Consider the following 57671-nt stretch of genomic DNA (forward strand, 5'->3'; position numbering starts at 1 on the left):
TCGGCGGCCTCCCAGCGGGGGTTGAACCCGGCGATCTGCTCCCGGGTGGCGTGCCGGAACTCCACGAACATCCGCGGGTCGGCGCCCTCGATCCGGCCGAACTGCCAGGCCGGGTCGACGTACACGGCGCGGGCCGGCTTCAGCCGCTCCACCGCGCCCAGCAGGCTGATGCCGCCGAGCGAGTGGCCGACGGCCAGCTCCGCGCCGGCCGGCAGCGTCTCGACGAGGTCCTCGGCGTAGGCCTCCAGGGCGTACCGCTCCTGCGGGCTCCCGCCGGTACCGCGCGGGCTCCGGCCGTGGCCGCGCTGGTCGACGGCGATGACGCGGTACCCGCGCCCGGCCAGGGCCGGGCCGACCCGCCGCCAGGTGCGGTGGTCGGACATGATGCCGTGCACCAGCAGGGCGATGCGGTCGCCGGAACCCCACTCCTGGGTGTGCAACTTCACGAGATGGAAACCTCTCTGGGAACGCTCGGGTGGGCGGACGTACTCGGTCGGGTGAACGTCGTGGGTGTGCCGGAGGTGCCGGCGTACTCAGCGAACACCGCGGACCGGCTTCAGCGCGAGGGCGCCGAGCCCGGCGAGGGCCGCGCCGAGCAGGAACAGCGGGGTGCGGCCGCCGAGGCCGGGCACGACGGAGGCGACGAAGGGCACCAGGGTCCGCGGACAGGGGTTGGCGATGTCGAGCCCGCCCATGTCCCGGGCGGCGTCCTCCGCCTTGGGCAGCACCATGGTGACCGGCGCGGTGTCGACGGCCGTGAACCAGCCGAAGGCCAGTCCGTTGACCACGGAGAAGACGATCATGCCGGGCCGACCACCGGCCATCCGGCCCGGCCGGGCGGGGAGGAACTCGCCGCCCTGGTCGCCCGGTCGGTGAACGAGCCCGGCCAGGTGCCCGCCACCCGGAACGTGCTGGGCTTGCGCACGGTCGTCCGCGAGTCGGCCTCACTCCGCCCCCGCTCCGGGCCTCCCCGACGGGAGAATCCGGTTGTGACCGGGACGGCTCGTGGGCGAGGCTCTCGGCATGACCACTCCGCCCGAGTCGATCACGCTGGACGACCTCACGCTGCGCCGCTTCGACGGCGAGGCGGACCTTCCCGAGCTCTTCCGGGTGATCGAGGAGTCCCTGGAGCACCTCCGCCCGTGGATGCCCTGGGTCGCCACGCACAGCCCCGACGCCACCCGTGCCTTCCTGGCCGGCCGCGCCGAGCAGTGGGAGAGCGGCGCCGCGTTCACCTACGCGATGGTGACGGAGCGGGGCATCGTCGGCGCCTGCCAGCTGTTCCGCCGCGAGGGCCTGCCGGGCGACGGCCTGGAGATCGGCTACTGGCTGCACCCCGCCGCCACCGGCCGCGGCCTGGCCACCAGAGCCGTCCGGGCACTGGTCGACGAGGCGTTCCTGCTGCCCGGCGTCGACCACGTCGAGATCGTCCACGACCCGGCGAACCGGGCGAGCGGCGCCGTACCGGCGCGCCTCGGCTTCGCCGAGCACCTCTGCCGGCCCGCCGAGCGCCTGGCGCCCGCGCAGACCGGGGTGGACAAGGTCTGGCGGCTGACCCGGGCGCGGACAGGGCTGTGACCGGCCGCACCGGACGGGCGACCGGGGCGGCAGAGACAGCGCGGCCGGAGCACGGGGGGAGTGCCCGGCGCCGCTAGGGCAGACGGACGGGCCGGCCGCCGGAACTCCACGGCGGCACGGGTGCCGGGCCGGTGCGGCGGGACAGCACCGCGCCCCCGGGGCCGCACGGCCCCGGGGCGCCCCGGGTGGAGGTCGAACCGTGGATCAGAGCTTGAACATGGCGGTGTACGGCTGGGTGATCCGTTCCTGCCGTGAACCGAAGTCGACCAGTACCGCGATGTCACCGCCACCCTCGACGGCGATGGCCCGGCCGAGGCCGTACGTGTCGTGGGTGACCCTGTCGCCGACGGCGAACCGTTTGAGAGGAGCTTCGACCCGGGCCTTGAAGGGGCTGGTGGGCAGAGTACGCCGGACTGCTGCTGATTTCGTCATCTCCCCCAGTATGCGCCGGAACTCGCCCCAGTGGGCCCTCCGGAAGGTCTCGAATTCGCACATAACCGGAATCCGTATGGTGCGGTTCACCACCGCGCCGACGGAATTTCGCGGCCGCGGACGGTCTGCCACCGGCGCGAACCGCGTCGGCGGGGGCGGGCAGCACACCTGTGCCCGCCGCTCTTTCGAGCGATTCGCAGGCCCGGCCGGCCCCGCGCACCGGGACGCCAACTCCGCCGGGCGGCCGACCGGTTGGCGCTGCTTCCGCCGCCGCGACAGCCGGCCCCGGGCGGGGCCGCGGAGCCGCCGGGGGTGAATCCCTGCACCACGGAGACCCCCGGCCTGCTAGAGTCGAATGAGTTGCAGTAGTGGTTCCCATGAACTTTGTGTGGGCCTGCTGAGGTCTCGCAGGCGCATTTCTGTTTCCCGGCTCTTCCCCGGGTGGGTCATCATCGCGGCATCTCGGAGCACGCACCGTGCGAGCTCCGGACAGCCCCTTGAAGGAGATTTCTTTATGGCTAATGGCACTGTGAAGTGGTTCAACGCGGAAAAGGGCTTCGGCTTCATCGAGCAGGAGGGTGGCGGCCCCGACGTCTTCGCCCACTACTCGAACATCAACGCCAACGGCTTCCGTGAGCTGCTCGAGGGCCAGAAGGTCGAGTTCGACGTCACGCAGGGCCAGAAGGGCCCGCAGGCCGAGAACATTCGTCCGCTGTAGTTTCTGCCACGGCACCCGCCCGGCAGCGAGGGGCCCGCACCGCGTTCATGCCTGGTGCGGGCCCCTCGGCTTTTCGCAGGACCCACCGCTGCCCGGGCTTCATTCCCGGCTCCGCCACCGGCGGCCTTCCCCACGCGAGCTGCTCCGCGCCGCGTCCGGGTCGGCGCCCCGCCGTGATGACTCACGGTTCGAGGTTCTTCGCTCCCGCCCGCGCGGTGAGCGCCGACCGTAGGTGACGTGCCGCACGGTTTCACCGTCCACGCTCCGCCAGTTCCGGCCCGTTCCTTGCAGCCTCCGCCCGGATTACCCGTGGGCGCGGAGCCTTCCTCGTGACGTGCCACCTTGAGGAAGGTCTCCAGATGAATCGCTCCAGTCGCTCCTCGTACCAGAATTCCGAGTCCCGCTCCGGCGGCGGCTCCTACGGCTCCCGTTCCGGCGGGGGCGGTTCCTCGTACGGCTCCCGCTCGGGTGGCGGCGGCTCCTACGGCTCGCGTTCCGGCGGTGGTGGCTCCTCGTACGGCTCCCGTTCGGGCGGCGGTCCGAGGCGGCGCCAGAGCTCCTCCGTACAGGGCGAGTTCGCGATGCCGGTCAGCACCACCCCGGCCCTGCCGGCCGTCGAGACCTTCGACCAGCTCGACATGCCGAAGGCCCTGCTCTCGACGCTCACCCGCCAGGGCGTCACCTCGCCGTTCCCGATCCAGGCCGCGACGCTGCCGAACTCGCTGGCGGGCCGGGACGTCCTCGGCCGCGGCCGGACCGGCTCCGGCAAGACCATCGCCTTCGGCCTCGCGCTGCTGGCCCGCATCGCCGGCCGGCAGGCCGAGCCGGGCCGGCCGCTGGCTCTCGTCCTGGTGCCCACCCGTGAGCTCGCGCAGCAGGTCACCGAGGCGCTCACCCCCTACGCCCACTCGGTGCGGCTGCGGCTCGCCACCGTGGTCGGCGGGGTCTCGATCGGCCGCCAGGCCCAGATCCTGGGCCGGGGGGCGGAGGTCGTCGTGGCCACTCCCGGCCGCCTCAAGGACCTGATCCAGCGCGGCGCCTGCCGGCTCGACAGCGTCGGGATCACCGTCCTCGACGAGGCCGACCAGATGGCCGACATGGGCTTCCTGCCGCAGGTCATCGAGCTGCTCGACCAGGTCGAGGCCGACAGCCAGACGATGCTGTTCTCCGCCACCCTGGACCGCAACGTCGACCGCCTGGTGCGCCGGTTCCTCAAGGACCCGGTCACCCACTCGGTGGACCCGTCCGCCGGGGCGGTCAGCACCATGGAGCACCACGTCCTGCACGTGCAGAACGGCGACAAGAACGCCACGATCGCCCACATCGCCTCGCGCGAGGGCGGCGTGATCATGTTCACCGACACCAAGCACGGCGCCGACCGGCTGGTGGACGAGCTGCTCGCCAGCGGGGTGAAGGCGGCCGCGCTGCACGGCGGGAAGTCCCAGCCCCAGCGCACCCGCACCCTCCAGCAGTTCCGCAACGGCCAGGTCACCGCGCTGATCGCGACCAACGTCGCGGCCCGCGGCATCCACGTCGACGGCCTCGACCTGGTCGTCAACCTGGACCCGCCGACCGACCACAAGGACTACCTGCACCGCGGCGGCCGCACCGCCCGGGCGGGCGAGTCCGGCACCGTCGTGACGCTCGTCCTGCCCAACCAGCGCCGCGAGACGGCCCGGATGATGGCCACCGCCGGCATCACCCCCGAGTCCACCCGGGTCCACTCCACCGACGATGAGCTGGCCCGCATCACCGGCGCCCGCGTGCCCACCGGCGTGCCCGTGGTGATCGCCGACCCCGTGGTCGAGCGGCCCCGGCGCAGCGCCTCGGGCGGTCGCAACCGCCGCAGCCGCCCCACCTCGGCCGGCCGCGGCCAGCAGGGCGGCGGCACCGGCGGCCGCGGCCAGGGCGGCGGCACCGGCGGCCGTGGCCAGGGCGGCGGCACCGGCGGCCGCGGCCAGGGCGGCGGCACCGGCGGCGCCCGCCGTGGCGGGCCGCGGCGCGTCGACCTGGCCGCGTAGGCCCCGCGTCCGGTCGGTCCCGCCGCGCGTCGGCGGGACCGGCCGGATCCGGCCGGACACCCGCGGGCCGGGCCCAACCGCGGCAGCACCGTCGAGCACCTCCCTGATCGCCGCCGTCACCGGTGGACCGACCCGAAGGAGCCCCATGACCATGGCCCTCGAACACCCCGCCGACTTCGCCGCCGACGCCCTGACCACGGTCGGGGACGTGATGACCCGACCCGAGCTGCAGATCAGTGACGACGTCATGGTCGACACCGCGCTGGACATCCTGCTCAGCTCCGGCGCCCCGCACGCCCTGGTCCGCGACGAGGAGGGCCGCTGCGCCGGGCTGCTGACCCGTCTGCACCTCGCGCCGTTCCGGGCCCGCTCCTGGTACACCGAGCGCACCCCGGTGCGGGCGGTGAAGCACGACCGCGCGCCGTTCGCCACCGCCGGGATGCCGGCCGCCACCGCAACGGCCACCATGCGCGCCCGCGGTCTGGACACCTGGCCGGTCGTGGACGACGACGGGCACGTCATCGGTCTGCTCAGCATCTGAGTCCCACCCGGGACCCCGCCTCCCCCGGCCCACCGGGGGAGGCGGGGTCCCGGTGGTTTCCGGGGCCGCCGCCCCGGGCGCGGTCAGCCGGTGGCGGCGGCCACCTCGGTGAGGGCCTCCAGCACCGGGCGGATCAACGGGTGGCCGTCGGCGCCGGCCCGGACGGCGGCGAAGACCCGGCGGGTGGCGAGCGCGCTGTCCACCGGCCGCACCGCGACCCGTCCGAGATCCACCCCGAGCAGGGCGGACCGGGGCACCAGCGCCACCCCCGCACCGGCCGAGGCCAGCGCCACGACGGCGCGGAAGTCGTCCGAGGAGTGCACCAGACGCGGCTGGAACCCGGCGTGCTCGCAGGCCAGCAGCACCACGTCGTGGCAGGGATTGCCCGGGTAGGGCCCGATCCACGGCTCGGCGGCCAGGTCCGCGACGGCGATCGGCCCCTCCCCGGCGGCCAGCGGATGGCCGAGCGGCAGCACCGCCTCGAACGGTTCGGCGTACAGCGGCACCCGGGTGAGCCGGGCGTCGTCGGCCCGCGGCGCCCCCCGGTACTCGACGGCCACGGCCAGGTCGGCCCGCCCCTCCAGGACCATCGGCAGGCTGGCGTCGCCCTCCGCGTCCAGCACCTTGAGGCGGACGCCGGGCGCCCGGGCGGCGAGGGTCCCGATGGCGGGCGCCAGCACCAGGGAGATCCCGGTGGCGAAGGAGGCCACGGTGACCTCACCGGCCACACCGGCGCTGTAGGCGGCGAGATCGGCCTCGGCCCGTTCCAGCTGGGCGAGGACGGCGTCGGCGTGGCCGAGCAGGATCTCCCCGGCGGCGGTGAGCCGCACCCCCCGGCCCTCGCGGGCGAGCAGGTGGTGGCCGGTCTCCTGCTCCAGCGCGGCCAGCTGCTGGGACACCGCCGAGGGGGTGAGGTAGAGGGCGGCCGCCGCGGCGGTCACCGTGCGGTGGTCCGCCACGGCCCGCAGGGTCCGCAGCCGTCGTGCGTCGATCACACGCCAATTCTGCCAGCGTGCCGCGGGGTGCCGGAGCCACCCGGGGGGGACGTCCGGCGGCGCCGTGGACGGGCGGGTCCGCCGAAACCGCGAACGGGAGTGGGGCGTCGGCCGGGCCGACGTCCCACTCCCGGGCGGGAGGGTGGGGCAGTTGGTCTCTGGTGGTGCGCCGCGGCGCACCGTGCGGCGGCGGGGTGCCGAGCGGACGTGGTGCGCCGCACGGCGGCCCGGGGGTGCCCGTGGCGCGTCCGGTTCCGGGCGGACGGGCCACGGGCGGTCCCGGGAGGTGCCCCGGCCGGGGGCTACTCCCCCAGGGCGGCGCGGGCGTCGACGAAGGCCGCCACCACGCGCTCGACGTCCTCGGTGGAGTGCGCGGCGGACAGCTGCACCCGGATCCGGGCCGCGCCGTGCGGCACGACCGGGAAGGAGAAGCCGATCACGTACACGCCGCGCTCCAGCAGCAGCTCGGCGAGCCGGCCGGCCTCGGCCGCGTCGCCGATCATGACCGGGGCGATCGGGTGGTCGCCGGGCAGGATCTCGAAGCCGGCCTCGGTCATCCGCGAGCGGAACAGCGCCGTGTTGGCGGCCAGCTTCTCGCGCAGCTCGGTCGAGCGCTCGACCAGGTCGAGCACCTTCAGCGAGGCGGCGGCGATCACCGGGGCGAGCGAGTTGGAGAACAGGTACGGCCGCGAGCGCTGGCGCAGCAGGGCGACGATCTCGCGGCGCGCCGCGACGTAGCCGCCGGAGGCGCCGCCGAGGGCCTTGCCGAGGGTGCCGGTGATGATGTCGACGCGGTCCGTCACGCCGTGCAGCTCGGGGGTGCCGCGCCCGTTCGGGCCGACGAAGCCGACCGCGTGCGAGTCGTCGACCATGACCATGGCGTCGTAGCGCTCGGCCAGGTCGCAGATCTCGCGCAGCGGGGCGACGTAGCCGTCCATCGAGAAGACGCCGTCGGTGACGACCAGCCGGCGGCGGGCGCCCTGGGCCTCCTTGAGCTGCTGCTCCAGGTCGGCCAGGTCGCGGTTGGCGTAGCGCAGCCGGCGGGCCTTGCAGAGGCGGATGCCGTCGATGATGCTCGCGTGGTTCAGCGCGTCGGAGATGACGGCGTCGCGCTCGTCGAGCAGGGTCTCGAAGACGCCGCCGTTGGCGTCGAAGCAGGAGGAGTAGAGGATCGTGTCCTCCTGGCCGAGGAACCCGGAGAGGCGGTCCTCCAGCTCCTTGTGGACGTCCTGGGTGCCGCAGATGAACCGGACCGAGGCCATCCCGTAGCCCCAGCGGTCCAGGGCGTCCTTGGCGGCGGTGAGCACCTCGGGGTGGTCGGCGAGGCCGAGGTAGTTGTTGGCGCAGAAGTTCAGTACCTCGCCGGGCTGCCCGCCGGCGGTGACGGTGACGGCGGCGCTCTGCGGGGTGCCGATCACCCGCTCCGGCTTGAACAGGCCGGCCTCGCGGATCTCGTCGAGGGTGGCGGCCAGGTCGTCGCGCACGTTGTCGAACACGGTGTCTCCCTAGAGGGGGTCAGACGGTCTCAGACGGTCCAGTCGAGGATGATCTTGCCGCAGCGGCCGCTCGCGGCCTCGTCGAACGCGGCCTCGAAGTCGGCGGCGGCGTAGCGGCCGGTGATCACGGGGCTGAGGTCGAGCCCGCCCTCCAGCAGGACGGACATCGCGTACCAGGTCTCGAACATCTCGCGGCCGTAGATGCCCTTGATGGTGATCATCGAGGTGACGACGGAGGCCCAGTCGACCGGGAACTGCTCGGCGGGCAGGCCGAGCATGGCGATCTTCCCGCCGTGGGTCATGTTGGCGATCATCGACTGCATCGCCTCGGGGCGGCCGGACATCTCCAGGCCGACGTCGAAGCCCTCGCGCAGGCCGAGCTTCTGCTGGCCCTCCTCGATGGTGTGCTCGGCCACGTTCAGGGCCAGCGTGACACCGACCTCGCGGGCCAGGTCGAGGCGGTACGGCGAGACGTCGGTGATCATCACGTTGCGCGCGCCGGCGTGCTTGGCGACGGCGGCGGCCATGATGCCGATCGGACCGGCACCGGTGATCAGCACGTCCTCGCCGACCAGCGGGAAGGAGAGCGCGGTGTGCACGGCGTTGCCGAAGGGGTCGAAGATCGCCGCGACGTCGAGGTCCACCGGGACCCGGTGCACCCAGACGTTGGAGGCGGGCAGCGCGACGAACTCGGCGAAGGCACCGTCCCGGCCGACCCCGAGGCCGACGGTGTTGCGGCAGAGGTGGCGTCGGCCGGCCAGGCAGTTGCGGCACTTGCCGCAGACCAGGTGGCCCTCGCCGCTGACCAGGTCGCCGACCGAGATGTCCGCGACGGCCGCGCCGATCTCGGCCACCTCGCCGACGAACTCGTGGCCGAGGACGAGCGGCGTCCGGATGGTCTGCTGGGCCCAGCCGTCCCACTTGCGGATGTGCAGGTCGGTGCCGCAGATCCCGGTGCGCAGCACCTTGATCAGCACCTCACCGGGGCCGATGGCAGGCTTCGGGACGTCCATCAGCCAGAGTCCGGGCTCTGCCTTCTGCTTGACGAGTGCCTTCACTGCGGCGGCTCCTGACGCATGGTGGGGCGGCCTGGTGTGGGCAGGCCGACGGGGCCCGGCGGGGTGGCTGCTCCTGCCTCCTCGCACCGAACATGGAGCAATCTGCCTGGTGGGAGGGGGTGCGGTCCATCGAGGAATTCTTAAGGGGCGCCACAGCTGGGCTAAACGATCGTGCCCGAGCCGGGCCCGGCCACCGGCGCGGCGTGCCGGTGGCCACCCGTTCGGCGGAGCGCCGGGGGCGCTCGGCACGGGCGCGGCGGCCCGGCCGGGCGTGAACCGGGCCGGGGTGACTGGGGGTTTCGGCTGGTTCGGCGCGCCGGCGGTTCCGGGGTGACCGGGCGTGGGGCCGTTCGGGCCAGTGCGGCGGCGGCCCGCGCGCGGGCCGGTCGTGGCGCGCATACGGTGGCGATCGCTCCCCCCATGGCCCCGTGGAGCGCCGCTCCGGGGCCGTTCGGCCCAGAGAGGCGCTCCGATCATGACGAAGACACGACGGCCGCTCGCCCCGCTCCCCCGCCGCTCCGTGCGGGCGGCCACCGCGGTACTGGCCCTGACCGGTCTGCTGGCCGCCGCGGGTTGCTCCGGCCGGACGGCGTCCGACCCCCCGCCCGCCGGCGCGGTCACGGCCGTCCCCGCCGCGCTCAGCCCCTCGGCGAGCCCGTCCGGCCCGTCGTCGGGTCCGTCCTCCAGCCCGTCCTCCGCCTCCTCCTCCGCCTCGGGCTCCGCTTCGGGCTCGCCGAGCGCGTCCGGCTCCTCGCCGACGTCCGGCGGCACCGTGGCCGCGCTCACCCCGGACGTCACCGCCCGGCTGGACTCGGCGGTGCAGAAGGTGCTGAGCGAGGCCTCCGTCCCCGGGGTGATGGTCGCTCTGACCACGCCCGACGGCAGCTACCTCAAGGCCTTCGGCGTCTCCGACAAGGTCGCCGGTACGCCGATGGTCACCGGGCTGAACATGCGGATCGGCAGCGAGACCAAGACCTTCACCGTCACCGGGCTGCTCCGGCTGGTCGACCAGGGCAAGGCCGGTCTGGACGACCCGGTCGGCAAGTACATCGCGGGCGTGCCCGGCGGGGACACGATCACCCTGCGCCAGCTCGCCGACATGCGCAGCGGCCTCTTCAACTACAGCGCGGACCCGGACTTCCAGCAGGCCGTGGTCAACGACCCGAACCGCGTCTTCACCCCGCAGCAGCTGCTCTCCTACGCCTTCGACCACCCCGCGGACTTCGCCCCGGGCAGCGCCTTCGAGTACAGCAACACCAACACCGTGCTGATCGGCCTGGTGGTGGAGAAGCTGAGCGGGCAGCCGCTCGACGTCTTCCTGAAGCAGCAGGTGTTCGACCCGGCCGGGCTGGGCCGGACGGTCTTCCCGACCGACGCGGCGTTCCCCCAGCCGCACGCCCGCGGGTACACCGACCAGACGCCGGACGGCTCGATCGCGGACGCCACCGACTGGAACCCGTCCTGGGCCTGGGCGGCGGGCGCGGTCATCTCCGACCTGGCCGACATGCAGAAGTGGGCGAAGGTGCTGGCCACCGGCACGCTGCTCAAGCCGGCCACCCAGGCGGAGCGGCTGGTGACGCCGCCCACCCCGTTGCCGGACGTCGGCTACGGGCTCGGGCTGTTCGTCAACCACGGCTGGGTCGGGCACAACGGCTCGCTGCCCGGCTACCAGAGCGCCGTCGTCTACCTGCCGTCGGCGCAGGCCACCCTGGCGGTGCTGCTGAACACGGACATCTCGTCCCAGGGCGAGGAGCCGTCGACGCTCTTCGCCAAGGCGATCACCGAGATCGTCTCGCCGGGGAACGTCTACTCGTTCCCGCCCGCGACGGCGAGCTCGTCGCCGTCCGCCTCGGTGACCTGAGCGGTCCCCCCGGTGGCCCGGGGAGCCGACCGGCCGGCGGGGCCGTCGGCCGGTCAGCTCCCCAGGACCCGGGCCAGGTCGTAGGAGACCGGCTCCTCCAGCTGCGCGTAGGTGCAGCTCTCCGGGGTGCGGTCCGGGCGCCAGCGGCGGAACTGGGCGGTGTGCCGGAACCGGGTGCCCTCCATGTGGTCGTAGGCCACCTCGACCACCCGCTCGGGGCGCAGCGCCACCCAGGAGAGGTCCTTGCCGCCGGTCCAGCGGCTGACCGCGCCGGGCAGCCGGGCATCGGCGTGGGCGGCCTCGTCCGCCCAGCCGCCCCACGGGTGGGCGGAGACGTCCGTCATCCGCAACGGCGCCAGTTCCTCCACGAGTTCACGTCGGCGCGCCATCGAGAAGGCGGCGCAGACGCCGACGTGCTGCAGGCGGCCCTCGGCGTCGTTGATGCCGAGCAGCAGCGAGCCGACCACCGGTCCGCTCTTGTGCTCGCGGTAGCCGGCCACCACGCAGTCGGCGGTGCGCTCGTGCTTGATCTTGAACATGGTCCGCTCCCCCGGCCGGTAGGGCTGGTCCAGCGGCTTGGCCACCACGCCGTCCAGTCCGGCCCCCTCGAACTCGGCGAACCAGCTCTGCGCCAGCTCGCGGTCGGTGGAGGCGGGAGCGGTGAAGACCGGGTCGGCGGCCCGGCCGAGCGCCGCCTCCAGGGCCGGGCGGCGCACCGAGAGCGGCTCGTCGAGCAGCGAGACGTCGCCGAGCGCGAGCAGGTCGAAGGCGACGAAGGAGGCGGGGGTGCGCTCGGCCAGCAGCCGCACCCGGCTGGCCGCCGGATGGATCCGCTCCAGCAGCTCCTCGAACCGCAGTCGGCCGTCCCGGGCGATCACCACCTCGCCGTCCAGCACGCAGCGCGGCGGCAGCTCCCGCTTCAGGGCCTCCACCAGTTCGGGGAAGTACCTGGTGAGCGTCTTTCCGGTGCGGCTGCCGAGCTCGACCTCGTCGCCGTCGCGGAAGACGACGGTGCGGAAGCCGTCCCACTTGGCCTCGTACTGCATTCCCGGCGGGATCCTGGCGACCGACTTGGCGAGCATCGGCGCCACCGGCGGCATCACGGGCAGGTCCATGGCTCCGATCCTCGCGCCAACCGTTCCGGGGCGCGCGCCGGGCGGAGCGCGTCTAGCGTGAGAGGCATGGGCGCAGCCGTGGAACTGGATGTCGCCGGGCGCAGCGTACGGCTGTCGAATCCGGACAAGGTGTACTACCCCGAGCGCGGCTTCACCAAGCTGGACGTCGCGCAGTACTATCTGGCCGTCGCGGACGGGGTGCTGCGCGGGCTGCGGGACCGGCCGACCACGCTGCAGCGGTTCCCGGACGGCGTCACGGGCGAGTTCTTCTACCAGAAGCGGGCGCCGAAGGGCCTGCCGGAGTGGCTGCCGACGGCCCGGATCAGCTTCCCGAGCGGGCGGTCCGCCGACGAGATCTGCCCCACCGAGCCGGCCGCCGTGCTCTGGGCCGCCAACCTGGGCTGTCTGACCTTCCACCCGTGGCCGGTGCGGCGGACCGACACCGACCACATCGACGAGCTGCGGATCGACCTCGACCCGCAGCCGGGCACCGACTTCCACGACGCCGCCCTGGCCGCCCACGAACTCCGCGCCGTGCTGGAGGAGCACGGACTGCGCGGCTGGCCCAAGACCTCCGGCGGACGCGGGGTGCACGTGTACGTGCCGCTGGAGCCGCGGTGGACGTTCACCGACGGCCGGCACGCGGTGATCGCGCTCGGCCGGGTGCTGGAGCAACGGATGCCGGGCCGGGTGACCACCGCGTGGTGGAAGGAGGAGCGCGGCGAGCGGATCTTCGTGGACTACAACCAGATGGCCCGGGACCGGACCATCGCCTCCGCCTACTCGCTGCGCGCCCGCCCCCGGGCGACCGCCTCGACGCCGCTGCGCTGGGAGGAGCTGGACGACGCCGCACCGGAGGACTTCGACCTGCGGACGGTGCCACCGCGGTTCGCCGAACTCGGCGACCTCCAGGCGGAGATGGACGACAAGGCGTACCGGCTGGACGGGCTGCTGGAGCTGTACGAGCGCCAGCTGCGGGACGAGGGGCTGGGCGAACTGCCGTACCCGCCCGACCATCCGAAGGCCCCCGGCGAGCCGAGCCGGGTGCAGCCGAGCCGGGCCCGGAAGACCTGACGGGGCGGCGGGCACCGCGCGGTGGTCGCATAGGCTGACGCTCTTCGAACGGGTGGAACGGGGGGCGTCGGGGTGGGCGGGCGCGGACTGCGGGAGATCATGGCCGACGCGGCGGGCGGACTGTTCCCGCCGCCGGACGGCTCGGTGACGGTGGTGCCGCAGCCGTCGGCGCGCGAGGCCGGGGTGCTGGCGTTCTCCGCGCACGCCGTGGTGTTCACCGACGAGGACCCGGCCTGGGTGCGGACCGCGCTGGCCGCCGTGCCGAGCGACCCGCTGGCCGCACCGCTCTGCCCGCCCTTCCTGACCGCGCTCGCCGAGCGGACCGGCCGGGTGGCCGGCACCATCGACCTGCTGACCGTGGCCGGCCGGCTGCCCGGTGCTCCCCCGCTGGCGCTGGCCGAGGTCCGGGACCGGGCGCACCCCCGGGTGGTGCGCGCGCTGCGCTACCGCGAGGACGTCCGGGTCTTCACGGTCGACGGCGGGGTCCTGGTGCTCGGGCGCGGGGTGGCCGGACGGTGGGAGTGCGCGATCGAGGTGGACCCACAGGCGCGCGGCCGGGGCCTGGGGCGCGCGCTGGCGGCGAGCGCCCGGCATCTGCTCCCGGAGGGCGAGTGGATCTGGTCGCAGCAGGCGCCGGGCAACGCCACCAGCGTGCGGGCGTTCCAGGCGGCCGGCTACCGCCCGGTGGGCGCGGAGGCGCTGCTGGTGGTGGGGCGGCCGTGAACGGGGGCGGGGCGGTTCCGAGCGGGGCGGTTCCGGGTGAGGCGGTTCCGGGCGAGGTGGTTCCGGGCGAGGTGGTTCCGGGCGGGGCGGTTCCGGGCGAGGCGGTTCCGAGCGAGGTGGTTCCGGGCGGGGTGGTTCCGGGTGACCTGGTGACGGTGCCGGCCGAGGTCCGGGACCGGCTGACGGTCCGCTTCGGCCCGGCGGCCGAGGCGTGGTGCGCGGCCCTCCCGGCGGTGGTCGAGGAGCTGGCCCGGCGCTGGGGCCTGGAGCTGCGCGCGGCCGGCGGCGGCGGGACGTCCCGGGTGTTCCGCTGCGAGCGCGGTGACGGCGCCGCGGTCTGGCTGAAGCTGACGCCCGATCCCGAGGTGGCCGCGCAGGAGGCGGTGGCCCTGCGGGCCTGGTCGGGGCTGCCGTCCGTGGTGCGGCTCCTGGCGACGGACACGGCGGCGAACGCCCTGCTGCTGGCGGACGTGGAGCCCGGGGCGCCGCTGCGGCAGCGGGCCTGGCGGCCGGCGGAGGTGGCGCCGCTGCTCGGCGCCCTGCGCTCGGTGCCGGTGGACGGGCTGGCCCTGCGGCCGCTGGGCGACCGGGTGGAGTTCCTCTTCGACCTCACCGAACGGCGCGCGCCCGGCGCGGTGCCGCCCGGGGCGCGTGCCTTCGCCCGGGAGCTGGCAGCCGGCGGGCCGCTCGCGCTCGTCCACGGGGACCTGCACCCGGCCAACGTCCTGGACGGCCCGGCCGGACCGGTCGCGATCGACCCGCGCCCGTCCCTCGGGGACCCGGACTTCGACCTGGTGGACTGGGTGCTCGACGGCGTCACCGACCGGCCCGCCCTCGACCGGGCGATCGCCGACCTGAGCGCCCGCGTCCCCGGGGCCGATCCGGCCCGCGTCCTGGCCTGGTGCCGCGCCCTCGCGGTGACCGTCGCCGCCCCCCGCGCGGCAGCGGGCCGGCACGACGCGGAGACGGCGTTCCTGCTGGAGCTGGCGGGGTTCTGAGGCCGCGGCGCAGCATCGGACGGCGGCGGGGTCCTGAGGCCGCCGTGTCCGCACAGGAGGTCGGCGGGTCCGACTTCCTGTGCGAGCGCCGAGGGCGGGGCTTCAGCCTGCGGCGAGGCCGCCCAGGAGGAAGGCGAAGGCGCCGGTGAGGAGGGCGCCGGTGGTGATCGCCAGGGCGGTGACCAGCCACTTCCAGGGGATCAGCGACTTCAGCAGCCGGGCGGCCAGGCAGGCGCCGAGGGTGATCGCCGCGAGGGCGAACAGGAAGAGGCTCAGCCACTTGAACAGCCCGGCCGTGCCCGCCAGGCGGCACTCGCCGTCCTCGCAGGAGACCCGGACCCGGTTGTGGGTGTCGACCTTCCAGTCGATCCGGGCGTACTCGTTCGGCAGGCCGCCGCCGTCGGGGTAGAAGGTGCCCCGGCAGTCGCCGGTCTCGGTCGGGACGGCCTCGGCGGAGTCGGTCCGCAGGCACCGGTCCGCCACCAGCACCCCGGGGGTGCCGGAGAGGCCGGTCGCGTACCCGAGCCCCTCCCCCGCCGTCACCGCGCCCCAGCCGCCCACCCCGAGCAGCGCCAGCACGGCGGCGGCGATCGTCAGCGCCTTCACCAGTGCCCGCCGAATGTCCGGATCCATCGCCACCCCTGTTCCGTCGCCCCCGGTTTCAGGGACGCACCGACCGGCCGCCCGGTTCGGCTCCGTAGGCCGGCGGTCGGGAAGGGCGGCGGTCAGGAGTGCTCCGCGGCCTCGCCGGAGACGAGGAGGCAGCGGAAGGCGAGCACGAGCACGCCGCCGGTGACCCGGGGCAGCCCGACGAACAGCCGCTCCCAGGAGTTCGGGCCGCTGAAGCCGACGACGAGCAGGAAGGCCGCCAACGGCACGGCGGCCAGTCCGAACAGGCTCATCGCCGGCCAGTGCGCCACCGGCTTCACCCCGCTCGCGCGGCAGACGCCGTCCTCGCACCGGACGGGCCTGACGGCCAGGTGGCCGACGTCCTCCTGGAACGTGTAGGAGGAGACGGGTGCGCCGTGCGCGGGGTTGAACGTCCCGGGCAGTCCTCGGGCGGGCCCTCGTGCCACGGTGCGCAGAGTCCGCGAACGTACCGGCCAGGCTCGCCGGACCACCCGGCGGCCGGGCGACATGCGGTGCGGTGCGGCTCGGCACCGGCGGGCCCACGCCGCACAGCGCGGCGGCCGCCGTCAGGACGAACACCCTGCCGAGGAACCGTCCGTATCCACCGCCCCCGCCGTCGCTCCCCCGCAATTCGCTCCGCCCCCCGGCGGAGCGCACTGCCCCCGGGAGGGGACGCGGACCGACCGGTGCGTGGTTGCGGGAGGGCGGCGCGGTCAGGCGGAGTGCGCGCCGGCCGGGGCGAGGGAGGCGATGATCCGGACCGCGTCGGCGATCTGGCCGTCCGTGAGGTCCCCCCGGGCGGTGAGGCGCAGCCGGGAGACGCCGTCCGGGACGGACGGCGGACGGAAGCAGCCGACCGCGAGACCGGCCCGGCGGCAGTCGGCGGCCCAGGCCACTGCGGCCTCCGGGCCGGGGGCGCGGACCGAGACGACCGCCGCGTCCGGGGTGGAGGCCCGCAGGCCGGCGGCGGTGAGCCGGGCGGCGAGGGTGCGGGCGACCTCGCGGGCCCGCTCGGCGCGGTGCGGCTCGGCCCGCAGCAGGCGCAGCGCGCCGAGGGCGGCGCCGGCGGCGGCCGGGGCCAGGCCGGTGTCGAAGATGAAGGTGCGCGCCGTCTCGGTGAGGTGGCGGATCACCCGGCGCGGGCCGAGCACCGCGCCGCCCTGCGAGCCGAGCGACTTGGACAGCGTGACGGTGGCGACGGTGTCGGGCTCGCCGGCCAGGCCCGCGGCGGCCAGCGCACCGGCGCCGCCGGGGCCGAGCACGCCCAGGCCGTGCGCGTCGTCCACCAGCAGGGCGGCGCCGTGGGCGCGGGCGGCGGCGGAGAGTCCGGGCAGCGGGGCGGCGTTGCCGTCGACGGAGAAGACCGAGTCGGTGACCACCAGCGCCCGCCGGTGGGTGCGTTCGGCGAGCGCGGCACGGACGGCGTCCGGGTCGCTGTGCGGGGCGCGGTGGACGTCGCCGCGGGCGAGCCGGCAGCCGTCGATCAGCGAGGCGTGGTTGTAGGCGTCGGAGACGATCAGGGTGTCCGGGTCGGTGAGCGCGGTCAGCGCGGCCAGGTTCGCGGTGTAGCCGGAGGAGAACACCAGGGCCGCCTCCACCCCGCAGAACTCGGCCAGCTCGCCCTCCAGTTCGGTGTGCAGGGCGGTGGTTCCGGTGACCAGCCGGGAGCCGGTGGCGCCGCCGCCCCAGCGCAGCGCCGCGTCGGCGGCGGCCCGGGTGACGGCGGGGTGCCGGGTCAGCCCGAGGTAGTCGTTGCCCGCGAGGTCGAGCACCGGGTCCTCGGCCGGGCGGCTGCGCAGCGTCCGGGTGAGGCCCGCCCGGGCCCGCAGCTCGGCCGTCTCGTCGAGCCAGTCGAAGACGGCGGCGGGGGCGGGAACGGCGTCCGCCGGAGTGCGGACGGGCGGTTCGGACGCGGTGCGGTGGGCCATGCCCGGCACTCTGGCACGGCGGGCGCGACCCGGGCAATGTGCGAAGCGGCACACGCCCGGGCGGCCGTTCCGACGCCGTCCACCGGCGGATCGAGGTCGGTGGGGGCCTCGGGCTGCCGGCGCTCTCGGACCGGAAGCGGACCCGGGCGTTCGTCGACCTCGCGCACCGGGCCGCCGGGGAGGCCGTCCGGCAGGAGGGGTGCGCCGGGGCGCGCCTCGCCGAGCGGGCGCCCGCGACTCCGGGGAGGAGCCGAGCCCCGGGCTTTGCCCGGGGTGTGCGCGAGCAGGCAAGATAGCCGGGTGACCCTCCTTGATCTGATGCCGAAGCCCGCTACCCCCGACGCGCTGTACGAGACGTTCGCCGCCTGGGCGGAGGAGCGCGGGATCACGCTGTACCCGGCGCAGGAGGAGGCCCTGATCGAGCTGGTGTCGGGGAACAACGTCATCCTCGCGACGCCGACCGGGTCGGGGAAGAGCCTGGTGGCGGCCGGTGCGCACTTCGCCGCGCTGGCGGAGGGCAAGCGGACCTTCTACACCGCGCCGATCAAGGCACTGGTCTCGGAGAAGTTCTTCGACCTCTGCAAGATGTTCGGCACCGAGCAGGTCGGCATGATGACCGGCGACGCGAGCGTCAACCCGACCGCGCCGATCATCTGCTGCACCGCCGAGGTGCTGGCGCAGATCGCGCTGCGGGACGGCGCCCGGGCCGACGTCGGCCAGGTCGTCATGGACGAGTTCCACTTCTACGCGGAGCCGGACCGCGGCTGGGCCTGGCAGATCCCGATCCTGGAACTCCCGCAGGTGCAGTTCCTGCTGATGTCCGCGACGCTCGGCGACGTCCGTCGCTTCGAGGAGGACCTGACCCGCCGCACCGGCCGGCCGACCACCGTGGTCCGCTCGGCGACCCGGCCCGTCCCGCTGTTCTACGAGTACCGCCGCACCACCATGCACGACACCCTGGAGGAGCTGCTGAAGACCGGTCAGGCCCCGGTCTACGTCGTGCACTTCACCCAGAAGGAAGCCGTCGAGCGGGCGCAGTCGCTGATGAGCATCAACATGTGCTCGAAGGCGGAGAAGGACGCCATCGCTGCCCTCATCGGCAACTTCCGCTTCACCACCAAGTTCGGCCGCAACCTGTCCCGCTTCGTGCGGCACGGGATCGGCGTGCACCACGCGGGCATGCTGCCCAAGTACCGCCGGCTGGTCGAACGGCTCGCCCAGGCGGGGCTGTTGAAGGTGATCTGCGGTACCGACACGCTCGGCGTGGGTGTCAACGTGCCGATCCGCACGGTGCTGTTCACCGCGCTGTCCAAGTACGACGGCGTGCGCGTGCGGGTGCTGCGGGCCCGGGAGTTCCACCAGATCGCCGGACGGGCCGGGCGGGCCGGGTTCGACACCGTCGGGCAGGTCGTCGCGCAGGCGCCCGAGCACGTGATCGAGAACGACAAGGCCGTCGCCAAGGCGGGCGACGACCCGAAGAAGAAGCGCAAGATCGTCCGCAAGAAGGCGCCGGAGGGCTTCGTCGGGTGGTCCGAGGAGACCTTCGAGCGGCTGATCGGGGCCGACCCGGAGCAGCTGGTCTCCCGGTTCAAGGTGAGCCACGCGATGCTGCTGTCGGTGATCGGCCGGCCCGGCAACGCCTTCGAGGCGATGCGCAAGCTCCTCACCGACAACCACGAGGAGCGCGGCGCGCAGCGCCGGCACATCCGCACCACGATCGCCATCTACCGCTCGCTGCTGGAGGGCGGCGTGGTCGAGCGGCTCCCGGAGCCGGACGCGGAGGGCCGGATCGTCCGGCTGACCCTCGACCTCCAGGAGAACTTCGCCCTCAACCAGCCGCTCTCCACCTTCGCGCTGGCCGCCTTCGAGCTGCTCGACCCGGCCTCGCCCTCGTACGCGATGGACGTCGTCTCGGTGGTCGAGGCCACCCTCGACGACCCGCGCCAGATCCTCGCCTCGCAGCAGAACAAGGCCCGCGGCGAGGCCATCGGCGAGATGAAGCGCGACGGCATCGAGTACGAGGAGCGGATGGAGCGGCTCCAGGAGATCACCTACCCGAAGCCGCTGGAGGAGCTGCTCACCCACGCCTACGAGGTGTACCGGCGGGCGCACCCGTGGATCGGCGACCACGAGCTGCGGCCGAAGTCCGTGGTCCGCGACCTGTACGAGCGGGCGATGACCTTCTCGGACTACGTCGGCCACTACGACCTGGCGCGCACCGAGGGCATCGTGCTGCGCTACCTGGCCGGCGCCTTCAAGGCGCTGGAGCAGACCGTGCCCGACGACCTCAAGACCGACGACCTCAAGGACGTCATCGCCTGGCTCGGCGAGCTGGTCCGCCAGGTCGACTCCAGCCTGCTGGACGAGTGGGAGCAGCTGGCCAACCCGACCGATCCGCAGGCCCCCGAGGTCGCGCTGGACGACAAGCCGGCGCCGGTGACGGCCAACGCGCGGGCGTTCCGGGTGCTGGTGCGCAACGAGCTGTTCCGCCGGGTCGAGCTGGCCGCGCTGGAGAACTACCACGCCCTCGGCGAGCTGGACGGCGAGTACGGCTGGAACGCGGACCGCTGGGCGGAGGCGATGGACGGGTACTGGGACGAGCACGACGACCTCGGGACCGGGCCGAACGCGCGTGGCCCGAAGATGCTGCTGATCGAGGAGGAGGACTCCTCCTGGAAGGTCCGGCAGATCTTCGACGACCCGGCCGGTGACCACGACTGGGGCATCAGCGCCGAGGTCGACCTGTACGGCTCCGACGAGGAGGGCCGGGCGGTCCTGCGGGTGACCTCGGTGGACCGGCTCGACGGCTGACCACCCGACGGCGGCGGGGTCCACCACGGGTGGGCCCCGCCGCCGCGTCACATCCAGACGAAGGGCGCGCCCGCCGAGTAGGAGACCGCCCGGGTGGCCTCGTCGAGCGCCTGCTCGCCGCCGGCCGGGGCGGTGGACGGGGCGCCGACCGGGGTGGGCGGGCCGGAGGGGGCGGGCGCGGTGCCGTGCGGCTCGACGGGCCGCGAGCTGGTGACCGTCACGTACTGGCCGACCGCCGCGACGCGCTGCTCCGAGCCGGGCTTGGCGCTGCCGGCGGGCTGGGCCGGGGCGGTGGACGCGTCCGGGAGGATGAAGGTGAGCGCGCCCGGCTTGGCCCGCAGGGTCTCGGCGGCCCTGGCGGCGGCGGCGTGGTCGGCGAAGCGCAGCAGGGTGACGCTGCTGAGCACCGGCTGGGCCTGGCCGGCGAAGCTGACGGCGAGGTAGGCCTGGCAGCCGCTGTCGCGCAGCAGGTCCTCGGCGCGGTCCTGGAGGGTCTCGGCGCAGCTCTCGCCCTGCCGGACACCGGAGCGCTTGCCCCGGTAGGCGCCGACCTCGATCACCCGCTGGGCGGGGAAGAGGGTGTCGACGTTGAGGCCCTCGGGGTCGGTCGCGGCGCGCGGTGGCGGACTGCCGACCACCCGCGGGGTGCTGGAGGCGTCCTTGCTGGCCGGGCCCAGGCCGGGTATCCAGTCGCCGGGCGCCGGGCGGGTGATGATCCAGCCGCCGGCCGCCACCACGCCGACCACCACGACCCAGCCCACGACCCGGCGGGCGCCGAATCTCCCGGGCGGCTGTCGATGGGCCTCGGCCGGCCGGGCGGCTCCGTGCTGTTCCTGGTCACCCGATGGCGGGGTCCGCTCCCCCTGCGTGGTCATGGCGCAGATTCTAAGCAGTGCGCGGGTGGTGGAGATCACGGGGGCGGGCCGTTGACGATCACCCGTACTACCGGTCGGTAACCCCCACCCCCGGGGGACGTGACCTGCACCACTACCGTGAGCTGTGACACTGTGACAACTCGCACATCCTCCCGGAGATCTTCTGGTGGGTTCCCTCTGGCGTCGCCCGACGGCCAGCAGGCAGGATCAGCCTCATGGATCTGCTCGATACCCTCACCGCCAAGGGCCTGCGCGGGGAAATCCCCACCCGCGAGGAGGCCCTGGCCGTCCTCGCCACCACCGACGACGAGCTGCTGGACGTGGTCGCGGCCGCCGGGCGGGTGCGCCGGCAGTGGTTCGGCCGCCGGGTCAAGCTCAACTACCTGGTGAACCTCAAGAGCGGGCTCTGCCCGGAGGACTGCTCGTACTGTTCGCAGCGGCTGGGCTCCAAGGCCGAGATCCTCAAGTACACCTGGCTGAAGCCGGACCAGGCCGCCGAGGCGGCGAAGGCGGGCGTCGCCGGCGGCGCCAAGCGGGTCTGCCTGGTGGCCAGCGGCCGCGGCCCGACGGACCGTGACATCGACCGGGTGGCCGACACCATCTCGGCCATCAAGGACGCCGACCCGGCCGTCGAGATCTGCGCCTGCCTCGGCCTGCTCTCCGACAACCAGGCCGAGCGGCTGCGGGCGGCCGGCGCCGACGCGTACAACCACAACCTCAACACCTCCGAGGGCACCTACGGGGACATCACCACCACCCACACCTACGCGGACCGGGTGGACACCGTGCAGAAGGCGCACGGCGCGGGCCTGTCCGCCTGCTCCGGCCTGATCGCGGGCATGGGCGAGAGCGACGGCGACCTGGTCGACGTGGTCTTCGCGCTGCGCGAGCTGGGCTCGGACTCGGTACCGGTCAACTTCCTCATCCCGTTCGAGGGCACCCCGCTGGCCAAGGAGTGGAACCTCACCCCGCAGCGCTGCCTGCGGATCCTGGCGATGGTCCGCTTCGTCTGCCCCGACGTCGAGGTGCGGATCGCGGGCGGACGCGAGGTCCACCTGCGCTCGCTGCAGCCGCTGGGCCTGCACATCGCCAACTCGATCTTCCTGGGCGACTACCTGACCAGTGAGGGCCAGGCCGGCCAGGCCGACCTCGACATGATCAAGGACGCGGGCTTCGAGGTGGAGGGCGCCGGCGAGGCCACCCTGCCCCGGCACCGGGCCGACATCGCGGCCGCCGCCGAGGGCGGCGCGTGCGGGACGGGCGGCGGCTGCGGGCCGTGCGGCGGGCACGCCGCGCCGGCCGAACAGCCGACCGCGGAGCAGGCCGGGGGCTGCGGGCCCTGCGGCGGGCACACCGCGCCGGCCGTCGAGGCGGACACCGCCGAGGCCACCGAGACCGCCGGGGCCGGGACGGCCGTCGCCGGGGCGAACACCGGCGACGGGCTGCGCAGCGACCTCGTCCGGGTCCGCCGGCGCGGTGCCGGTACCGAGCTGGCCCCCAACGCCTGACCGTCCGCAGGGAAAGACTCACCATGGCTCAGCTGACCACCGACACCCTCCTCGCCCTCGACCGGGCGCACGTCTGGCACCCGTACGGTCCGATGCCCGGCACCGCCACCCCTTACGTCGTCGAATCGGCGTCCGGGGTGCGGCTGCGGCTCGCCGAGCCCGTCGCGGGCCGCCGCGAGCTGGTCGACGGCATGTCGTCCTGGTGGGCGGCGATCCACGGCTACGGGCACCCGGTGCTGGACGAGGCGGTGCGCGACCAGCTGGGCCGGATGAGCCACGTGATGTTCGGCGGGCTCACCCACGAGCCCGCCGTACGGCTCGCCGCCCGGCTGGTCGAGATCACCCCGGAACCACTGCGGCACGTCTTCCTGGGCGACTCCGGCTCGGTGGCGGTCGAGGTGGCGATGAAGATGTGCCTGCAGTACTGGCAGTCCGTCGGGCGGCCGGAGAAGCGGCGGCTGCTCACCTGGCGCGGCGGCTACCACGGGGACACCTTCCACCCGATGTCGGTCTGCGACCCGCAGGGCGGCATGCACCACCTCTGGGGCGGGGTGCTGCCCGACCAGCTCTTCGCACCCCAGCCGCCGGCCGGCTTCGACGCCCCGCCGGACGCCGGGTACGCGGCGGAGTTCGAGTCACTGATGGAGCGGCACGCGGGCGAACTGGCCGCCGTGATCGTCGAGCCGGTGGTGCAGGGCGCGGGCGGGATGCGGTTCCACTCCCCGGCCTACCTGCGGATGCTGCGCGAACTCTGCGACCGGCACGGGGTGCTGCTCGTCTTCGACGAGATCGCCACCGGGTTCGGCCGCAGCGGCGCGCTGTTCGCGGCCGACCACGCCGGCGTCTCGCCGGACGTGATGTGCCTGGGCAAGGCGATGACCGGCGGCTACCTGACCATGGCGGCCACGCTCTGCACCGCCGAGGTCGCGGACGGGATCAGCCGGGGCGAGATGCCGGTGCTGGCGCACGGGCCGACGTTCATGGGCAACCCGCTGGCCGCGGCGGTCGCCAACGCCTCGATCGACCTGCTGCTGGGCCAGGACTGGCAGGTCGAGGTGAAGCGGATCGAGGACGGTCTGCGGGACGGCCTGGCGGACGCCGCCGAGCTGCCCGGGGTCCGGGACGTACGGGTGCAGGGAGCCATCGGGGTGGTGCAGCTCGACCACCCGGTGGACGTGGCGGCGGCGACCGAGGCAGCCGCCCGGGAGGGCGTCTGGCTGCGGCCGTTCCGCGACCTCCTCTACACGATGCCGCCGTACGTGACGCAGGACGAGGACGTGGCGCGGATCGCCGCGGCCGTGACGGCGGCGGCGGTGGCCGGATGAGCGCGCGGATCCTGTTCGTCACGGGGACCAACACCGAGGTCGGAAAGACCGTCGCCACCGCCGCGGTCGCCTCGGCGGCGCTGCGGGGCGGCGCGCGGGTCGCGGTGCTGAAGCCCGGCCAGACCGGTCTGGCCGCCGGCGAGCCGGGCGATGTGGACGACGTCCGCCGCCTCGCCGCCGACCCGGCCTCGGGTGCGCCGGCCGGCCGGCTGACCACGCGCGAGCTGGCCCGGTACCCGGAGCCGCTGGCCCCGAACACGGCGGCGCGGCGCGCCGGACTGCCCCCGGTGTCGCCCGACGAGGTGGCGGCGGAGGTCGCGGCGCTGGCCGCGTCGCACGAGCTGGTACTGGTCGAGGGCGCCGGCGGACTGCTGGTGCACTACGACGACGAGGGCCGGACGCTGGCCGACCAGGCGCGCGCGGTGCGGCGGGCCGGTCTCGCGGCCGAGGTGCTGCTGGTGGCCTCGGCGGGGCTGGGCACGCTCAACATCGTCGCGCTCACGGCGGAGGCCCTGCGGGCGCGCGAGCTGCCGCTGGCCGGCGTCGTCGTCGGCTCCTGGCCGCAGCGCCCCGGGCTCGCCGAGCGCTGCAACCTCGCCGACCTGCCCCGGTCGGCGGACGCTCCGCTGCTCGGCGCCCTCCCGGCGCACGCGGGCGGCGCGCCGGACTTCGCCGCGCTGGCCGCCGCCTCCCTGGCGCCCGAGCTGGGCGGCGACTGGGACGCCGCGGCCTTCGCCCGGACGCACCGGCCGTACGCGCTGTAGGACGCGCGGGAGGCGCGGGTGCCCGCCCGGGCCCGTAGGGGCGGGCGGGCACCCGCGCTCAGGCGGGCACCCGCGCTCAGGCGGGCACCGGGCTCAGGCGGGCACCGGGCTCAGGCGGGCGCCGGGCCGTGCAGCAGTACCGGTTTGACGGCCGCTCCGGCGACCGAGTCCGCGACCGCGCGGTTGATGTCGGCCAGCGGGTACGACCGGACGAGCCGGTCCAGCGGGAAGCGGCCCGCCAGGAAGAAGTCCAGCAGCTGCGGGATCAGCAGCTGCGGGACGCTGTCGCCCTGGAGGATGCCCTTCACCGTGCGGCCGAGCAGCTGGACCAGTCCGACCGAGAGGTCCTGCCCGGTGCCCGCCGACCCGACGATGCCGGCCGTTCCGCCGACCGCCAGCGACTCCACGGCGGCCCGGGCGGTCCGCGGCAGGCCCACCGCGTCGAGCGCGAAGTCGACACCGCCCCGGCTGAGCCGGACCACAGCGGCCGCCACGCCGTCCTGGGCGCCGTCGAGCACGTCGGTGGCACCGAGTTCGAGCGCGAGGTCCAGCCGGGCGCGGTTCAGGTCGACGGCGATGATCCGGGAGCAGCCGGCGATCCTGGCCGCCATCACCGCCGCCAGCCCCACCGGCCCGGCGCCGAACACCACGAGACTGCTCCCGGGCGGTGCCGCGAACACCCCGAGCACCGCGCCCGCGCCGGTCTGCAGCCCGCAGCCCAGCGGGCCGAGCAGTTCGAGCGGGGCGTCCTCACGGACCTTCACGACACTGCGCCGGTGGGCGACGACGTGGTCCCCGAAGGAGGACTGGCCGAAGAAGTGCCCGTTGATCTCGGTGCCGTCCGCGTCCCGGTAGGCGGTCGAGCCGTCCGCCCGCCGGCCGCGGAGGTTGAGCGGCAGGAACGACGCGCAGTGCATCGGGTGGCCGGTGAGGCAGGGACGGCAGGAGCCGCAGCTCATCGGGGCCAGCACCACCGGGTCGCCGGGGGCGACCGAGGTCACCCCCGCGCCGACGGCCGCGACCACACCGCTGCCCTCGTGCCCGAGGACGGCGGGCAGGCCCGGCGGGAGGATCTGGTCCAGCGCCAGCAGGTCGGTGTGGCACAGGCCGGTGGCGACGAGCCGGACCAGCACCTCGTCGGCCCGGGGCGGCTCCAGCAGGACGTCCTCGACCGTGAACGGCCCGCCCTTGCCTCGGGCGACGGCGGCCTTGATGGACAGCATTCGGGTCCTCTCTCATGACGGTGGGCAGGGGCCGGCCCCGGGTCACCGACCCGGGGCCGGCGGGGCGGCGGGGGCCGCCGCCGGGTCGCCGGGGCGGGCGCCGGGCGCGTCGCCCGGAGCGTCGTGGCCGTCGTCGTCGTGCGGACCGGCGGTGGTGCTGGTCACCCGGCCGTCGGCGAAGCGCAGCCGGCCCTCCCCGGCGACGACCAGGTCGGCGAACTCGAAGCGGGTGATGCCGGTGTCCGCCGCGACGACCCACGCCTGTCCGGTGCGCCCGTCCCGCACGGCGACGGCCATCGCGTCCACCACGAGGTCCGGGGCGGCCACCGCCACCCCGGCGGCCCGCCAGGCGGCGAGGCGCCCGGCGATCAGCGGCGTCTCGACCGCGCCCGGGCAGAGCACGTTGAGGGTGACGCCGTCGCCCGCGAGCGCCGGCGCCAGCGACCGGACCAGCCCCACCACGGCGTGCTTGGAGGCGGCGTAGAACACGTCGGGCGAGGGACGCAGCCCGGTGGTACTGGCGGTGACCGTGATCGAGCCCCCGCCACGGGCCCGCAGCGCCGGGAGCGCGGCCTGCACCCCGTAGACCACCGAGTCGACGTTGACCGCGAGCAGCCGCCGGTAGGCCTCGGGGTCGAACCCGTCGCCGATCGCGCTCCCGGCCAGGACACCGGAGTTGAGCCAGACGGCGTCCAGGCCGCCGAACCGGTCGACCGCGGCCCGCACCAGCCGCTCGTTGTCGGCCAGTTCGGCGGTGTCGGCCCGGACGAACAGGGCGCCGGTCTCCCGGGCGACCGCCTCGCCGCGGGCCCGGTCGATGTCGGCCAGCACGACGTGACCGCCCTGGGCGGTGAACCGCCGGGCGGCGGCGGAACCGATTCCGCCGCCCCCGCCGGTGATCAGTACGACCTTGCCCGCGAAGCCCGCGAGGTCCGCGGACCTCGCGGGGCCCGCGGGGCCGGCCGTGTCCGGAGTCGTGTCCATGCGTCCGGGCTAGGAGAGCAGGGTCGAGAAGAAGACCAGCTTGGCCTCGGCGACCTTGCCGGGGTCGACCGGGCGCCACTGGCGGACCCCGGTGCGCCCGGCGTAGCTGCCGCTCACGCCGACCACCGGGCAGTAGAGCCACTCGCCGGAGACCAGGTTGCTGAACCGCGCCCAGGCCTCGACGTGCACGTCGCCGTCGGCGAGCGCGATCTTCTCGGTGATGCAGGTCATCAGCTCGTCGTCGCTCTCGCGGCGCGTGACGATCTTGTAGAAGCCGTCGACCGTACCGATCGCGGCACCCGACGGGTCGCGCAGCTCCGCCACGTAGGTGCCGCTCTGTCCGACCTTCGGGTCCTCGAAGTCGATGTCGTTGGCGAAGGTGACCAGGTGCTCACTGAGGTTCTCGAACATTGTCCATCGTTCCTTCGGTAGGGGTGCCGGGTGCTCCCGGCGGTCATGACGGGTGGGGTCGGGTGCCCTGGGACGGTCGGGTACCGGGGATGTCAGGCCTTGCGGAACACGTCCTTGACGAGGATCAGGCCGTCCTTGAGCGTGAAGAGGTCCACGCCCCGGTCCAGCACCCGGCCGGTGGCGTCGCGCAGGGTGAACTCGATGATCTGCCGGTCCCCCACCACCACGGCCGGCTCGAAGACCAGGGCGATCCCCTGGTCGCCGAACTCCTCGCGCTTCTTGACCAGGTCCACCAGGTAGGCCCGGATCTCGTCGCGCCGGTAGGTGGTGCCGGGCTCGGGCCCCTCGGACACGCTCCAGACGCCGTCCTCGGCGAAGCAGGCGACCGCCTCGTCGAAGGCGTCCCGGGCGCACGCGTCGAAGAAGGCCGCGACCTTGCCCTCGCCCACCGCCGTGCCGGCTACCGCGTTGTCGGTCATCGTGATCTCGTCTCTCTCGGGTCGGAATCTGTCGGTCGGAATCTGTTGGTCGGGATGTGTCGGGCACGCTCGGCCGTACGGAACGGGCCGGGCGGGCCGGGCGGGTGCCGGTCAGGACAGCAGGACGGGCAGGCTCTCCAGCCCGCGGAACTGGAGGCTGTGCCGCCAGACCAGCCGGTCGGCCGGCACCGCGAGCTCCCAGCGGGGGAAGCGGCTCAGCAGGCGGCCGAACAGCACCTCGCCCTCCAGCCGGGCCAGCGGGGCGCCGATGCAGTGGTGGATGCCGTGGCCGAAGGACAGGTGCTGGTTCCTGGTGCGGCCCACGTCCAGCCGGTGGGGGTCCGTGAAGACCGCCGGGTCCCGGTTGGCGGCGCAGAGCGAGACGAAGACGATCTCGTCCGCCGGGATGGTCACCTCGCCCACCTGGACCGGCTTGGTGGTCCAGCGGATGGTGGCGAGGTTCAACGGGCTCTCGTAGCGCAGGAATTCCTCGACCGCACCGGCCAGCAGGGTGGGGTCGGCCCGGAGCCGGCCCAGCTGGTCGGGGTGCTGGATCAGCGCCAGCACGCCACTGCTGATCATGTTCGCGGTCGTCTCGTAGCCGGCGTTCATCAGCAGGAACAGGCTGGAGATCAGTTCGCCGCCGTCCAGCCGGTTGCCGTCGTCCTCGGCCTCGATGAGCGCGCTCACCAGGTCGTCGGCGGGCTCCTTGCGCTTGGCCTCGACCACCGCCGCCAGGTGGCCGTACGCCAGCCCGACCGCCTCCCGCTTCTCGGCGGCGGTGGACCGGACGCTGGTGAGCACGCCGTTCCAGCGGCGCAGATCGGCGAAGTCGGACACCGGCACGCCCAGCAGGGCGCCGATCACGTAGATCGGGAAGGCCAGGGCGATCTGCTCGACCAGGTCGAACTCCGCGCCCGGCACGATGTCCTCGACCAGGTCGTCGGCCAACTCCTCGATCCACGGCCGCATCTGCTCGACCCGGCGCATGGTGAAGGCCTTGGAGACGATCCGCCGCAGCCGGGTGTGGTCCGGGGGGTCGCTGAAGAGCATGCTGCGCGGGTTGCTGCCCGCCGAACCGTCGGGGTGCAGGGCGTGCCGCTCGATGATCCGGGGCAGGCCGAGCGCGTCCTTGGACAGCGACTGGTCGGCCAGCAGCGCCCGGACGTCCTCGTGCCGGGTCACCACCCAGGCGTTGACCTCCGAGGCGAGCGTCTTCACCACGTGCCGGCCGACCGGCGCCTCGGTGCGCAGGACGTCGTAGGAGGGATAGGGGTTCTGCATGAACGTCGGACCGAACACGGTGTCGGCCTCCGGGGCCGGTGCGGGCGGGGTGGATTCGGTGGTCATCGCGGTGCTTCTTCCTCCGGTACCGATCCGGACAGCCACGACTCGACGGCACGGCCGGTCGAGGGTCCGGAGTCTCCGATGATGGTCAGGTGATCTGCCGGCACGTCGACCGTCGTGTGCCGGGTGGGCCAGGACGCCGCGGGGACCGGTCGGTCGGCCGCGGTGCCGGGGAGGGACTCGGTCGCCCGGACGAGCAGGATCGGGCTCGCCACCGGCGCCGGCCGCCAGTCGCGGAACAGGTCGAAGTGACGGCCCATCGCGCTCAGTCCGGCGTCCGTGGTCGCCTCCACCAGCTCGACGCGGTCCGCCAGGGCGGTGAACAGCGTCGACTCCAGGGCGGTGAGACCCGGGCTGCCCGGCAGGTGACTGTCGAGCAGGACCACGGCGGCCGGGGCCGCTCCCTCCTGCGCCAGCGCTCCGGCCACGGCGTGCGCGACCCAGCCGCCCGACGAGTAGCCCACCAGGACGACGGGCCGGTCGCCGTGCTCCGCGCGGACGGCGGCCGCCTGGCGGCCGACGAACTCCGCCAGGGTGCGGGGCAGTGCCTCACCGGCCGCGTACCCGGACGGCGCGAGCACGGTCAGGCCCCGGCGGCCCCGGAACGCGGTCGCGAACCGGGCGTACTGGTAGGCGTGCGCGGGTGCCACCAGCGAGGGGAAGCAGACCAGGGGCGGTCCGGCCGGTCCCTCGGCGAAGCGGGCGCTCCGTGGTGCGGGCGGCGCCGACGCCGGGGCGTCCGGTCCGTCCGGGCGGTCTGGGCCGTCCGGTTCGTCGCGCAGGTGGGCGGCGGCGGCGAGCAGGCGCAGCCCCTGGCCGGCCCGGCCGGCCAGGCTGGCCTGCCGGAACAGCGCCACCAGCGGGGTCTCGGGCCCGTTCGGGGCCGGAGCCGGAGTCGGAGCCTGAGTCGGAGCCTGAGTGGGAGTCGGAGTCGGAGTCGGATCCACCGGGGGCGCGGCGACGATCCGCTCGGTCAGCAGGGCGGCCAGCGCCGCGCCCGTCGGGCACTCGACGATCGCCGACGGGGCCAGCCGGACCCCGGTCGCCTCGTGCAGCCGGGTGCGCAGCTCCGCCGCGCCCAGGGAGTTGAGCCCGAGCTCGGTGAAGGTGTCGGCCGGACCGGCGGGCGCGTCCGGATCGCCGAGCACGGCGGCGACCTGATCCAGCACCACCTCGGTCAGCAGCGCGGTCCGGGACGCGGGCGGCGCTTCGCGGAGCCGTCGGCGCAGCGTCTCGCTCCCGGTCTCGGCCTCGTCCGGCTTCGACCCCGGCTGCACATACCTGTGCGGACTCGTGTGCGGGCTGCCGGCCGGCTCCTGTCCGGCGAAGGCCTCCCGGCCGGTGCCGTTCCCGGCCCCGGGCCGGCCGGTCATGGCGGTGGAGCGGGTCGCGGACAGCCAGTGGCCGCGGCCCTGGAACGGGTAGACCGGCAGGTCCACCCGGCGGCCGCCGCCCGGGGCGGTCAGGTCCACCGGCAGTCCCCGTACGTGGAGGCGGGCGAACGCGGCCGTCAGCGCGGCGCGGTCCGGGCGGTCGGCCCGCAGCAGCGGGACGGCCGCGGCGGCCCCGGGATCGGTGAGGCAGTCCTGGACCATCGCGGTGAGCACGGCGTCCGGCCCGAGTTCGACGAAGGTGCGCACCCCGCGCCCTTCCAGCGTCCGGACGCCGTCGGCGAACCGGACCGGCTCCCGCACGTGCCGCACCCAGTAGTCGGCACCGGCCACCTCGGCCGGACCGACCACCGCACCGGTCAGGTTGGAGACCAGCGGGATCACCGGCGGGTGGTAGGCGATCCGCTCGGCCTCGGCGCGGAACGCGGCCAGCATGCCCGCCATGTGCGGGGAGTGGAAGGCGTGGCTGACCCGCAGCCGCTTGGTCCGCCGGCCCCCGGCGGCCAGCACGGCGGCGACCTCCCGGACGGCGTCCTCGTCGCCGGAGAGCACGGTGGCGGAGGGGCCGTTGACCGCGGCCACCGAGAGCCGGTCGGCACGCTCGGCGACGAGCTCCGCCACCTCGTCCGGCCCGGCCTCGACGGCCGTCATCGCGCCGCCGGGCGGCAGCTCCTCCATCAGCCGCGCCCGGGCCGCGACCAGTGCGGTGGCGTCCGCGAGGTCGAACACACCGGCCACATGGGCGGCGGCGAGCTCCCCGATCGAGTGCCCGGCCACCACGTCCGGCACCAGGCCCCGGCTCTCCACGAGCCGGAAGAGGGCGACCTCCAGCGCGAACAGCGCCGCCTGGGCGTGCCCGGTCCGGTCCAGCAGGGCGGCCTCGGTGGAGCCGGGGCCGGCCTGCAGCACGCCCCGGACGGAGTGGCCGAGCCGCTCTTCGAGCCCGTCGCAGGCCTCGTCGAACGCCGCCCGGAAGACCGGGAACGCCTCGTACAACTCCCTTCCCATTCCCGGGCGCTGGCTGCCCTGCCCGGTGAAGAGGAAGGCCACCGCGCCGTCCGCGGCCACCCGGCCGGTGACCACCCCGGGCACCTGGCGGTCCGCCGCGAGTGCGGCGAGGCCGGCGTCGAAGCCGGCCCGGTCCTCGGCGAGGACGACCGCCCGGTGGGTCAGCGCGGCCCGGCCGGTGGCGAGGGACCAGCCGAGGTCGGCGAGCGTCTGGTCGGGGTGGGTGCCGAGGTGGGCGCGGAGCGAGCGGGCCTGGGCGCGCAGCGCGTCCGCGCCCCGGGCGGACACCGGCAGCGCGAGGACGCCGGCGGCCGCGGGGGAGGTCCCGGTGGTGGCGACGGAGCCGGTCGCGAGGTCCGCCGCGGGGGCGGGGGCCGGCCCGGGCTCCGGCTCGGGGGCCTCTTCGATGATCGCGTGCGCGTTGGTGCCGCTGACACCGAAGGAGGACACCCCGGCGCGGCGCGGCCGGCCGGTCCGCGGCCACGCCACCGGCTCGGTCACCAGTGACACCGCGCCGGACGACCAGTCCACGTGCGGGGACGGCGCGTCCACGTGCAGCGTCCGGGGCAGCACCCCGTGCCGCATCGCCAGCACCATCTTGATCAGCCCGGCGAGGCCGGCGGCGGCCTGGGTGTGCCCGATGTTCGACTTCACCGAGCCCAGGTACAGCGGCCGGTCGGCCGGGCGGTCCGGCCCGTAGGCGGCCAGCAGGGCCTGCGCCTCGATCGGGTCGCCCAGCCGGGTGCCGGTGCCGTGCGCCTCCACCGCGTCCACCTCGGCCGGCGTCAGACCGGCGTCGGCCAGCGCCTCGCCGATCACCCGCTGCTGGGCGGGCCCGTTCGGCGCGGTCAGCCCGTTGCTGGCGCCGTCCTGGTTCACCGCGCTGCCGCGCAGCACCGCGAGCACCGGGTGCCCGTTGCGGCGCGCGTCGGAGAGCCGCTCCAGCACCAGGACGCCCGCGCCCTCACCCCACCCGGTGCCGTCGGCCCCCGCGGCGAACGCCTTGCAACGGCCGTCCTCGGCGAGTCCGCGCTGGCGGCTGAAGTCGACGAACACTCCGGGGCCGGACATCACCGTCGCCCCGCCGACGAGCGCCAGCGAGCACTCGCCCTGGCGCAGCGACCGGGCGGCGAGGTGCAGCGCCACCAGCGAGGACGAGCACGCGGTGTCCACGGTGAGCGCCGGACCGCGCAGGCCCAGGGTGTAGGCGAGCCGGCCGGAGAGCACGCTGGCCGCGTTGCCGGTGCCCAGGTAGCCGTCCAGGCCGTCCGGGATCTCCCGGACGAACGACAGGTAGTCCTGCCCGTTGGTGCCGATGAACACCCCGGTGCGGCTCTCCCGCAGACCGAGCGGGTCCAGGCCGGCGCGTTCCACCGCCCGCCAGGCGATCTCCAGCAGCAGCCGCTGCTGCGGGTCCATCGCCGCCGCCTCGCGCTCGCCGATCCCGAAGAACGCCGCGTCGAAGCGGTCGGGCCGGTCCAGGAAGGCGCCGTGGCGGGTGTAGCTGGTGCCGGACCGCTCCGGGTCCGGGTCGTACAGGGTGGCGAGGTCCCACCCGCGGTCGGTCGGGAACTCGGACACCGCGTCGCGCCCGGTGCGCAGCAGCTCCCAGAAGTCCTCCGGACCGGCGACGCCGCCGGGGAACCGGCAGTCCATCGAGACGATCGCGACGAGGTCCTCCGTGGGATCGGCGCCGGTCGCGGACCGGTCGGCCCGCTGCTCGGTGTCGTCCCGCAGCCGGGTGCGCAGATGGGCGGCGAGCGCCTGCGGGTTCGGGTGGTCGAACGCGAGGGTCGGGGGCAGGGTGACGCCGAGGGCGGTGCCCAGCGCGTTGCGCAGTTCGACCGCGGTGAGCGAGTCCAGGCCGAGTTCCCGGAACGGCTTGTCGGCGACGACCGCCGTGGCGTCCCGGTGGCCCAGCACCCGGGCCGTGGTGGCCGCCACCAAGTCGCGCAGGGCCCGGTCGAGTTGGGCGGGCGGCAGGGCGGCGAGCCCGGTCGTGGCGCTGCCCGCGCCGGCCGTCGCGCCGCTCGGGGCGGGCTCCGGCCGGGCTTCGGGCAGGTCGGCGAGCATCGGCGGCAGCGGCGCTCCCCCGGCGGCCAGCCGCGCCCAGCGGACGTCGGCGACCACGGTGGTGGCGGCGCCGGCGTCCACCGCCGTGCGCAGCGCCGCGAGGGCGGGCCCGGCCGCCATCGGCTCGACCGCGAGCCGGGCCAGCTTCTGCCGGGCGCCGTCGCCCGCCGCCATCCCCGCGCCGGCCCACGGCCCCCACGCGATCGAGGTGGCCGGCAGGCCGTCCCGCACCCGGCGCTCGGCCAGCGCGTCGAGGAACGCGTTGGCCGCCGCGTAGTTGCCCTGGCCGGCGCTGCCCAGCGTGCCGGCCACGGAGGAGAAGAGGACGAACGCCGACAGCTCGGTACCGAGGGTCAGTTCGTGCAGGTTCAGCGCGGCGGCGGCCTTCGCCCGGGCCACTTCGGCGAGCCGCCCGGGCGTCAGCGCGGTCAGCACGCCGTCGTCGAGCACCCCGGCGGCGTGCACCACGGCCGTGACCGGGGCCGGGAGCCCGGCCAGCAGGGCGGCGAGCGCGGCGCGGTCCGCCACGTCGCACGCCTCGATGCTCACCTCGGCGCCCAGCGCGGCCAGTTCGGCGGCCAGCTTCTCGGCGCCCGGTGCGTCGGCGCCCCGGCGGCCGGTGAGCACCAGGTGCCCGGCGCCCTCCCGGGCGAGCCAGCGGGCCACTTCGGCGCCCAGCGCGCCCGTGCCGCCGGTCACCAGGACGGTGCCGGACGGCCGCCAGCGCGGCGGCGTCGGGCCGGGCCGGGCGCGCACCAGCCGGCGGGCGAACACCGCGTCGCCGCGGATCGCGGCCTGGTCCTCGCCCGTCACCCCGGTGAGGAGGCCGGCGAGCCGGGCGCCGGTCCGCCCGTCCGGCGCGGCCGGGAGGTCCACCAGGCCGCCCCAGGTCAGCGGCTGTTCCAGCCGGGCGACCTGGCCGAGCCCCCAGAGCGGGGCCTGGGCGTAGCCGCCGAGGCCGTCCTGCGGGGTCGCCGGGACGGCGTCCCTGGTCGCCGTCCAGAGCGGGACGTCGAGGCCGAGGTCGGTGACGGCCTGCTGGACCGCGAGGGCGCCGGCGAGGCCGCGGGTGATCTCGGGGTGGTCCGGCTCGGGCCGCTCGTCGACGCCCGCCAGGCAGAGCACGCCGCGCAGGGCGGGGGCGTCGGCGGGGGCGGCGTCGGCGGCGCGGGCCGGGGTGTCGGCGAGGGCGGCGCGGATCCGGTCGGCGAGCTCCGCGCGACCGGCCACCGGCACGATCACCGGTTCGACGCGCCCGCGCAGGCTAGCGACCACCTCCGCCGCCCACGGCCGGTCGCCCTCCCCCTCCGGGACGACGACCAGCCAGCGGCCGGGCGCGCCGGCGGGGGCGGTCGGGTCGGTCAGGGCAGCCAGGTCGGCCAGGTCGGCCTCGGGCAGCCGCTGCCAGCGTGTCCGGTACTGCCAGTCGGCCGCCTGCTCGCCGGCCTGCCGCGAGCGGTGCCAGGCCGACAGTGCGGGCAGCGCCCGGCTCAGTGGCACGTCGCCCGTCAACTCCAGGGCAGCGGTGAGCCCTTCGAGGTCGCCCTGGTCCACCAGCCGCCAGAACTCCGGGTCGGTCCGCCCGGCCGGGGCGGCCGGGTCGGCGCCCTCCGCGTGGGACAGCCAGTACCGGTCGGACCGGAACGTGTACGTCGGCAGGTCCACCCGCCGGGGGCTGCCGTCGGCCCCGGCCGAGACCACCCCGGCCCAGTCGACCGGGACGCCGGCCGTGAACAGGGCCGCGGCGGCGGTCAGCGCGGCGCCGCGCTCCGGGCGGTCCCGGCGCAGCATCGGGACGGCCAGCGGCGCGCCCGGCCGGTCGGCCGGTACCTCGCCCGCCGAGGCGGACTCCGCGACCAGCGCCGACAGCACCCCGTCCGGGCCGGCCTCCAGGCAGGTGTCGAACCCGTCCGCGAGCAGGGTGGCCGTCACGTCCGCGAAGCGCACCGGCGCGCAGATCTGGTCCACCCAGTAGGCGGCCGAGCCCCAGGACGCCCCGTCACTCCACCGGCCGGTCACCGCGGCGACCCCGGGCAGCTCGGGCGACCGGGTGGTCACCCCCGCCAGCACCTCGCCGAACGCGTCGAGCATCGGCCGCATCAGCGGCGAGTGGAAGGCATGGCTCACCGTGAGCGCCTTGACCCGGCAGCCCGCCGCGCGGGCCACCCGGCCGACCCTCTCGACCGCGTCCGCCCGGCCGGAGACCACCACCGACGTCGGGCCGTTGACCGCGGCGACCGCCAGCTGCCCCGGGGTCCGGGCCTCCTGCTCGGCCACCCAGCCGAGCACCCGGTCCGGCTCGGCCTGCACCGCGAGCATCGCGCCACCCGTGGGCAGCGCCTGCATCAGCCGGCCGCGGGCCGCCACCACCGCACAGGCGTCCGGGAGCGACCAGACGCCCGCGACGTACGCGGCCGTCAGCTCGCCGATCGAGTGGCCGGCCACGGCCGCCGGCCGGATGCCCCACGACCGCGCGAGCCGGACCAGCGCGACCTGGAGGGCGAACAGCGCGGGCTGGGCCAGATCGGTCCGGTCCAGCGACCGGCCGTCGGCGGCGACCCCGGTGGCCATCGCCTCCCGCAGCGGGACGCCCAGCAGCGGGTCGAACGCGGCGCACACCTCGTCGAGCGCCGCCGCGAACACCGGGAACGCCTCGGCCGCCCCGGTGCCCATCCCGGCCCGCTGGGTGCCCTGGCCGGTGAACAGGAACGCCACGCCGCGGCCCGTCCCGGCCGCGCCCTCGGCCCGCACGACGGCGGGGTGGGCCGTGCCGGCCGCGACGGCCCGCAGGCCGTCGAGCAACTCCTGCGGGCTGTCACCCAGCACCACGGCCCGGTCCTCCAGCGCCGGGCGGGTGGTGGCCAGCGACCACGCGACGTCGACCGGTCCGGGCGCGGATCCGGCGGCGGACCCGGCGGTCAGGAAGTCGGCGAGCCGGGCCGCCTGGGTGCGCAGCGCCTCGGGACCGCGCCCGGACACCACCCACGGCAGCGTGCCGCGCGCCACCGCCCCGTCGGCCGGTTCTCCGGTCGGCTCCCCGGCCGGGTCCTCGACCGCCGGGGCCTGCTCCAGCACCAGGTGCGCGTTGGTGCCGCTGATCCCGAACGCCGACACCGCCGCCCGGCGCGGCCGTCCGGTCTCCGGCCACGCCGTCGGCTCGGCCAGCAGCGACACCGCGCCGGAGGCCCAGTCTACGTGCGGGGACGGCGCGTCCACGTGCAGCGTCCGGGGCAGCACCCCGTGCCGCATCGCCATGACCGCCTTGATCACCCCGGCGACCCCGGCGGCGGCCTGGGTGTGCCCGATGTTCGACTTCACCGAGCCCAGGTACAGCGGCGGGCCGTCCGGGCGGTCCCGGCCGTAGGTGTCCAGCAGCGCCTCCGCCTCGATCGGGTCGCCGAGCCGGGTGCCGGTGCCGTGCGCCTCCACCACGTCCACGTCCTGCGTGGTCAGCCGCGCGTCGGCCAGGGCCCGGCGGATCACCCGGCGCTGGGACGGCCCGTTCGGCGCGGTCAGCCCGTTGCTGGCGCCGTCCTGGTTCACCGCGCTGCCGCGCAGCACCGCGAGCACCCGGTGGCCGTTGCGCCGTGCCTCGGACAGCCGCTCCAGCAGCACCAGGCCGACGCCCTCGGACCAGCCCGTCCCGTCGGCCGCCGCCGCGAACGACTTGCAGCGGCCGTCGGCGGACAGCCCGCGCTGGCGGGAGAACTCCATGAACAGCGTCGGCGTCGACATCACCGTCACGCCGCCCGCCATGGCCAGCGAGCACTCACCGGCCCGCAGGGCCCGGGCGGCCAGGTGGATCGCCACCAGCGACGAGGAGCAGGCCGTGTCGACGGTGACCGCCGGGCCCACCAGCCCCATCGCGTAGGAGATCCGGCCGGAGACGACGCTGTCGGCGCTGCCGCTGATCAGGTAACCCGCCACCTCCTCGGGCACCGTGCTCTGCCGCAGCGCGTAGTTCTGGTACATCGCCCCGACGAACACCCCGGTGTCGCTGCCCCGCAGGGTCAGCGGGTCGATCCCGGCGCCCTCCGCGACGGTCCACGCGGTCTCCAGCAGCTGCCGCTGCTGGGGGTCCATGGCGAGCGCCTCGCGCGGCGAGATGTCGAAGAACCCGGCGTCGAACTCCGGTGCGCCGTAGAGGAATCCGCCCGCCCGGGCATAGGTGGTGCCCGGGTGGTCCGGGTCCGGGTGGTAGAGGTCGGCCGGCCAGCCCCGGTCGGTCGGGAACTCCGACATCGCGTCGCGCCCGTCCTCCACCAGCCGCCAGAGGTCCTCCGGCGACCGGACCCCGCCGGGGTAGCGGCAGGCCATGCCGACGATCGCGATCGGCTCGTGCTCGCGGTCCTCCAGCTCGCGCACCCGCTGGCGCGACCGCTTGAGGTCGGCGGTCACCCGTCGCAGATACTCGACGACCTTGTCCTGCTCCGACACCTGTCGTTCCCTTCCGTGCTGCGTCGTGTGCGGGTCGTTCCCCGGGCCGGCGACCGGCCCGGCGCCCGGGACGGTCACTGGTCCGGTCACCGCTTCGGCCGTTGGTCCGATCACCGGAGCGGTCACCGGTCCCGTCACCGGTCCGGTCACTGGTCCGGTCACTGGTCCGGTCACTGGGGGTCGAGTTCGGCGTCGATGATGTCGAAGAGCTCGTCCACCGAGACGCTGGCGATCCGCTCCGAATCCGCCGCCTCCTCGGGGCGGGCCATCGCGTCCCGCCACCGGGCGAGCAGCGTCTCCAGCCTGGTCGCGACCGCCCGGCCGTCCAGGTCCGTCACCGAGGTGGCGGCCAGCGCCGCCTCCAGCCGGTCCAGCTCCTCGCCGACGCTCGCCACCGGGTGGTCCTCCCGCGTACCGGGCAGCACCAGGCGCTCGGCCAGGTGGGCGGCGATCGCCGCGGCCGTCGGGTGGTCGAAGACCAGCGCCGTGGGCAGCCGCAGCCCGGTCAGCAGGCCGAGCCGGTTGCGCAGTTCGACCGCGGTCAGCGAGTCGAACCCCAGCTCCGAGAGGACCCGGTCCGGCTGGACGCGCTGGGTGCCGTCGTGACCGAGCACGGTCGCGATCGCCTCCCGCACGGCGTCCAGCAGGATCCGGTCGCGCTCCGCCCCGCCGGCCGCGGCGAGCCGGTCCAGCAGCGTCCCGGAGCGGCCGGCCGAGGCCTGCCGACGGCCGGACGGGCCCCGGACCAGACCGTGCAGCACCGACGGCAGGGCCGACCCCTGCGCACGCAGCGCGCCCACGTCCCAGCGGACCGCCGCCAGCAGCGGCTCACCGGTGCCGACGGCCTCGTCGAACAGCGCCATGCCGTCCCGCGCGGTCAGCGGCACCAGCCCGCCCCGGGCCAGCCTGCGCAGGTCCAGCTCCGAGAGGTGCCCGGTCATCGCGCTGGCGTCGGCCCACAGGCCCCACGCCAGCGAGGTCGCGGGCAGGCCGAGCCCGGCCCGGTGGGCGGCGAGCGCGTCCAGGAAGGCGTTGGCCGCCGCGTAGTTGGCCTGGCCGACACCGCCCAGCACACCGCTGGCCGAGGAGTAGAGCACGAAGGCCGAGAGGTCCAGCCCGCGGGTCAGCTCGTGCAGGTACCAGGCCGCGTCCACCTTCGGGCGCAGCACCCCGGCCGCCTGCTCGGCGGTCATCGACGTGATCAGGCTGTCGTCCAGCACACCCGCCGTGTGGACGACGGCCGTGAGCGGGTGCGCCGCCGGGATCGCGGCCAGCAGCCCGGCCAGCGCGTCACGGTCGGCGGCGTCGCAGGCCGCCAGGACGACCTCCGCCCCCAGCCCGGTCAGCTCGGCCCGCAGCTCCTCGGCGCCCTCGGCCTGCGGACCGCTCCGGCTGATCAGCAGCAGCCGGCGGGCCCCGTGGGCCGTCACCAGATGACGGGCCACCAGGCGGCCCAGCACGCCGGTGGCGCCGGTGACCAGCACCGTGCCCGCCGGGTCCAGGGCCGGGAACGCCCCGTCCGGGGCCTGTTCGGCCGGCAGCGCCCGGACCACCGGGGCCAGCCGGGGCACCAGCGGCGCGCCGTCCCGGACGGCCACCTCCGTCTCCGCCCCGAGCGGGACCGCGGCCAGTGCGGCCGTGTCCGCCGCCCGGTCCAGGTCCGCGTCCAGCAGCCCGAACCGGCCCGGGTGCTCCGACCGCGCGGAGCGGACCAGCCCCCAGACGGCGGCGGCCACCGGATCGCCGCCGTCGGTCGCCCCGGCGCAGACGAACACCAGCCGGGACTCGGCGAACCGCTCGTCGGCCAGCCACTCCTGGACGAGCGCCAGCGCCTCCCGGACCGCCGTGTGGGCGGCGGCCGGGACGTCCCCGGCGGGCGCCGTCACCCGGACCAGCACCACCGGCGGCACTGCCGTGCCGGTGTCGACCGCGGCGGCCAGCGCACCGAGACCGGGGAACGCGCGGATGCCCTCCGGGCCGCCGGGCCGGTCGCCGAGGACCGCCCAGTCGGCACGGTCCACCGGCGCCGCGGTGGCGGCCGGCTGCCACTCCAGCCGGAACAGGGCGTCCGGCTCGCCGCGCCGCCCGGCGGACGGCGCCGGCGCGAGCCGCACCGAACCGGCCGAGGCGACCACCATGCCGTCGTGGTCCGTCAGGACCACGGAGACGGTGTCCGCGTCCGTGTCCTGGTCCGACTCCGTCGCCCCCGTCGCCTCCGCGCGGCCGATCACGGCCCGGACGGCGGTGGCCCCGGCGGCGTGCACCTGCACCTCCGTCCAGGACACCGGCACCAGCGGCCCCGACGCGTCCCGGGCGGCGGTCCACGCCCGGACCGCCGCGTCGAACAGCGCCGGGTGCAGGACGAACGCCCCCGGTTCGGCCAGTTCGACCTCGGCCCACACCCGGGCCCCCTCCTGCCAGACCCGCCGCGGCCCCGGGAACGCCGGTCCGTAGGCGATGCCCTGGTCGGCGATCCGCTCCGCCACCGTGTCGGCGGCGAGCTCCGTGCCCGGCCGCCAGACCACCGGACCGGCCGGCTCCTGCTCGGCACCGACGGCGGCCGTCAGATGGACGGTCCATTCCTCTCCGTCGCCCGCGTCGGGGCACGACCGCACGACGACCGACCGCAGGCCGGCGCCGTCCGCCGCCCCGACGACCACCTGGACCCGGAACGCGCCCTGCTCCGGCAGGGCGAGCGGCACCGTCGCCGTCGCCTCCGCCACCCGGGGCGCGCCCGCCCGGTCACCGGCGGCGATCACCAGGTCGAGCAGCAGCGAACCGGGGAGCACGACCACCCCGTCGATCGCGTGGTCGGCCAGCCAGGGGTGCGTGGCGAGGGAGATCCGCCCGGTCAGCAGCGCTCCGCCGTCCGGGAGTTCGGCCGAGGCGGCGAGCAGCGGGTGCCCGGTGTCGGACAGCCCCGCCGAGGACACATCGCCCCCGGCCGCCGGCTCCAGCCAGTAGCGCTCGCGTTGGAAGGCGTACGTCGGCAGCTCGACCAGACGCGGGTCATGATCCGCGAACAGCGCCGGCCAGTCGACGTCCGTACCGTGGACGAAGGCGTGCGCGAGGGCCGTCACCGCCTGGCGGCACTCCGGCCGGTCCCCGCGCAGCGCGGGCGCGGCAGCGTCGACGAGGGCCGAGAGCACACCGTCCGGGCCGAGTTCGACCCAGGCGCCCACACCCGCCGCCTCGACCGCGTCCGCGAAGCGGACCGTGCGGGACACATGCTCCACCCAGTAGGCCGGGTCGCACCACTCGTTCTCGACGGGCAGGCCGGTGACGGTCGAGACCGCCGCAACGCGCGGCGGGTGGAAGGTCAGACCCGACACCACCGCACGGAAGTCCTCCAGCATCGGGGCCATCAGCGGGGAGTGGAACGCGTGGCTCACCTCCAGCCGCTTGGTGCGGCGGCCCGGCAGCGCCTCGACGACCGCGCGAACCGCGTCCTCCGCCCCCGAAACCACCACCGAAGTCGGCGAGTTGACCGCCGCGACACCCACCTCCGAGAGCCCGGCGAGCAGCGGGAGGACCTCCTCCTCGGCCGCCTCCACCGCGACCATCGCCCCACCGGCGGGCAGCGCGTCCATCAACCGGGCCCGCGCCGACACCAGCGCACACGCGTCCGCCAGGTCCAGAACCCCGGCCACGTGCGCGGCCGCGATCTCACCCACCGAATGCCCCACCAGCACACGCGGAGCCACGCCCCAGGAGGCGAGCAGCCGGAACAGCGCCACCTCCAGCGCGAACAGCGCCGGCTGCGCCGACCCCGTACGACCCAGCCCCTCACCCGAGGCGACGACCTCGGCCACCGGCGCGTCGAGCACCGCGCAGACCTCGTCGAACGCCGCCCGGAACACGGGGAACGCCTCGTACAACTCCCGCCCCATCCCCACCCGCTGACCACCCTGGCCCGCGAACAGGAACCCCACACCGGTCCGAACCGCACCCGGCGAGGACAACACCGGCTCGGCCGCGACGAGTTCGGAGCCATCGGCGCCCAGCAGCACCGCCCGGTGCTCGAACACCGCCCGCGACGACACCAACGAGAAGCCCACGTCCACCGGGTCGACGTCACCCGAGGACGCCAGCTCGGTCACCCGGGCCAGCTGCCCGCCCAGCGCCTCCGCCGACCGCGCCGACACCACCCACGGCACCACCGGCATCGCCGCCCGGTCACCGTCCACCGCGACCGCCGCCGGATCCCCCTCTTCGAGGATCACATGCGCGTTCGTGCCACTGATCCCGAACGAGGAGACCCCGGCGCGACGCGGACGGTCACCCGGGAACCATTCCCGGGCCTCATCCAGCAACTCCACCGCCCCGGCCGACCAGTCGACGTAAGGGCTGGGCTCGTCCAGGTGGAGCGTCCGGGGCAGGACGCCGTGCTGCATCGCCAGCGCCATCTTGATCACGCCGGCCATCCCCGCCGCGTGCTGGGTGTGGCCGATGTTGGACTTCACCGACCCGAGGTAGAGCGGCCGGTCCGCGTCGCGGTCGCGCCCGTACGTCGCCAGCAGGGCCTGCGCCTCGATCGGGTCACCCAGCCGGGTGCCCGTCCCGTGCGCCTCCACCGCGTCCACATCCGCCGCCGACAACCCCGCACTCGCCAACGCCTGCCGGATCACCCGCTCCTGCGAGGGACCGTTCGGCGCCGTCAGACCGTTCGACGCACCGTCCTGGTTCACCGCACTGCCCCGCACCACCGCCCAGACCCGGTGGCCGAGCCGCCGGGCGTCCGAGAGCCGCTCCAGCAGCAGCACCCCCACACCCTCCGACCAACCCGCGCCGTCGGCGGCCGCCGAGAACGACTTGCAGCGGCCGTCCGGCGCGCCGACCCGCTGCCGTGAGAACTCCACGAACAGGGTCGGGGTGGACATCACGATCACACCGCTCGCCAGCGCCATCGAGCACTCGCCGTTGCGCAGCGCCTGCGCCGCCAGGTGGATGGCCACCAGCGAGGAGGAGCAGGCGGTGTCGACGGTCAGCGTCGGACCGGTGAAGCCGAAGGTGTAGGCGATCCGGCCGGAGGCGATCGCGCCGGCGCTGCCGGTCAGCAGGTAGCCCTCGAACTCGGGGGCCTTGGCGAGGATCCCCGCGTGGTCCTGGCCGCTGATGCCGGCGAAGACGCCGGTCTGGCTGCCGCGCAGCGACTGCGGGTCGATGCCCGCGTGCTCGAACACCTCCCAGGTGGTCTCCAGCAGCAGGCGCTGCTGCGGGTCCATGCTGAGGGCCTCCCGCGGGGAGATCCCGAAGAACCCGGCGTCGAACCGGTCCACGTCGTCCAGGAAGCCGCCCTCGACCGTGTAGGTCTTGCCGGGCGCGTCCGGGTCGGCGTCGTACAGGTCCTCGATGCTCCAGCCGCGTTCGGCGGGGAACGGCCGGATGGCGTCCACGCCGTCGGTGACCAGCTGCCACAGGTCCTCGGGCGAGTCGATCCCGCCGGGGTAGCGGCAGGCCATGCCGACGATGACGATCGGGTCGTCGTCGGGCGAGGCCGCGGACGGGGCCGGGAGGGTCTCCGGGCTGGCCGCCGCCGCGCCGCCGAGTTCGGCGTCGAGGTGGGCGGTGAGCGCGGCCACGCTCGGGTAGTCGAAGACGAGGGTGGCGGAGGGCTTCAGGCCGGTCGCGTTCCTGAGCCGGTTGCGCAGTTCGACGGCGGTCAGCGAGTCGAAGCCCAGCTCGGTGAACGGCCGGTCCGCCTCGATGGCCGACCCGTCGCGGTGCCCGAGCACCTCGGCGACCTGGGTGCGGACGAGGTCGGCCAGGGCCTGGGTGCGGTCGGCGGGAGCGAGCCCGGCCAGCCGGCCGGCCAGGGCGGAGGCGCTCTCGCCCGTTCCGGCGGTGCCGCGGCGCGCGGTGGGCCGGACCAGTCCGCTGAGCAGGGGCGGGAGTTGGCTGCCGAGGCCGCGCAGGGCGGCCAGGTCGAGCCGGGTGGGCAGCGCCCAGCCGCGGCGCTCCCGCAGCACCGTGTCGAACAGGGCGAGGCCGTCCGCGTCGCCGAGCGGGCGCATACCGGCCCGGGCGATCCGCTCGCGGTCGGTGCCGGTCAGTTCGCCGGTCATCGCGCCGCCGGACTCCCAGAGCCCCCACGCGAGCGTCGTCGCCGGCAGGCCGAGTCGGCCCCGGTGGGCGGCCAGGGCGTCGAGGAAGGCGTTGGCCGCCGCGTAGTTGGCCTGGCCCGCGCCGCCGAAGGTGGCGGCGGCCGAGGAGTAGAGGACGAAGGCGGTGAGGTCGAGCTCCCGGGTGAGCTCGTGCAGGTGCCAGGCCGCGTCGGCCTTCGGGCGCAGCACGGTGGCGAACCGCTCCGGCGTGAGCGAGGTGACGAGCCCGTCGTCGAGGACGCCGGCGGTGTGCACGACCGCGCGCAGCGGCCGGTCGGCGGGGACGGCGGCGAGCAGGGCGGCGAGCGCGGCCCGGTCGCCGACGTCGCAGGCCGCCACGGTGGCCTCGGCGCCGAGTGCGGCCAGCTCGTCCCGCAGGGCGGCGGCGCCGGGCGCGGCCGGGCCGGAGCGGCTGACCAGCAGGAGGTGCCGCACCCCGTGCTCGCGGACCAGGTGGTGGGCGAGCCGGGTGCCGAGGGCACCGGTGGCGCCGGTGACCAGCACGGTGCCGTCGGGGTCGAACGGGCCGGCCCCGGCGGTGTCGGTAACGGAGTCGGTGTCGGTGCCGGTGTCGGTAGCGGAGTCGGCGGCGGTGTCGGCGGCGGGCAGGCGGGCCAGGCGGGGCACCAGGACGGCGCCGTCGCGGAGCAGGACCTCCGGCTCGTCGACGGCCAGGGCCGCCGCCCAGGCGTCGGAGGACGCCTGGGCCGTTTCGCCGCCCGGCGCGGAGCCGTCGGCCGAGTCGACGAGCAGGAAGCGCCCGGGGTGCTCGGTGGCGGCGGCCCGCACCAGGCCGCGGACGCTCGCGGACGCCAGGTCGGTGCCGTCGACGGCCCCCCGGGTGACCACGGCGAGCCGGGTACCGGCCAGCCGCTCGTCGGACAGCCAGTCGGTGAGCAGGGCGGCCGTCCCGGTGACGGCGGTGTGGGTGTCCGCGAGCGCGTCGCCGGTACCCGGCGCGAGGCCGGTCAGGACCAGCTCGGGCACGGGTGCGCCGTCGTCCAGTGCCCGGCGCAGCGCGGCCAGGTCCGAGTGCCCGGGGGCGGTGGGGAAGGCCCCGGCCAGGTCCGCGGCGGCCAGCAGGACCGGCCGCTCGGGCGCCGGCCGGGTGGCGGTGGCCGGACGCCAGTCGATCCGGAACAGCGCGTCGTGGTCGCGGGCCGCGCCGCGCAGCGCCGCCGGGTCGACCTCGCGCCAGGTCAGCGTGGCGACGGAGGCGACGGGCGCGCCGTCGGCGTCGGCGAGGGCCAGCGCGACGGAGTCGGGCCCCGTCGGGGTGAGCCGGACCCTGAGCCGGGTGGCGCCGGAGGCGTGCACCTCGACGCCGCTCCACGCGAACGGCAGGCCGCCGTGCCGGCCGTCGTCGACGACACCGCGCAGCAGCGGGTGCAGGGCGGCGTCGAACAGGGCGGGGTGGAGCACGAACCGGCCCGCCTCGGCGGTCTGTTCCGGGCTGAGCGCGGTCTCGGCGAACAGCTCGCCGTCGCGCCGCCACACCCGGCGCAGGCCCTGGAACTGCGGTCCGTAGCCGTGGCCGAGCCCGGCCAGCCGGGCGTAGACGCCGTCGAGGTCCACCTCGACCGCGCCGGGCGGCGGCCAGGCGCCCACCTCGGCGGGTGCCCCGGCGCCGGGGGCGACCACACCGGTGGCGTGGCCGGTCCAGACCGGCTCCGCCCCGTCGGCCGGTTCGGGGCGCGAGTGCACGGACGCCTCGCGCTGGCCGTGCTCGTCGGCCGGGCCGATGACGACCTGGACCTGGACGGCGCCCTGGGCGGGCAGCAGCAGCGGTGCGGTCAGCGTGAGGTCCTCGATCCGGCCGCAGCCGACCCGGTCGCCGGCCGTGGTGACGAGCTCGACCAGCCCGGTACCGGGCAGCAGCACGGTGTCCAGCACGGCGTGGTCGGCGAGCCACGGGTGGCTGCTCAGCGAGAGCCGACCGGTCAGGACGACGCCGCCGCCAGCCAGCTCGACGGAGGCGCCGAGCAGCGGGTGGCCCGCGAGCCCGAGGCCGGCGGCCGTGACGTCGCCCACCGAGCCGTCGGAGCGGAGCCAGTAGTCGGTGTGCTGGAACGCGTAGGTGGGCAGCTCGACCGGTCGGCGCGGGCCGCCGAGCAGGGCCGTCCAGTCGACCGGCACGCCCCGCACGTGGAGTGCGGCCGCGTTGGTCAGCAACTGGTGCAGGCCGCCGTGGTGGCGGCGCAGCGAGCCGACCACGACGGCGTGCTCGGCGCCGCGCTCCTCGGCCGTCTCCCCGATGCCCATGGTGAGCACCGGGTGCGGGCTGAGCTCCACGAATGCGTGGTGCCCGGAGTCCAGCAGGGCCGCCGTGCCGTCGGCGAAGCGCACCGTGCGGCGCAGGTTCTCGTACCAGTAGTGGGCGTCCATCTCCGCGGTGTCCAGCCACTCGCCGGTCACCGTGGACCAGAGCGGGGTGTCGGCGGAACGCGGTGCGAGGTCCCGGAGTTCGGCCAGCAGCCGGTCCTGGATGCCCTCGACGTGCGCGGAGTGCGAGGCGTAGTCCACCGGGATGCGGCGGGCCCGGACGTCCTCGGCGGTCAGTACGGCGAGCAGGTCGTCGAGTTCGGCGGCGGAGCCGGAGACGACCACCGTCCGGGGGCCGTTGACGGCCGCCACCGAGAGCGCCCCGCCGTACCCGGCGATCCGCTCCTCGACCTCGGCGAGGGGCAGCGGGACGGACGCCATGCCGCCGAGGCCGGCCAGTTCGGTCAGCGCGCGGCTGCGCAGCACCACCACGCGGGCCGCGTCGCGCAGCGACAGCGCGCCGGCGACGCAGGCGGCCGCGATCTCGCCCTGCGAGTGCCCGATCACCGCGGCCGGGGCCACCCCGATCGCCCGCCAGGCCGCCGCCAGCGACACCATGACCGCGAACAGGGCGGGCTGGACCACGTCGACGCGCGCCAGGGCGGACTCGTCCTCGGTCTCGGCCAGCAGGTCGAGCACGGACCAGCCGGTCAGCTCGCCGAGCACCTCGTCGCACTCGGCCATCGCGGCGGCGAACGCCGGTGAGCCGTCGAGCAGTTCGGCGGCCATGCCGAGCCACTGCGAGCCCTGGCCGGGGAAGACGAAGACGGTGCCGCCGGGCGCGCCGGCGGTACCCACGACCGCTCCGGCGGAGTCCTCGGCCACCGCGGTGAGCCCGGCCACCAGCTCCGCGTGGTCGGCCCCGAGCACGACCGCCCGGTGCTCGAACGCGGCGCGCGTGGCGAGCAGCGACCGGCCCGCGTCGGCGAGGTCGGGCGCGGGCCAGGCGGCCAGCCGGGCCGCCTGCGCCCGCAGGGCGGCGGCGCTGCGGGCGGAGAGGACCCAGGGCAGCACGGCCGGCGTCCGGTCCGGCCCGGCGGCCGGCTCCTCGGCCGCCTCCGGCGCGTCCTCGGGTGCCTCCTCCAGCACGACGTGCGCGTTGGTGCCGCTGATGCCGAACGAGGACACGGCGCCCCGCCGGAGCCGGTCCCCCGGCGCCCAGGCCTGCTCGCGGTCGAGCAGCCGGACGGCCCCGGTCTCCCACTCGATGTGCGGGGAGGGGGCGTCCACGTGCAGGGTGCGGGGCAGGACGCCGTTGCGCAGGGCCATGACCAGCTTGATGATGCCGGCGACGCCGGCGGCGGCCTGGGTGTGCCCGATGTTGGACTTCACCGACCCGAGGTAGAGCGGCCGGTCCCCGGCGCGCTCGCGCCCGTAGGTGGCCAGCAGGGCCTCCGCCTCGATCGGGTCGCCGAGCCGGGTGCCGGTGCCGTGCGCCTCGACGACGTCCACGTCGGCCGGGGTCAGCCCGGCGTTCGCCAGCGCCTGCCGGATCACCCGCTGCTGGGCGGGGCCGTTCGGCGCGGTGAGACCGTTGGACGCGCCGTCCTGGTTCACGGCCGAGCCGCGCACCACCGCGAGCACCGGGTGCCCGTTGCGCCGGGCGTCCGACAGCCGCTCGACCAGCAGCAGGCCGACGCCCTCGGACCAGCCGACGCCGTCCGCGGCGGCCGAGAAGGACTTGCAGCGGCCGTCGGAGGAGAGCCCGCGCTGGCGGGAGAACTCGACGAAGACCGCCGGGGAGGACATCACGGTGACGCCGCCGGCCAGGGCCATCGAGCACTCGCCCGCCCGCAGCGCCCGGATCGCCAGGTGCAGCGCCACCAGCGACGACGAGCAGGCGGTGTCCACCGTGATCGCGGGGCCGGTCAGGCCCAGGTTGTAGGCGATCCGCCCGGAGGCGATGCTCGCCGCGCTGCCGTGCCCGAGGTAGCCCTCGAAGCCCTCCGGCGCGGTCAGGAAGCGGGCCCCGTAGTCCGCGTACATCACCCCGGTGAAGACCCCGAGCGGCTGGTCCCGGACGGAGGTCGGGTCGATCCCGGCCCGTTCGAGCGTCTCCCAGGCGGTCTCCAGCAACAGCCGCTGCTGGGCGTCGACGCCCATCGCCTCCCGCGGGCTCATCCCGAAGAACTCGGCGTCGAACTCCCCCGCGCCGTGCAGGAATCCGCCGTCCGTGCTGTACGTCTTGCCGGTGCGGTCCGGGTCCGGGTCGAACAGGTCGGTCGGCCAGCCCCGGTTGGTGGGGAACGGGGTGATCGCGTCACCGCCGTCGGCCAGCAGCCGCCAGAGGTCCTCCGGCGAGGCCACCCCACCGGGGAACCGGCACCCCATCCCGACGATCGCGATGGGCTCCTGGTCCCGCTCCTCGAACTCCCGCAGCTGGTGCCGGGCCTGGTAGAGGTCCGCGGAGACCTGCTTCAGGTAGTTCAGCAACTTCTCGTCGTTCGCCATCTCTTCCGCCCCGATCGGTGTCGCGTACAGACGTGCTCAGCTGAGGGAGATCCCGAGTTCCCTGGTGACAAAGTCGTAGACCTCGTCGGCGGAGGCGTCGGCCAGCCTTTCGGTGACCTGGGCCGCCTCGGTGTCGGCCGTCCAATGGGAGAGCAGCGCGCGCAGCCGCTCCACCGCCCGCTCCCGGGTGGCCGGGTCGAGCCCGGTCGTGCCCGTGGTGGCCTCCAGCGCCTCCAGCCGGTCCAGCACCGGGTGGCCGGCCTCCGGCACCCGCGCCCGCAGTTCGGTGCGCAGATAGCCCACCAGCGCGGTCGGCGTCGGGTAGTCGAAGGCCAGCGTGGCCGGCAGGCGCCGCCCCGCCAGGGCGGTCAGCCGGTTGCGCAGGTCCACCGCGGTCAGCGAGTCGAAACCCAGCTCCGCGAAGGTCCGGTCGCGGTCGATCCCGTCGGCCCCGGCGTGGCCGAGGACGACCGCGATCTCGCGGCACACCACCTCGTCGATCAGCCCGTCCCGGTCCTCCGGCGCGGTGCGCGCCAGCCGGTCCACCAGGGTCTCCTCGGGCGCCCCGGCCGCCGCGCCGGCCCGCCGGGGCCGGCCGACCAGGCCGCGCAGCACCGCGGGCATCGCCTCGCCCTGGGCCCGCAGGGCCTTGGTGTCCAGCCGCATCGGCAGCAGCCACGGCCGCCCCGCCGCGAGCGCCGCGTCGAACAGGTCGAGGCCGGTGGCGTCGTCCAGCGCGATGATCCCGGCCCGGGCGAGCCGGCGCAGGTCCGCCGCGCCGAGACGGCCGGTGATGCCGCTCTCCCGTGCCCACAGCCCCCAGGACAGGGCCAGCGCCGGGAGGCCCCGGGCCCGGCGGTGCAGCGCCAGGGCGTCCAGATAGCCGTTGGCGGCCGCGTAGTTGCCCTGTCCGGGCGCCCCGAAGGTGGCGGCGACCGAGGAGAACACGACGAACGCCGACAGGTCCAGGCCGAGGGTCAGCTCGTGCAGGTGCCAGGCGGTGTCCGCCTTGGGCGCGAGCACGTCGGCGACCCGGCGGCGGGTCAGCGAGTCGATGACGCCGTCGTCGGCCACCCCGGCCAGGTGCAGGACGGCGGTCAGCGGGTGCTCGGCGGGGACGGCGGCCAGCAGCGCGGCCAGCGCCGCCCGGTCGGTCACGTCACAGGCCGCCACCTCGACCTCGGCGCCCGACTCCTCCAGCTCCCGGACGAGTTCGGCGACGCCCGGTCCGTCCGGGCCCCGGCGGCCGGCCAGCAGCAGCCGGCGGACGCCGTGGGCACGCACCAGGTGGCGGGCGAACATCCCGCCCAGCACACCGGTACCACCGGTGATCAGCGTCGTCCCCGTGGCCGGGAACGCCACCGGGACGTCGCCCCCGGCCGACGGCCGGGCCACCCTGGGGACCAGTACGGTGCCTGCCCGCAGGGCCAGTTGCGGCTCGCCGGAGGCCACCGCGCCCGGCAGCAGCGGCCAGGCCGCGTCCAGGTCGTCGACGTCGACCAGCACCAGCCGGTCGGGGTGCTCGGTCTGCGCCGACTTCAGCAGGCCCCAGGCCGCGGCTCCGGCCAGGTCGACGGCGGTGGGGCCGGTGGCACCGGTGGCGCCGGGGGCGTCCGGGCCAGCGGGAGCGGCGGGAGCGGTGGGACCGGTGGCGCCGGTGGTGACGACCACCAGCCGGGCCCCGGTCAGCCGCGCGTCCGCCAACCAGGCCTGGACCAGCTCCAGCGCGTCACCGACCGTGGTGGCCGGGTCGGCCGGGTCACCGGCGGCCAGCCGGGCCAGCACGACCGGCGGCAGCGGCGCCCCCGCGTCGAGCGCGACACCGAGCGCGGCCACATCGGCGTAGTGGAGCGGGAGTTCGTCACTCGGCGCGCCGAGCACCGCCCACGTCGCGGTCGACTCCGCCGGGCGTGCCGCCGACACCGGCTCGACCTGCTGCCACACCACCTCGAACAGCGCGTCGTGACCGGCGGCCCGAACGGCATCCGCGGTCACCTCCCGCCACGCCAGGGAGTCGATCCTGGCGACCGTCCGACCGCCGTCGTCCGCCATGTGCAGCGACACCGTGTCCGGACCGATCGGCACGATCCGCACCCGCAGCCGCGACGCCCCCGGCGCGAACACGCTCACCCCGCTCCAGGCGAACGGCAGCCCGGCCGCCCGCTCGTCGTCCACCACCCCCGGCAGCAACGGGTGCACCACCGCGTCCAGCAGGGCGGGGTGGAGGACGTAGTCGCCGGTCGCACCGGGCGCGCCCGAGGGCAGCTCGATCTCCGCGACGACCTCGTCACCCGCCTTCCAGAGCCGTCGCAGGCCCTGGAACACCGGGCCATAGGCATAGCCCCGATCGGTCAACTCCTCGTACAGGCCGGTCAGATCGCGCTCGACGGCATCGCCGGCCGGCTGGTCGGCCCCCGCGCCGGGCTCCGCCTCGGCCGCACCCACCGAACCCGTCACGTGCTGGGTCCACTCGGGATCGGCGTCGTCGGCGGCCGGCCGCGAGTACACCGCCACGGCCCGGCTGCCCGAACCGTCCGGAGCCTCCACCACGACCTGGAGCTGGACGGCCCCCGAACGCGGCAGCACCAGCGGAGCGGACAGCACCAGCTCCTCCAGCCTCGGGCACCCGACGCGCCGCCCGGCCGTCAGCACCAGCTCGACGAAGGCCGAGCCCGGCAGCAGGACCGAACCCAGGACCGCATGGCCGGTGAGCCAGGGGTGGGTGGCGAGGGAGATCCGCCCGGTCAGCACCGTTTCGCCGTCGGGGAGTTCGACCACGGCGGCGAGCAGCGGGTGGGCGGCGTCGGTGAGTCCGGCGGAGGCGACGTCACCCGTGACAGGCTCCAGCCAGTAGCGCTCGCGCTGGAAGGCATACGTCGGCAGCTCGACCAGGCGCGGGTCATGGCCCGCGAACAGCGCCGGCCAGTCGACGTCCGTACCGTGGACGAAGGCGTGCGCGAGGGCCGTCACCGCCTGGCGGGCCTCCGGCCGGTCCCCGCGCAGCGCGGGCGCGGCAGCGTCGACGAGGGCCGAGAGCACACCGTCCGGGCCGAGTTCGACCCAGGCGCCCACACCCGCCGCCTCGACCGCGTCCGCGAAGCGGACCGTGCGGGACACGTGCTCCACCCAGTAGGCCGGGTCGCACCACTCGTTCTCGACGGGCAGGCCGGTGACGGTCGAGACCGCCGCAACGCGCGGCGGGTGGAAGGCCAGACCCGACACCACCGCACGGAAGTCCTCCAGCATCGGGGCCATCAGCGGGGAGTGGAACGCGTGGCTCACCTCCAGCCGCTTGGTGCGGCGGCCCGGCAGCGCCTCGACAACCGCACGAACCGCCTCCTCCGCGCCGGAAACGACCACCGAAGTCGGCGAGTTGACCGCCGCGACACCCACCTCCGCGAGCCCGGTGAGCAGCGGGAGGACCTCCTCCTCGGCCGCCTCCACCGCGACCATCGCCCCACCGGCGGGCAGCGCGTCCATCAACCGGGCCCGCGCCGACACCAGCGCACACGCGTCCGCCAGATCCAGAACCCCGGCCACGTGCGCGGCCGCGATCTCACCCACCGAATGCCCCACCAGCACACGCGGAGCCACACCCCAGGAGGTGAGCAGCCGGAACAGCGCCACCTCCAGCGCGAACAGCGCCGGCTGCGCCAACCCGGTGCGGCCGAGCCCCTCACCCGAGGCGACGACCTCGGCCACCGGCGCGTCGAGCACCGCGCACACCTCGTCGAACGCCTCCCGGAACACCGGGAACGCCTCGTACAACTCCCGCCCCATCCCCACCCGCTGACCACCCTGGCCCGCGAACAGGAACCCCACACCCGCCCGAACCGCACCCGGCGAGGACAACACCGGCTCGGCCGCGACGAGTTCGGAGCCATCGGCGCCCAGCAGCACCGCCCGGTGCTCGAACACCGCCCGCGACTTCGCCAACGAGAAGCCCACGTCCACCGGGTCGACGTCACCCGAGGACGCCAGCTCCGCCACCCGGGCCAGCTGCCCGCTCAGTGCCTCCGCCGAGCGCGCCGACACCACCCACGGCACCACCGGCATCGCCGCCCGGTCACCGCCCACCGCGACCGCCGCCGGATCCCCCTCCTCCACGATCACATGCGCGTTCGTGCCGCTCGCACCGAAGGAGGAGATGCCGGCGCGACGCGGACGCTCGCCAGAAGCCCACACCCGGGCTTCGCTCAACAGCTCGACGGCGCCCTTGGACCAGTCGACGTGGGGTGTCGGGGTGTCGAGGTGCAGGGATCGCGGCAGCAGACCGCTGCGCAGCGCCATCACCATCTTGATCACGCCGGCCACACCCGCGGCCGCCTGCGTATGCCCGATGTTCGACTTCACCGACCCCAGATACAGCGGCCGGTCCGCGTCCCGCCCGCGCCCGTACGTCGCCAGCAACGCCTCCGCCTCGATCGGGTCACCCAGCCGCGTCCCCGTCCCGTGCGCCTCCACCGCGTCCACATCCGCAGCCGACAACCCCGCACTCGCCAACGCCTGCCGGATCACCCGCTCCTGCGACGGACCGTTCGGCGCCGTCAGACCGTTCGACGCACCGTCCTGGTTCACCGCACTGCCCCGCACCACCGCCAACACCCGGTGACCCAACCGACGGGCATCCGAGAGCCGCTCCACGAGCAGCACCCCCACACCCTCCGACCAACCCGTCCCGTCCGCGTCCGCCGAGAACGACTTGCACCGACCGTCCGCCGCCAACCCCCGCTGCCGCGAGAACTCCACGAACGTCCCCGGCGACGACATCACCGTCACCCCGCCCACCACACCCAACGCACACTCACCACCGCGCAACGCCTGCGCCGCCAGGTGCAACGCCACCAGCGACGAGGAACAGGCGGTGTCCACGGTCAGGGTCGGACCGGTGAAGCCGAAGGCGTACGCGATCCGGCCGGCCAGCACACTGGCCGCGTTGCCGGTCATCAGGTACCCGTCGACGCCGGCCGGGACGCGGGTCATGGACGTCGCGTAGTCCTGACCGTTGCCGCCGACGAACACCCCGGTCGGGCTGTTGCGCAGCGCCGCGGGGTCGATGCCGGCCTGCTCGAAGGCCTCCCACGCCGTCTCCAGCAGTTGGCGCTGCTGCGGGTCCATGCCCAGCGCCTCCCGCGGCGAGATCCCGAAGAACCCGGCATCGAACTCGGTCGCCCCCCGGAGGAAGCCGCCCTCTGCGGTGTAGGTCTTTCCCGGGGCGCCGGCGTCCGGGTCGTAGAGGTCCTCGATGTTCCAGCCGCGGTCGGTGGGGAACGGCTCGATCATGTCGGCGCCGTCGGCGACGACCCGCCACAGGTCCTCCGGCGAGCCGATCCCGCCGGGGAAGCGGCACGCCATGCCGACGATCGCCATCGGTTCGTCGGTGACCGCGGCCGGTGCGACGGGCAGTTGGTCGTCGTCCGCACCGAGCAGTTCCGCCGCCAGGTGGTCCGCGACCGCCTCGACCGTGGGGCGGTCGAAGGCGAGCGAGACGGCCAGGCGGAGGCCGGTCCGCGCGTTCAGGCGATTGCGCAGGTCGACGGCGGTCAGCGAGGTCAGCCCGAGCTCGGTGAAGGCGCGGGCGGTCTCCAGGGGCCCGGACTCCGCGTAGCCGAGCACCTCGGCGACCTCGGTCCGGACCAGGGCGACGAGCGCCTGGCGGCGGTCCGCGTCCGCCAGACCGGCGAGCCGGTCGCGCAGTGCCCGGGCGTCCGCCCCGAGCAGGGCCCTGACCTCGGGCAGCTCGGCGACGAAGCGGTGGGCGCGCGCCACGGTCGGCGCCGAGACCACCTGCTCCCAGTCGACGTCGGCGACGACGGTGTTTTCCCGGCCGGTGCTCACCAGCCCCAGCGCCTCGCGCAGACCGACCGAGCGGAACCCGAGGGCGCCCGGCCCGTCCTCGTCCGGGCCGACGGCCACCGACAGCCCGGGAAGGCCCAGGGACCGGCGGTGCCGGACCACGGCCTCCGCCGCGGTCTGGGTCACGGTGGGCGACGCGGCGCCGCCGATGACGCCGACGGCGGAGCAGAGCACCAGCAGCATCCCGGCCCCGGCCCACTCGTGCAGGTCCTTCAGCTGTTCCGTCCGGGCGGTGACCAGCCGGTGCCACTGCTCGGCCGTCAGGGTCGTGGTGTCGCCGTGTGCTTCTTCGAGCAGGACGACGGCGCTCCCGGCGAGCTCCGCCCGGGTGGCGGCGTTCCACTCCGCGCGCTCGACCCGGTCCGGGAGTCCGGGCTTGCCGACTCCCTCGTCCGCCCGGCCCGTGCCGCCCGGTGCGCCGACCAGGACGACCCGGTCGGCGCCGACGCCCAGCAGCCAGTCCGCGAGCACACCGGCCCGGGGCCCGAGGTCACCGACGACCGCGACCGTTCCGCTCAGGCCGACCGCGCTGCCCCCGGCGCGCGCGGGCCGCAGCCGCCGGGTGAGGACCCGCCCGGCCCGCACGGCAAGCTGGTCGTCCGCGTCCTGGCCGGCGGCCAGCACGTCGCGCAGCCGGTTCCAGTCCTCCTCGGTCGGCGCGGCGGGCAGGTCGACGACTCCGCCCCAGCTCTCGGCCAGCTCCCAGCCGAGCACACGCGCGACCGCCCACGGGCCGGCGCCGTCCGGATCCACCGCCGGATCCTCGGCGGTGGCCGCCACGGCGTTGCGCGTGAGGCACCACAGCGGGATCGTGTCCAGCGCACGGGCGACCGCCACCAGCGCCCCCGCGCGCGGACCGAGCAGCGACACCGCGCCCGCGAGGGGCGCCTCGCCCGCGATCCGGCGCAGCAGCCCGGCGACCGCCTGCTCGTCGAGCTCGACGGCGGGGTCGAGCTCGACCCGGACGACGTTCTCGACCAGGGTCCCCAGGCGTCGGGCGGCCTCCGCCAGGAGCTCGTCCCGATCCGGTCCGGGCGATGTGACGACCAGCCAGGTGCCGGGCACGGCATCCCGGAGCGGCAGGTCGAGAGGTTGCCAACCCACCTGGTAGAGCAGGGAATCGCGGGAGACCGGGCTGCCCGCCCCGGTGCGTGTCGCCGGCTTCAGCCAGTAGCGCTCGCGCTGGAAGGCGTACGTCGGCAGCTCGACCAGACGCGGGTCATGGCCCGCGAACAGCGCCGGCCAGTCGACGTCCGTACCGTGGACGAAGGCGTGCGCGAGGGCCGTCACCGCCTGGCGGCACTCCGGCCGGTCCCCGCGCAGCGCGGGCGCGGCAGCGTCGACGAGGGCCGAGAGCACACCGTCCGGGCCGAGTTCGACCCAGGCGCCCACACCCGCCGCCTCGACCGCGTCCGCGAAGCGGACCGTGCGGGACACGTGCTCCACCCAGTAGGCCGGGTCGCACCACTCACCGTCGACCGGCAGGCCGGTGACGGTCGAGACCGCCGCAACGCGCGGCGGGTGGAAGGCCAGACCCGCCACCACCGCACGGAAGTCCTCCAACATCGGGGCCATCAGCGGGGAGTGGAACGCATGGCTCACCTCCAGCCGCTTGGTACGGCGGCCCGGCAGCGCCTCAACGACCGCACGAACCGCGCCCTCCGCACCCGAAACCACCACCGAAGTCGGCGAGTTGACCGCCGCGACACCCACCTCCGCAAGCCCGGTGAGCAGCGGGAGGACCTCCTCCTCGGCCGCCTCCACCGCGACCATCGCCCCACCGGCGGGCAGCGCGTCCATCAACCGGGCCCGCGCCGACACCAGCGCACACGCGTCCACCAGATCCAGAACCCCGGCCACATGCGCCGCCGCGATCTCACCCACCGAATGCCCCACCAGCACACGCGGAGCCACACCCCAGGAGGCGAGCAGCCGGAACAGCGCCACCTCCAGCGCGAACAGCGCCGGCTGCGCCAGCCCGGTGCGGCCGAGCCCCTCACCCGAGGCGACGACCTCCGCCACCGGCGCGTCGAGCACCGCGCACACCTCGTCGAACGCCGCCCGGAACACCGGGAACGCCTCGTACAACTCCCGCCCCATCCCCACCCGCTGACCACCCTGGCCCGCGAACAGGAACCCCACACCCGCCCGAACCGCACCCGCCCCGGCGGTGACCACATCCGAGCCCAGCACCACCGCCCGGTGCTCCAGCACCGCCCGCGACGACACCAACGAGAAGCCCACATCCACCGGGTCGACATCGCCCGAGGACGCCAGCTCCGCCACCCGGGCCAGCTGCCCGCCCAGCGCCTCCGCCGACCGCGCCGACACCACCCACGGCACCACCGGCATCGCCGCCCGGTCACCGTCCACCGCGACCGCCGCCGGATCCCCCTCTTCGAGGATCACATGCGCGTTGGTGCCACTGATCCCGAACGAGGAGACCCCGGCGCGACGCGGGCGGTCACCCGCGGACCACTCCCGGGCCTCGCCCAGCAACTCCACCGCCCCGGCCGACCAGTCGATGAACGGCGACGGTTCCTTCGCGTACAGGCTCCGGGGCAGTTCCCCGTGCTGCATCGCCAGCACCATCTTGATCACGCCGGCCATCCCCGCCGCGTGCTGGGTGTGGCCGATGTTCGACTTCACCGAGCCCAACCAGAGCGGCTCGCCCTCGGCACGGTCCTGGCCGTACGTCGCCAGCAGCGCGTGCGCCTCGATCGGGTCACCCAGCCGCGTCCCCGTCCCGTGCGCCTCCACCGCGTCCACATCCGCCGCCGACAACCCCGCACTCGCCAACGCCTGCCGGATCACCCGCTCCTGCGAGGGACCGTTCGGCGCCGTCAGACCGTTCGACGCACCGTCCTGATTCACCGCACTGCCCCGCACCACCGCCCACACCCGGTGACCCAACCGACGGGCGTCCGAGAGCCGCTCCAGCAGCAGCACCCCCACACCCTCCGACCAGCCCGCGCCGTCGGCCTCGGCCGAGAACGACTTGCAGCGGCCGTCCGGCGCGCCGACCCGCTGCCGCGAGAACTCCACGAAGGTCCGGGGGGTGGACATGACCGTGACCCCGGCGGCCACCGCGAGCGGGCACTCCTCGTTGCGCAGGGCCTGCGCCGCCAGGTGCA

Annotated in this window: 30 protein-coding genes and 1 pseudogene (2 of these 31 running past the window's edge); 12 read left to right on the forward strand and 19 right to left on the reverse strand. The window is 75.5% G+C overall.

The features are described from left to right. Together OG618_RS06175 and OG618_RS06180 are read right to left on the reverse strand one after the other, a co-directional pair. A protein-coding gene (locus OG618_RS06175; protein WP_329486193.1) for an alpha/beta fold hydrolase crosses the window boundary here: on the reverse strand, positions 1-446 show its 5' portion. Its footprint begins 262 nt before the window's first position; only the first 446 of its 708 coding nucleotides appear in the window; it begins with the start codon at positions 444-446; its stop codon lies off the left edge, out of view. An 87-nt stretch (positions 447-533) separates the two neighbouring features. After that, the gene (locus OG618_RS06180) at positions 534-803 is read right to left on the reverse strand and encodes a hypothetical protein (RefSeq protein WP_329486194.1); all 270 of its coding nucleotides are present in this window, start codon (positions 801-803) and stop codon (positions 534-536) included. A 220-nt stretch (positions 804-1023) separates the two neighbouring features. Here OG618_RS06180 and OG618_RS06185 point away from each other — a divergent pair, with 220 nt between their 5' ends. Beyond that, positions 1024-1578, forward strand: coding sequence for a GNAT family N-acetyltransferase (locus OG618_RS06185; protein ID WP_329486195.1), 555 nt, complete (start codon positions 1024-1026; stop codon positions 1576-1578). Between the two features lie 204 nt (positions 1579-1782). Here the strand turns inward: OG618_RS06185 and OG618_RS06190 are convergent, their stop codons facing one another. Continuing rightward, on the reverse strand, positions 1783-2010 hold the full coding sequence (locus OG618_RS06190; RefSeq protein WP_329486196.1) for a hypothetical protein: 228 nt from the start codon (positions 2008-2010) through the stop codon (positions 1783-1785). Positions 2011-2524: 514 nt separating this feature from the next. On the opposite strand from OG618_RS06190, the gene OG618_RS06195 reads away from it, so the two are divergent. The 3 genes from OG618_RS06195 (at position 2525) to OG618_RS06205 (ending at position 5290) form a co-directional block, all read left to right on the forward strand. Further along, positions 2525-2728 (forward strand): cold-shock protein, encoded by a 204-nt coding sequence (locus OG618_RS06195; RefSeq protein ID WP_030918248.1) that lies wholly within the window; start codon positions 2525-2527, stop codon positions 2726-2728. Positions 2729-3087: 359 nt separating this feature from the next. Beyond that, positions 3088-4749: a DEAD/DEAH box helicase gene (locus OG618_RS06200; RefSeq protein WP_329486197.1), complete on the forward strand. Its 1662-nt coding sequence runs from the start codon at positions 3088-3090 to the stop codon at positions 4747-4749. A 145-nt stretch (positions 4750-4894) separates the two neighbouring features. Then, positions 4895-5290 carry a CBS domain-containing protein gene (locus tag OG618_RS06205; protein ID WP_329486198.1) on the forward strand — a complete coding sequence of 132 codons (396 nt, stop codon included), beginning with the start codon at positions 4895-4897 and terminating at the stop codon, positions 5288-5290. A gap of 83 nt (positions 5291-5373) precedes the next feature. Here the strand turns inward: OG618_RS06205 and OG618_RS06210 are convergent, their stop codons facing one another. The 3 genes from OG618_RS06210 to tdh all read right to left on the reverse strand — a co-directional run bounded on the left by OG618_RS06210 (position 5374) and on the right by tdh (position 8839). Next, positions 5374-6285 (reverse strand): LysR family transcriptional regulator, encoded by a 912-nt coding sequence (locus OG618_RS06210; protein ID WP_329486199.1) that lies wholly within the window; start codon positions 6283-6285, stop codon positions 5374-5376. Positions 6286-6587: 302 nt separating this feature from the next. Further along, entirely contained in the window at positions 6588-7781 is a 1194-nt protein-coding gene (locus OG618_RS06215) for a glycine C-acetyltransferase (protein WP_329486200.1), read from the reverse strand. A 29-nt stretch (positions 7782-7810) separates the two neighbouring features. Further along, positions 7811-8839, reverse strand: a complete 1029-nt coding sequence (tdh, locus tag OG618_RS06220) for an L-threonine 3-dehydrogenase (RefSeq protein WP_329486201.1) — start codon at positions 8837-8839, stop codon at positions 7811-7813. A 475-nt stretch (positions 8840-9314) separates the two neighbouring features. On the opposite strand from tdh, the gene OG618_RS06225 reads away from it, so the two are divergent. Beyond that, positions 9315-10700: a serine hydrolase domain-containing protein gene (locus OG618_RS06225; protein WP_329486202.1), complete on the forward strand. Its 1386-nt coding sequence runs from the start codon at positions 9315-9317 to the stop codon at positions 10698-10700. A gap of 53 nt (positions 10701-10753) precedes the next feature. On the opposite strand, the gene OG618_RS06230 is transcribed toward OG618_RS06225, so the two are convergent. Next, a complete protein-coding gene (locus tag OG618_RS06230; RefSeq protein ID WP_329486203.1) occupies positions 10754-11815 on the reverse strand; it encodes an ATP-dependent DNA ligase in 1062 nt (353 codons plus the stop codon). A 66-nt stretch (positions 11816-11881) separates the two neighbouring features. On the opposite strand from OG618_RS06230, the gene ligD reads away from it, so the two are divergent. The 3 genes from ligD (at position 11882) to OG618_RS06245 (ending at position 14610) form a co-directional block, all read left to right on the forward strand. Then, positions 11882-12889, forward strand: a complete 1008-nt coding sequence (gene ligD, locus OG618_RS06235; protein WP_329486204.1) for a non-homologous end-joining DNA ligase — start codon at positions 11882-11884, stop codon at positions 12887-12889. Positions 12890-12988: 99 nt separating this feature from the next. Next, positions 12989-13612, forward strand: a complete 624-nt coding sequence (locus OG618_RS06240) for a GNAT family N-acetyltransferase (RefSeq protein ID WP_329492027.1) — start codon at positions 12989-12991, stop codon at positions 13610-13612. Between the two features lie 131 nt (positions 13613-13743). Then, positions 13744-14610: an aminoglycoside phosphotransferase family protein gene (locus tag OG618_RS06245; RefSeq protein WP_329486205.1), complete on the forward strand. Its 867-nt coding sequence runs from the start codon at positions 13744-13746 to the stop codon at positions 14608-14610. Positions 14611-14712: 102 nt separating this feature from the next. Here the strand turns inward: OG618_RS06245 and OG618_RS06250 are convergent, their stop codons facing one another. From OG618_RS06250 to OG618_RS06260, 3 genes are all read right to left on the reverse strand, one after another. Further along, positions 14713-15243 carry a hypothetical protein gene (locus OG618_RS06250; RefSeq protein WP_329486206.1) on the reverse strand — a complete coding sequence of 177 codons (531 nt, stop codon included), beginning with the start codon at positions 15241-15243 and terminating at the stop codon, positions 14713-14715. Between the two features lie 92 nt (positions 15244-15335). Then, on the reverse strand, positions 15336-15686 hold the full coding sequence (locus tag OG618_RS06255; RefSeq protein ID WP_329486207.1) for a hypothetical protein: 351 nt from the start codon (positions 15684-15686) through the stop codon (positions 15336-15338). 267 nt (positions 15687-15953) lie between these two features. Next, entirely contained in the window at positions 15954-17168 is a 1215-nt protein-coding gene (locus tag OG618_RS06260; RefSeq protein ID WP_329486208.1) for an 8-amino-7-oxononanoate synthase, read from the reverse strand. 318 nt (positions 17169-17486) lie between these two features. Between OG618_RS06260 and OG618_RS06265 the strand changes: the two genes are divergently transcribed. Continuing rightward, positions 17487-19979: a DEAD/DEAH box helicase gene (locus tag OG618_RS06265; RefSeq protein WP_396486745.1), complete on the forward strand. Its 2493-nt coding sequence runs from the start codon at positions 17487-17489 to the stop codon at positions 19977-19979. Positions 19980-20026: 47 nt separating this feature from the next. Here OG618_RS06265 and OG618_RS06270 read toward each other — a convergent pair whose 3' ends face one another. After that, the gene (locus tag OG618_RS06270) at positions 20027-20854 is read right to left on the reverse strand and encodes a hypothetical protein (RefSeq protein ID WP_329486210.1); all 828 of its coding nucleotides are present in this window, start codon (positions 20852-20854) and stop codon (positions 20027-20029) included. Between the two features lie 215 nt (positions 20855-21069). Here OG618_RS06270 and bioB point away from each other — a divergent pair, with 215 nt between their 5' ends. From bioB to bioD, 3 genes are read left to right on the forward strand one after another with little or no spacing between them, the layout of a single operon-like run. Beyond that, on the forward strand, positions 21070-22362 hold the full coding sequence (gene bioB, locus OG618_RS06275) for a biotin synthase BioB (protein ID WP_329486212.1): 1293 nt from the start codon (positions 21070-21072) through the stop codon (positions 22360-22362). Positions 22363-22385: 23 nt separating this feature from the next. Next, a complete protein-coding gene (locus OG618_RS06280; RefSeq protein WP_329486213.1) occupies positions 22386-23687 on the forward strand; it encodes an adenosylmethionine--8-amino-7-oxononanoate transaminase in 1302 nt (433 codons plus the stop codon). Then, complete coding sequence (gene bioD, locus OG618_RS06285; protein WP_329486214.1) at positions 23684-24451, forward strand: dethiobiotin synthase; 768 nt, start codon at positions 23684-23686, stop codon at positions 24449-24451. Before OG618_RS06280 ends, bioD begins: the two co-directional genes overlap by 4 nt. Positions 24452-24561: 110 nt before the next feature. Here bioD and OG618_RS06290 read toward each other — a convergent pair whose 3' ends face one another. From OG618_RS06290 to OG618_RS06325, 8 genes and pseudogenes are all read right to left on the reverse strand, one after another. Further along, entirely contained in the window at positions 24562-25674 is a 1113-nt protein-coding gene (locus OG618_RS06290; RefSeq protein ID WP_329486215.1) for an NAD(P)-dependent alcohol dehydrogenase, read from the reverse strand. A gap of 42 nt (positions 25675-25716) precedes the next feature. Next, positions 25717-26658: an SDR family NAD(P)-dependent oxidoreductase gene (locus tag OG618_RS06295; protein ID WP_329486216.1), complete on the reverse strand. Its 942-nt coding sequence runs from the start codon at positions 26656-26658 to the stop codon at positions 25717-25719. A 9-nt stretch (positions 26659-26667) separates the two neighbouring features. Continuing rightward, a complete protein-coding gene (locus tag OG618_RS06300; protein WP_329486217.1) occupies positions 26668-27069 on the reverse strand; it encodes an allene oxide cyclase barrel-like domain-containing protein in 402 nt (133 codons plus the stop codon). A gap of 92 nt (positions 27070-27161) precedes the next feature. Continuing rightward, positions 27162-27548, reverse strand: coding sequence for a nuclear transport factor 2 family protein (locus tag OG618_RS06305; RefSeq protein WP_329486218.1), 387 nt, complete (start codon positions 27546-27548; stop codon positions 27162-27164). A 111-nt stretch (positions 27549-27659) separates the two neighbouring features. Then, complete coding sequence (locus tag OG618_RS06310) at positions 27660-28898, reverse strand: cytochrome P450 family protein (protein ID WP_329486219.1); 1239 nt, start codon at positions 28896-28898, stop codon at positions 27660-27662. Continuing rightward, positions 28895-37804 carry a type I polyketide synthase gene (locus OG618_RS06315; RefSeq protein WP_329486220.1) on the reverse strand — a complete coding sequence of 2970 codons (8910 nt, stop codon included), beginning with the start codon at positions 37802-37804 and terminating at the stop codon, positions 28895-28897. Before OG618_RS06315 ends, OG618_RS06310 begins: the two co-directional genes overlap by 4 nt. Before the next feature lie 170 nt (positions 37805-37974). Continuing rightward, a complete protein-coding gene (locus tag OG618_RS06320; protein WP_329486221.1) occupies positions 37975-48681 on the reverse strand; it encodes a type I polyketide synthase in 10707 nt (3568 codons plus the stop codon). A 36-nt stretch (positions 48682-48717) separates the two neighbouring features. Continuing rightward, positions 48718-57671 (reverse strand): annotated as a pseudogene (locus OG618_RS06325) (type I polyketide synthase) (its annotated part continues 598 nt past the right edge of the window); the annotation flags it as partial.

It is taken from the genome of Kitasatospora sp. NBC_01246, from assembly GCF_036226505.1.
In the GTDB taxonomy this organism is placed as follows: Bacteria; Actinomycetota; Actinomycetes; order Streptomycetales; family Streptomycetaceae; genus Kitasatospora.

Coding starts and splice junctions, on each gene's coding strand:
- OG618_RS06270 (WP_329486210.1), bottom strand. CDS start 20,854: ATGACCACGCAGGGGGAGCGGACCCCGCCATCGGGTGACCAGGAACAG.
- ligD (WP_329486204.1), top strand. CDS start 11,882: ATGGGCGCAGCCGTGGAACTGGATGTCGCCGGGCGCAGCGTACGGCTG.
- OG618_RS06195 (WP_030918248.1), top strand. CDS start 2,525: ATGGCTAATGGCACTGTGAAGTGGTTCAACGCGGAAAAGGGCTTCGGC.
- OG618_RS06290 (WP_329486215.1), bottom strand. CDS start 25,674: ATGCTGTCCATCAAGGCCGCCGTCGCCCGAGGCAAGGGCGGGCCGTTC.
- OG618_RS06230 (WP_329486203.1), bottom strand. CDS start 11,815: ATGGACCTGCCCGTGATGCCGCCGGTGGCGCCGATGCTCGCCAAGTCG.
- OG618_RS06310 (WP_329486219.1), bottom strand. CDS start 28,898: ATGACCACCGAATCCACCCCGCCCGCACCGGCCCCGGAGGCCGACACC.
- OG618_RS06320 (WP_329486221.1), bottom strand. CDS start 48,681: ATGGCGAACGACGAGAAGTTGCTGAACTACCTGAAGCAGGTCTCCGCG.
- OG618_RS06190 (WP_329486196.1), bottom strand. CDS start 2,010: ATGACGAAATCAGCAGCAGTCCGGCGTACTCTGCCCACCAGCCCCTTC.
- OG618_RS06240 (WP_329492027.1), top strand. CDS start 12,989: ATGGCCGACGCGGCGGGCGGACTGTTCCCGCCGCCGGACGGCTCGGTG.
- OG618_RS06280 (WP_329486213.1), top strand. CDS start 22,386: ATGGCTCAGCTGACCACCGACACCCTCCTCGCCCTCGACCGGGCGCAC.
- OG618_RS06295 (WP_329486216.1), bottom strand. CDS start 26,658: ATGGACACGACTCCGGACACGGCCGGCCCCGCGGGCCCCGCGAGGTCC.
- bioD (WP_329486214.1), top strand. CDS start 23,684: ATGAGCGCGCGGATCCTGTTCGTCACGGGGACCAACACCGAGGTCGGA.
- OG618_RS06265 (WP_396486745.1), top strand. CDS start 17,487: ATGCCGAAGCCCGCTACCCCCGACGCGCTGTACGAGACGTTCGCCGCC.
- OG618_RS06205 (WP_329486198.1), top strand. CDS start 4,895: ATGACCATGGCCCTCGAACACCCCGCCGACTTCGCCGCCGACGCCCTG.
- OG618_RS06300 (WP_329486217.1), bottom strand. CDS start 27,069: ATGTTCGAGAACCTCAGTGAGCACCTGGTCACCTTCGCCAACGACATC.
- OG618_RS06180 (WP_329486194.1), bottom strand. CDS start 803: ATGATCGTCTTCTCCGTGGTCAACGGACTGGCCTTCGGCTGGTTCACG.
- OG618_RS06225 (WP_329486202.1), top strand. CDS start 9,315: ATGACGAAGACACGACGGCCGCTCGCCCCGCTCCCCCGCCGCTCCGTG.
- OG618_RS06200 (WP_329486197.1), top strand. CDS start 3,088: ATGAATCGCTCCAGTCGCTCCTCGTACCAGAATTCCGAGTCCCGCTCC.
- OG618_RS06260 (WP_329486208.1), bottom strand. CDS start 17,168: ATGGCCCACCGCACCGCGTCCGAACCGCCCGTCCGCACTCCGGCGGAC.
- bioB (WP_329486212.1), top strand. CDS start 21,070: ATGGATCTGCTCGATACCCTCACCGCCAAGGGCCTGCGCGGGGAAATC.
- OG618_RS06250 (WP_329486206.1), bottom strand. CDS start 15,243: ATGGATCCGGACATTCGGCGGGCACTGGTGAAGGCGCTGACGATCGCC.
- OG618_RS06185 (WP_329486195.1), top strand. CDS start 1,024: ATGACCACTCCGCCCGAGTCGATCACGCTGGACGACCTCACGCTGCGC.
- OG618_RS06305 (WP_329486218.1), bottom strand. CDS start 27,548: ATGACCGACAACGCGGTAGCCGGCACGGCGGTGGGCGAGGGCAAGGTC.